The following is a 53,443-nucleotide window of genomic DNA, read 5'->3' as shown; positions in this document are numbered from 1 at the left end:
CGTTCATTCGCGGTTCCAAAAAATCCTCCCCCACGAACAAACAACCATTGCGAAGACCATGTCCCTGATCGATTTCGACGCGCAGTCCTGCCGTCTCAATACGCCTGTGCCCCTGCCCCTGGCCGCCGGTTACCTGTGGAACCGCCGCATGATGATCCACATGACGGCGCGCGGTTTCGCCACCGCCCAGTTCATGCAGCCCGAGCCCAGCAAATACGCCCGCGCCCAGATCCTGGAACAGAAACATTTCATGCTGCCGGAACAGGGTACCTATGCCCATCACCCGGGCCGTTTCTTTTACCTGAAAGACCGCGACACAGGCGCGCTGCGTTCGGCGCCGTATGAGCCCGTCCGTGCGCCGTGGGATGCCTTTACTTTCGCGGTCTCCCCCACGGCCATTGCCTGGACGTGCGAAACGGCCGGCCTGCGGCTCGAGCTCGAATTGGTCCTGCCGACCGACGACGCCTGCGAACTGTGGCGGCTGTCCCTGAGCAATACCGGCGACACGACACGCCGTATCAGCCTCTATCCGGCCTTTCCGCTGGGCCTGATGAGTTGGATGAACCAGTCGGCCCGCTATGACGAAACGCTCAATGCCATCGTCGCCAGCTCGGTCACGCCGTACCAAAAAATCAATGATTATTTCAAGAACAAGGATCTGAAAGACAAGGTCTTTTTGCTCAGCGAACAGACGCCGGTCGGTCATGAAACCCGCCAGCGCGCCTTCGAAGGCGAAGGCGGCCTGCACGCCCCGGACGGCGTCACGGCTGCCCGTCTGGCCGGCGGTACGGCCCTGTATGAGAATCCCATCGCTGCCTTGCAATTCGATCACGACCTGGCGCCCTTTGAAACCACAACCCACCGCTTTCTGTTCGGCCCGGCCTTCGACGATGCCGAGATCGCCCGCCTCAAATCAACCTACCTGTCGCAGGCCGCCTTCATTCAGGCCCGGGCCGACTCCGCAGCCTACATGGCGCGCGGCGCAGGGGCAATCAATGTTGATATTTCCGACACGCACCTGCGCGACTTCATCAATAGCTGGCTGCCGCGCCAGGTCTATTACCATGGTGACACCAACCGTCTCTCGACTGATCCGCAAACGCGCAACCTGTTGCAGGATGCGATGGGCAGTGTCTATGTCCGGCCGCAAACCACACGTGCCGCCGTGCTCATGGCTTTGGCACAACAGCACGACAATGGTTCCATGCCGGACGGCATCACCACCTATGACGGGGCCGAGTTGAAATATATCAACCAGGTCCCGCACACCGATCATTGCGTCTGGCTGCCCATGACGCTCGAAGCCTATCTCGACGAAACCGACGACTACGCCCTTTTGAACGAAATCGTCGTCAGCCGCGAGTCCGGCCAGGCGCTCAGTGTACGTGATCGCGTCTCGGCCGCCATGCAATGGTTGATGAAGACCGTCGACCATCGCGGGCTCAACTTCATCGACCAGGGCGACTGGAACGACCCGATGAACATGGTCGGCTGGAAGGGCAAGGGCGTGTCCGGATGGCTCACCATCGCCACCGCCTACGGGCTGATGCTGTGGTCGAAAATCCTGGGTAATGATGGGCGCGACGCGACCGAATTCAGCGCCGCCGCGGCCCAGTTCCGCGACGCCGCCAACACCCACCTGTGGGACGGCGACTGGTACGGACGGGGCATTACGGACGATAATGTCATCTTCGGCGTCAAGGCGGATGTGGAAGGCCGCATCTACCTCAATCCGCAAAGTTTCGCGCTTATGGGAAAGGTTGCGGACGAGGCAAAAAAAACCTTGATGATCAAGGCCATAGAAGAACAGCTTGAGACGCCCTTTGGCGTCGAAATGATCGCCCCGGCCTATACCCATATGCGCGAGGATGTCGGCCGGCTGACGCAGAAGTTCCCGGGCGTGGCCGAGAATGGTTCGGTCTATAACCACGCCGCCGTCTTCTATATCTACAGCCTTTATCAGGCCGCTGAACCCAACAAGGCGTTCGAGCTATTGCGCAGGATGCTGACCGGTCCGGATGAGGCCGACTATCTGCGCCGCGGCCAGATGCCGGTCTTTGTTCCCAACTATTATCGCGGCGCCCACCGTCAGTTTCCGCAAGCCTCCGGCCGCTCATCGCACCTGTTCAACACCGGCACGGCGTCATGGTATTATCGCAGCATCATCGAAGGCCTGTTCGGACTGAAGGGCAGCCGTGATGGTTTGACGATCTCGCCGCAACTTCCGTCATCGTGGGACGGCGCGTTCGTGCAACGCCGCTTCCGCGGAGCAGTTTTTGACGTCACGATCCGTCGTGGCGAGGTTGATTCCGTCACAATCAACTGCCCTGAAGCAACGGTTGACAGAAGTCTAATTCGCGATATTGCCGCTGGAAAAACCTACAAGGTCGAGGTGATAATTCCGTCCTGAGAGTCACAGGCGACACCCAAAAGCATTGGCAACCTGAAGATTGCCTTTTGTTTGTGGGCCTAAAGCAGACTAATATTGCACCGATAAACACCGGCTTGGAACGGCTTATCACCCTCCTCCCTATGCAACGCATGGGGAGGTGTCGGCGGAGCTGACGGAGGGGTATTTCCGCAGGCAGGCCTTCCTCTCGCGTTTCAGAACATGGTTGAAAATGCTTGGGCCTATCCCAAACTCCTGAAAAGCCGCTAGACCGATGAAATACCCCTCCGTCAGCTCCGCTGACACCTCCCCATTTTCGCTTCGCTCAACGGGGAGGAGGGAGACAACTGTCATGATATCACATGTGCAGCGAACGGGTTGGCGCGAGAACCCGATGAGAATTCCCTGTTTGTAGGCCAAATTGCGCCTATACCGCGCCGATAAATACCGGCTTGGGCACAGCGACGCGTTGCCAGGTCGGGGCCAGGGTTCCGTCGCCATTGATCGCAAACACGACCAGATCATTGCCGTTCTGATGCGCCACCACGACGCGCTTTTGCGCTTCGTACAGCGCGAAGAAGCGCGGCCAGTCGCCCAGGGTCGGCGAGATCTGGAGCAGTTTCAGACTGCCCTTTCCGTCGACCTCGAACACGGCAATGCTGTTATGGCCACGGTTCGACGCATAAACCCGTGTGCCTGCATCATTGATCGCAATATGGGCCGCCTGGCTGTGGGCGGTGAAATCTGCCGGTAGCAATGTGGCTGTTTCGATCTGCGAAAAGGTACCGTCAAGATTGATTTTCAGGCTGATCAGCCGATTGCTCAGTTCGGTGACCAGGAAGGCCACTGACCGGTTGGGATGGAAGACCATATGGCGCGGCCCGGCGCCGGCGGGCGCCTGGAAGGCGACAAACGCCTCGCCAACCGCGTGGATCTTGGCGTCATAGCTGTAGCCCAGCACTTGATCGGTCCCAAGATCGATGCTGTAGATTCGCTTCTGGTCGGGAGCGAACTGCACCCAATGGGCATGTGGCCCCTCCTGGCGGTCGGCATTGGGGCCTTTCCCCTTGTTTTGACGGATGACGGCCGGCTCCTGCGGATCTCCGGTCTTGGTACACAGGTCATAGACGACGACATTGCCGGTGCCGTAATTGGCCACGGCCAGGGCGTCCAGGCCGCGCGACACAGCGGCATAGCATGGCCATTGGCCGTGGCTGGCTACGTCGGCCGACCGGGTCCATGTGCCCTTGTCGGCCGTCCAGGACCCAACCCTGCCCTCGTCCTTTTCGTTCAATACATAGTGGCGCTTGAACCGCGGATTGTAAGCGCCAAACGAGGCGTTTTCGACGTCAGAGACAACATCGCCAAGAGTCCAGCGATCGCTCGCAGCGTCATAGTCCAGGGGATAGATCCCCTTGACCGTGTCGCTGTTATAGGTGCCGACGAATAGCTTCAGGTCGGCCGCAGCGGCCAGAGCGGGCGTGGCAGCAACAGCGGCGGCGCCTGCCATAAAGGCGCGACGATGGAAGGTGTTACGTTTCATGGCGGGCTCCCGGCTGGTTTTCTGGCTAAAGTCCTAGCCGCCGCAATGCCTTTCTGCCAGCATTTTCTTGAGGCAGCGCACCAGACGGCGTTTTACCGTGCGACCAACACGCGCCCAGAACACACACATAGGAATAGAACATATGTTAACTTGCTGATATACAGCCTTATTTTGCATTACCATACGTGCCAACGACGGCGTTATAACCCTTGCGACTTTACGGTTTTGTTACGCGTTCGCGCGATACTTGCAGTCAAAGCAAGGTAAGCCATATGTCTCCGCCCAAAGCGTCTTCCCCGCCCAACGCCCTTCACGCCTATAAACGGGTAGGCGCGCTGGAGACCATCAGCTACAGCCTGGGTGATGTCGGCTTCAACCTGTACTGGGCGCCGCTCACGGCGTTTCTGATGATCTACCTGACCGACGTCGTGGGCCTCAGCGCGACCGTGGTTGGTGGTCTTCTCGTCGCCATGCGCATTACCAGCGCCATTGGCGACCCAATATTTGCAGCCCTGGCCGATCGCACCCATACGATCTACGGCCGCTACCGCCCGTGGTTTCTATGGCTGGCCCTGCCACTTGCCGCGGCGGGCTTCATGGCCTTTTCGACGGCAGGCTTCCCGGAACATAGCCGCGTGATCGCCGTCTATATCAGCTTTTGCACGCTAAACCTGATCTACACCGCCATCATGGCGCCCTATAACGCCCTATCCGGCGCTCTGACGCCGGACGCCGGCCAGCGCGAATACCTGATGAGCATGCGTTTCGGCGCCGGCTTCCTGGCGACTGTCTTTTTCACCTGGCTGACACCGAAGCTGGTCAGCTTTACCGGCCCGGGTGAAGAGGCGTTGGGCTGGCAGTTCGCCATGACCCTGTTCGGCGTCGTCGCCGCGGGTATTTTCATCAACCTTTTTCTCAATACGGACGAACGCTTTGCCCCCCGGACTCCGCCGCGCCCCAACCCGTTGCGCGACGTCGCCGACCTGTTCGGCAACCGGCCATGGGTGGCACTGTTCTGCCTGGCCTTTGTCGTAATGATTGCCTTCGCCCTGCACACCGGCATGGCCCCCTACTACATCAAATATTTCGCTGGCCGGCCTGACCTGCTCACGGGTTTCGCCATGCTGTTCAGCCTCGGCCTGGCGGCGGGTGCGGCGTCCACCTCGACCCTGACGCGTTTCATGACCCGCCGGGCGCTGATCGCCGCCATGTTGGGCCTGGTATCGGCCGCCGGTATCGGTCTCTATTTTGCTACCCCGTCACAGATCGCCCTGATCCTGCTGTGCCAGCTCCTGACGGGTCTGGCGCTGGGACCTGTCTCGGCCATCTGCATGGTTATGTATGCCGATGTCGCCGATTTCAACGCCTGGAAAACGGGCCACTCGGCGACGGCCATGACCTATTCGCTGATTATGGTCGCGCGCAAGATCGGCGCGGCCCTCGCCATGGCGCTGATTACCTGGGCCCTGGCGGCGCAGGGCTACACGGCCAATGCGCCGGCCTCCCCGGCCCTGCTCGAGCAGATCCGCTTGTTGATCGGTCTTGTTCCGGCGGCCATGGCTGCGGTTGGTGCGGTGATCATCGTCTTCTACGACCTGGCGGCCGACAAGGTCATCCGCGTCCAGGCCGAACTGGCCGTGGGCTTAGGTCATAACCAATAGGTTATACGCAGGCGCTTAGATTTTTATCGCGCTTCCAGAACTCGCACGTCTTCGACAGTGGAATTTTTCGGCACGAAAATCACGAAAAATGGAAAAACACGAACGGAGTCTGCTGCCGCTTTCTCGCCCCGCAGGGCTATCGATCATAATGCGGCGTCTACCAAATTGCCATTCGGAACGCATAGCGCCGTCGCTTTTGGTCTGCCGACTACCAGCATAAATATAGCCCTTCGGGCGTGAAAAAGGCGGCATGCTTCCGTTCGTGCTTTTCCATTTTTCGTGCTTTTCGTGCCGAAAAATTCCACCGTCGAAGACGTGCCGTCACTACATTGCACGATCAGTATGGCACCCGGCTGGCCTCTGCCTTCGCACACAGCAAAACGGCGGATCAAAGACCCGCCGCCGCATATTTCACAAAAATCAGAAATCTTAGCCGGCTTCCTTGACCAGGCCTTCAAGGCCGCAGTCGCGGACCTTTCGGTACAGGGTCGACCGACCGATACCCAATCGGCGGGCGACCTCCGACATATGGCCGGCATAGACGCCGATGGCGTGTTCGATCAGGTCGCGTTCGATGTCTTCCAGCTTTCGCAAATGCCCGGCCTCATCGAGGATGCGTACCGGCGCGTCCTGCAAACCCTGCAGCGCTTCGTGATGCTCGGCAACCACAGCCACCGCGCCGCGGGCCGGTTCGGCCGCCACCAGAGGCGCCACCTGACCGCTGATTGCCGGGAAGTCGAAAGCCTGCAAATACGGACTGTCTGCCAGGACGATGGCGCGATAGACGGTGTTCTCCAACTGACGGACATTGCCCGGCCAGTCATAGGCGCACAAAAGACCCAGGGCCTCACTCGACACGCCGGTGACGCGCTTGCCTTCCTCGACATTGAAGCGACGAATGAAATGCTCGATCAGGGCCGGTATATCGTCGCGGCGTTCGCGCAGGGCTGGCGCCTCGACCGGGAAGACATTCAGGCGATAGAACAGGTCCTCACGGAACCGCCCCGTCTTGACCTGGTCGGCCAGATTACGGTTGGTCGCCGAAATGATACGGACATCGACCTTAACCGGACGCTTGGAGCCGACCGGATCGATCTCGCCTTCCTGCAGCGCACGCAGCAGCTTGACCTGCATGTCGAGGGGCAATTCACCGACTTCATCGAGGAATAGCGTACCGCCATTGGCTTCCTGGAACTTGCCAAGATGCTTGTCCGACGCACCGGTAAAACTGCCTTTTTCGTGACCGAACAGGATGCTTTCGACCAGATTTTCCGGCAGGGCGCCGCAGTTGACGGCGACGAACGGCTTGCCGGCGCGCTCCGACGATCCCTGGATGGCGCGGGCGATCAGCTCCTTGCCGACGCCGCTTTCACCGAGGATCAGCACCGGAATGGACGACTTAGCGGCGCGCTCGCCTAAACGGCGGACGACCGACATGGCCGCCGACGTCCCGATCAGATCGTCGAACGAGGTGCGGTTGGCGCTGTGTTTTTTCAGGCGCTGGACCTCGGCGCTGAGATCACCCATTTGCAGGGCGTTGCGCACGCTGACCAGGATACGCTCGGGCGAGGCCGGTTTGATAAAGAAGTCCTGGGCGCCGGCCTGCATGGCCTTGACGACCGTATCGATCCCGCCCGAAGCGGTCAGGACGACGACCGGCGTGCGGATGCCGGCGGCGCGCACTTCCTTCAGGGTATCGATCCCTGACTGGCCCGGCATGACCAGGTCCAGTATGACGGCGTCGATGCCCGGCACCGTCGTCAGTTTTTCAAACGCCTGGCCGCCGTTCTCGGCATGCATGACACTGAACCCCTCGCGCTCAAGCACGGCCTGGATCAGCCGGCGTTGCGTCGGGTCGTCGTCACAGATCAGGATCGTTTTGGCCATTCTAGCACCCTTGCATCACCGTTTTGGAACCGGTCGTTTTCGACATCGGCCAATTTTGAAACAAACATAGGCGAACAAAGTGAAGATCGGATTGAAGCTCAGGGTTAATGTGCCGTTTCCGCACGGATTGAGCGCGCAAGGCGAGCGCTTTAGACGTTCAATTCAGGAATGACTTGACCGCACCGCCACGAACCATGGATCGCGATGCGTTCAGGTGGGATCAGGATTGCGGATAAGCCGTAAATCCTGCTCGATTTTATACGTGGAATTGGCTAATTGGGCGGCATGAACACTGTACCGTCCAAACTCGATTCGTCCGCCCTCCCGATCTGGGATTTGTCCGACCTCTATGCCGGGCCTGAAGATCCCAAGATCGCCCAGGACTTCGCTTCGGGCGAAAGCCATATCAAGGAACTCGCCAAACTGCAGGGTTCTTTTCTGTCGGCGCGCGGCAATGCCGAGCGGCTGGGCCTGCTGATCGACCAGGCTGCGTCTCTCTACGAAAAGGCGATGGACGACATGGGCGGCGCCCTGGCCTATGCGACGCTCGCCTCGACCATCGATCGCGAAAATCCGGCGGTGGCCAAGCTCGACTCGGATCTGCGCACCCAGGCGGCGATGATTTCGGCCGACAGTCTTTTCCTCAGTCTCGAACTCAACAAGCTCGACGACTGGGAAATCGAACAGGCATTGAAGATGGTCGACAAGGCGCAAAAATGGCGGCCGTGGTTGCGCCGTATCCGCGCCTCGCGCCCCCACGAATTGTCGGCCGACCTGGAACGGCTGATCCTCGAACGCATGCCGGCGGTCGGTCAATGGACGCGACTGTTCGACGAAACCCTGACGCGTCTTCGCGCTAAGGTGGGCAAGGAAAGCCTGACGCTCAACGAAACCCTCACGCGCCTGTCTTCGCCGCAAGCTGCCGTGCGCAAGGCTGCCGCCACCGGCCTGACCGAAGCGCTGAAAGAGAATGCCCCCGTCCTCGCCCTGGCGCTCAATACCCTGGCGTTCGAAAAGCAGGTCGAAGATCGCTGGCGCAAGTACGAAAACCCGGCCGCCTCGCGCCACCTGGCCAACGAAGTCGACAAGGACGCGGTCGACGCCATGGCCGAGGCCGTCGCCGAATCCTATACCAACCTGTCGCACCGCTACTATGCGCTCAAGGCGAAGATCATGGGCCGCAAGCAGCTCGACTTCTGGGATCGCAATGCGCCGCTTACACAAGATGTGCAGAAGCAATATAGCTGGGACGACGCCAAGAAGATTGTGCTCGACAGCTTTGCCAAGATGGGACCGGAATTTGCCGAACGCGCCCGCACCTTCTTCGACCAGCCGTGGATCGACGCCCAGCCGCGCGCCGGCAAGTCGTCCGGCGCCTATGCCCACCCGGTGACAGCCAACCGCCATCCCTATGTCATGCTCAACTTTACCGGCGACCGCCGCGAAGTCCTGACCCTGGCCCATGAGTTGGGGCACGCCGTGCACCAAACCCTGTGCCAGCCCATGGGTTCGATCCTCGCCGACACCCCCTTGACCCTCGCCGAAACCGCCTCGATCTTCGCGGAAGGCCTGGTTTTCGAACATCTGGTCGCCACCGCCTCTCTGGAAGAGAAGAAGGCCCTACTGGCCGGCAAGATCGAGGATGGCCTCAATAGCGTTATCCGTCAGATCGCTTTCCATCGCTTCGAAGAACGTTTCCACGCCGCCCGTCAGGACGGCGAAGTCTCGGTTGACCAGATCAACACCATCTGGCTCGAGATCATGGGCGAAAGCCTTGGGCCGGCGATCAAGCTCAATGAGGGCTACGAAGTGTGGTGGGCCTATGTCAGCCACTTCGTCCACGCCCCCTTCTATGTCTATGCCTATGCCTTCGGTGACCTGCTGGTCTCGGCCCTGATGGAAAAGCGCCGTGAAAACCCGGATGCCTTTACACCGCTGTACCGCGCGCTTCTGGCTGGCGGCGGGACGAAGACCTATACCGAGGCACTGGCGCCATTCGGCATGAATCCGCGCGAAAAGACCTTCTGGAAGATGGGTTGTGCACGTCTGGAAGGCCTGATCGACGGTTTCGAGGCACTGATATGAGTACGGTCTTCCTGGTAACGTCCGCCGCAGGGTGGGATAACCTGCTAAGTGGAGCGGATATCCGGGAAGCCGCCATCTGGTTCAGCCGACACGCTATCGAAGACAACGAGTATGACCGGTATGTGAAAAAGGGTTTCAACATGAGCCGATTTTCGTACGACGTCAGCAAAGATACGCTGAACAGCGACCTCGAGACAATTCAAGAACACCATCCGAATGTGCCAGTCTGGGTCGAATTTTCGTCTGAAGACTAAGCTCGATGTTGACAAAAATCCGTTGGGGTATTATTGCGTAATTAGTTACGTAATTAATGACGAAAACATGGCCCAAGCCCTCCAGGAACTCGACCTTCTCGCCCTCGGAACGCGTCTGCGTGTGCTCAGCGAAAGCATGATGGCGACCGTCAAGGCCTTCTACGAAGCGCACGACCTGGCTTTCGAGCCGCGGTGGTTCCCCCTCTTCCGGACTGTCTATAAACAGCCGGGCGTCGGCATGATGGCCCTGGCCCAGCAGCTCGGTGTGTCGCACGCCGCGATCAACGCCTTCTGCAAGCAACTGCTGGCAGCCGGACTGATCGAATTGACGCCAGATCCCAACGACGCCCGCATCAAGCAGGTGACCTTGTCGCAAGCCGGAACCGTTCTGCATACGCGCCTGGAACCGGCCTGGTTTATCCTGGGTCAGGCCCTGCAGACGGCGTTCGGCCCCCAGGCGGACGACATCCGCCGGATCGTCGCCGGCCTGGAAGACGTGGTCGAAGACCGGGCCGTAGCGCGCGGCCTGAAAACAGCGCTGAAATCGGATCAGGTCCTGTCGGGCCTGGAGATTGTCCCCTATGACCCCGCCAATCCCGATCACAAACGCTATTTCGCCGCGCTGAACATCGAATGGCTGGAGCATTATTTCACCGTCGAACCCGTCGATTACCAGATGTTCGCCGATCCGGTCGCCGCCATTATCACGCCTGGCGGCTGCATCTATATGGCGACCGTCCACGGACAGATCGTCGGCACCTGCGCCCTGATCAAGCGCGGCGACGAGATGTTCGAACTGGGCAAGATGGCGGTATCGGCCATCTTCCAGGGCAAGGGGATCGGCAGCCGCCTGGTCGGCGTCATCGAGGACCACGCCCGTAGTCTGGGGCTGAAAACGCTCTATTTGGTGTCGTCGGTCAAATTACCACACGCCGTGCCCACCTATCGCAAGCTGGGCTGGGTCGACTGCGACATCGGGTTGCATGAGATCTACAAGCGGGCAGACATTTCGCTCCAAAAGGCTCTGGTGCATTGACCGAACGGTCGGTCTTTTGTAAGAGCCGTAGAAGAATCCCGCATTGCCCGAGTTCGAGGACATCATGGCCGACCATCACGATCACGACAGCCACAGCGACTATGTTCATGGTGAGATGGATATCCATCAGCACCGCGGCACCTACGAACTGTTCGGCAATCTGACCAAGTGGGGCAGCCTCAACCTCGCCGTTCTGCTGGTCTTCATTGTCATCCTGACCTGCACCCAGCTTGGCTTTATCACCGCCTTTGTTTCTGCGGCCGTTCTTGCCGTCGCCGGCTGGCTGATGCTGAAGAAAAAGGCTGATCCCGGCCATTGATCCTGGTCCTGTCATGCCCGCCAATCCGCCGCCCAGCAACCTGACCGCCAAAAACCTGACTGAACGCCAGCAGAAATGGTTTGCGTCGGTCAAGGCGTCGCTGGAACGCGACACCGGCAAGCCGCTGGAGGCGTGGGTAGACATCCTCAAACGCGACTGTCCCGAAACCACCAAGGGCAAGCAGTCCGAGTGGCTGAAGACGCATCACGGCATCGGGCAGAATCGCGCCGCCCAGATTATCGACGCTCTCAATCCCGAACCCGATCCCTGGGCCGACGCCGCAGCCTTGCGCGCCACCCTGTGGAAGGACCCTGCCAGCGCCGCCATTCTGGCTGCCGTCGAACAGCTTGTCGACCAGATCCCCGATGTGGTCGCGACCCAGCGCAAGGGCTTCAGCGCCTGGTCGCGCAAGGTCCAGTTCGCCGCCCTGAAACCCTTGCGTGGTGGCCAGGCGGCGATCGGTCTCGCCCTGACGGCCGATGCGGCGCCCGGCCTGACCACCCCGGACAAGGAAAGCTGGTCGGAGCGACTGAAGGCCAAACTTATTCTGACCGGTCCGGAGATGGCCGATGACACCTTGCTGACCTTGCTGCGCCAAGCCGCCGACCGTTCATAACCGCTCAGATCGAAGGCGCCTACTTCCGGATATAGGCCGTTCCATCGATCCAGATGATATCCTTGTCCTTGGGATGGGTCATCAGGATCACCGTTTCCTGCCGGCCATCGTCATAACTGATCTTCAAATTCAGCCCGTCGATCGCATAACGCCCCTGCCGCCCCGTATGGCTGCCCGCCACCGTGCTGACGTCGCTCGCCTGCGCCGTCGATGATGCCACACCGTCGCGCTCCAGCCGCCCGCCGGGCAGAAAGGTGTAACTTGTCTCGACAAACACCGCCGACGTCCCGCCCATCGCCGTATTGCCTCCGCCGCCCGTCGCGGTAAACCGGCCCTGCAAGCCGACCGTCGAAGGTGGCGTGCGCCACACCTGGTTATTAAGGATGGGGTTCCACTTACCCGACTCCGTCCGGTACTCATAGACGCCACCGCTCGTGCGCCAGATCGACCAATGATCGGGGTTGGCCGCCTTGTCGGCCGCGACGTCCTTCAGCCCATCGGCGTCGAGCAGTATTTCGCCCGAACCGAACAATACAGCCGGCTCGAACTTGACAATGATCATGCCGCCGTAACCCATGCCGTAGGACTGGGTCAGGCCATAGCCGAGAATATCCGCCGGCGCGGCCTTTATGGCGCTCTTCGGCGCGGCCTCAGACACGGGCACGGGCACGGGCACGGGCGCAGCCGCGGCAACGGTTCCGCCCAGCCGCGCCCTGACCGCTGGATCGACCACGGCGTCGGCGCTGCCGATCCACGCCGTCAGCGCGGTACAGCCCATGCCGTAGATCGGCGACAATTTTGCATCCACCCCGGCCTTCAGCTTGGCATAGGCCGAGCGCATAGGCGCCTCGGCCGCCGCTGCGTCGGCCGCCCGGCGCACGCCTTCCGCCACATTGTCCAACTGCCATTTCGTCCACGCCTGATAAGCAACCGTACCCGGCCGGCCGGCGTCGGGGCAATGGGCAGCCAGGTCATCGGCGGCCACAACCACGGCGACGGCATTGGCAAATGCGCGATCGGAAAAATCCGACGTTGCCGCACGGGCGGCCGCGGGAGCCAGGATGAGGGCGACAAATACGGCGGGACGCAACAACGGCATGATGGCCTCCGGAGTTTCGAGTCGAAAAAGCATGCCCCGCCATCGCGTCCACGATATTACACAGTCCGTGCGCCGGGTCCGGTAACACCTGACATCGAGCTCATAACAATGCTTTGACTTGCCGGGCGTTTGCTCATAACAAGCGAACATCACAAAAGACGGCGATCAAGTCGTTACGCCCGTAATCAAGCGTAGTTTTTGCCACTGAGGAATCGGAAACTTGGCTGTTACCATCGCAATTCTCAAGGAATCCCACGCCGGTGAAACGCGTGTTGCCGCCACGCCGGACACGGTCAAAAAATGGACCGGCGCCGGCCAGGCCGTAGTCGTCCAAAGCGGCGCCGGTTTGGGCGCGTCGATCACCGACGACGCCTTCACGGCGGCCGGTGCGACCCTGGCCAAGACCGCGGCCGACGCCCTGAAAGACGCCGATATCCTTTTGAAGGTCCGCGGGCCAAGTGCTGCCGAGATCAAGGCCCTGAAGAGTGGCGCCATCGTGGTCGCCATGCTGGATGCTTATCGCGAAAAGGATGCCTTGAACGCCCTGGCCGCCAAGGGCGTCGACGCCTATGCCATGGAATTCGTGCCGCGTATCACCCGCGCCCAGGTCATGGATGTCCTGTCGTCGCAAGCCAACCTGGCCGGCTACCGCGCCGTCATTGAAGCCGCCAATGCGTTTGGCAAGGCCTTCCCGATGATGATGACGGCGGCGGGCACCGTCGCACCGGCCAAGGCCTTTATCATGGGGGTCGGTGTTGCCGGCCTGCAGGCCATCGCCACGGCGCGGCGCCTCGGTGCGGTGGTGACCGCGACCGACGTGCGTCCCGCCACCAAGGAGCAGGTCGAATCGCTGGGCGCCAAGTTCCTGGCCGTCGAGGACGAAGAATTCAAGAACGCCCAGACCGCCGGCGGCTACGCCAAGGAAATGTCGGCCGAATACAAGGCCAAGCAGGCGGCGCTCACCACTTCGCATATCGCCAAGCAGGATATCGTCATCACCACGGCCCTGATCCCTGGCCGCGCCGCACCGATTCTGGTCACCAGGGAACAGGTCGCCTCGATGAAGCCCGGCTCCATCCTGATCGATCTGGCCGCGCCCCAGGGCGGCAATGTCGAAGGCTGCGTCGCCGACCAGATCGTTGACGTCAACGGCGTGAAGATCATCGGCTTCTCCAACATCACGGCCGCCATCGCCGCCGATGCTTCGGCGCTGTATGCGCGCAATCTCCAGGCCTTCGTCGGCCTGCTGATCAACAAGGAGGGCGTATTGACGCCCGACGCCGAGGACGAGATTCTCAAGGCGGCCCTGGTCGCCCACGGCGGCGCCATCGTGCATCCTGCGCTGAAGGCATGAGCCGTACTACCCCAGACATTCGCCTGCCAGAAAGTACCCCAGCATGAGCCTCGACATCGACTATGAACAAAAGGCCCATGACTGGTACGCCGCGTGGAATTCCCGCGACCCCCAGAGTATCTGCGAGCTCTATGCCGACAATCTGGTGTTTATCTCGCCCTTCGTCACCAAGATGGGCATGTCGGAACGCGGCGTCCTGACCGACATCCATGCTTTTTTTCAGTATGTTTCGAGCACCCTGCCGCGCGTCCCCAATCTGAAATTCGAGCCGGTCGCCAACTGCGTCGGCGCCCAGGGGCACACCCTGGTCTATCGCAACCAGTCGAGCCACATCATCGCAGAAACCTTCGAATACAACGATGAAGGCCTGATCCGCCTGGCCAATGCCGCCTACTCGACCGCCCCGATCAAGAGGAAAAACTATGGAAGCCGTTGATCCCACCATCTTCCGTCTGGCCATTTTCGTCCTGGCCATTTTCGTCGGCTACTACGTCGTGTGGAGCGTGACGCCGGCCCTGCATACACCGCTGATGGCCGTGACCAACGCCATTTCGTCGGTCATCATCGTCGGCGCCCTGGTGGCTGCCGCGGCGCAGGGGCAAGGCTCGGCCGGACCGGATCTCAACACGTGGGTCGCCAAGGGCGCCGGTGGCGTCGCCTCGGCCCTGGCCGCGGTCAATATCTTCGGCGGCTTCATGGTCACGCGGCGCATGCTGGCCATGTACAAGAAGAAAGACAAGCCGGCCGCCAAGGTCGAAGCCAAGGCAGAAGGGAGCGCGCACTAATGTCGATCGCAGATTTTTCCGCTCTCGCCTACTTGGTCTCGGGCGTCCTGTTCATCATGGCGCTGCGCGGCCTGTCGAGCCCCGAAACCTCGCGCCAGGGCAATCTCTACGGCATGGTCGGCATGGCTATCGCCGTCGGTGTCACCCTGCTCAGCCTGGCCAGCAGCAACAAGCTCAATGCCGTCACCATCCTGATCGTGCTGTGCGGTCTCGCCATCGGCGGCATGGTCGGCATGACCATAGCCCGCAAGGTGTCGATGACCTCGATGCCGCAACTGGTTGCTGCCTTCCACTCGCTGGTCGGCCTTTCGGCCTGCATGGTCGCCACCGGCGCCCTGTTCAGCCCTACCTCCTTCCTGATCGGTGATGGCTCTGGCGCGATCCTGCCGGAACCACTGATCGAACTGTCGCTCGGCTGCGCCATCGGGGCCATTACCTTTACCGGCTCCGTCATCGCCTTTGCCAAGCTAAACGGCAATATGTCGGGGGCACCGATCATCCTGCCGGCGCGCCACCTGCTCAACATCGCCCTGGGCGTGGCCATCTTCGTGCTGATCGGCGTCCTGGTCGGCACGCACGGCGATGCCAAATGGGCCTTCTGGCTGGTTCTGCTCCTGTCTCTGGTCATCGGCATCACCCTGATCATCCCGATCGGCGGCGCGGACATGCCGGTCGTCGTGTCGATGCTCAACTCCTATTCGGGCTGGGCCGCGGCGGCCCTGGGCTTTACCCTGGAAAACATCGCCCTGATCATCACCGGCGCTCTGGTGGGGTCTTCCGGCGCGATCCTGTCGTACATCATGTGCAAGGCGATGAATCGCAACTTCTTCAGCGTCATCATGGGCGGCTTTGGTGGCGATACGGCGGCCGCCGGTACCGGCAAGGTCGAGACCCGTCCGGTGAAAACCGGTTCGGCCGAAGACGCCGCCTTCATCATGAAGAACGCGTCGAAGGTCATCATCGTGCCGGGCTATGGCATGGCGGTCGCCCAGGCCCAGCATGCCCTGCGCGAAATGGCCGACAAGCTGAAGGAAGAAGGCGTCGAGGTGAAATACGCCATTCACCCGGTTGCCGGCCGCATGCCGGGCCACATGAACGTCCTGCTGGCCGAAGCCAATGTGCCCTACGATGAGGTCTTCGAGCTGGAAGACATCAACAGCGAATTTGCTACGGCCGACGTTGCCTTTGTTATCGGCGCCAATGACGTCACCAATCCGGCGGCCAAGACCGATCCGACGTCGGCCATCTACGGCATGCCGATCCTCGACGTCGAAAAGGCGCGCACCGTGTTGTTCGTCAAGCGCGGCATGGCGGCCGGCTATGCCGGGGTCGAGAATGAGCTGTTCTTCCGCGACAACACCATGATGCTGTTCGCTGACGCCAAGAAGATGGTCGAAGGTATCGTCAAGGGGCTGTAACCGTCATGCTGTACGAGTTCCTGCGCACGGAAGCCGAATATCAGGACGCTCTGCAACGTCTGGAAAAGCTGACGGGCGCTGCACCCGGCTCGCCGGAAGGTGACGAACTTCAGGCGCTGCTTGACCTTGTCGCCGCGTATGAGGATGAGCATTTCCCCGACGATTGAGGCGAAGATGGCCGAACCCAAGACGCGCCCCACGGACGTCGATCCCAAAGCCTATCTGACCGCGATCGAAGATGAGCGGCGGCGAAGCGACGCGCTTTATCTTCTTGCGCTCTATTGCGAGCTCACGGGCGAACCCGCGGTCATGTGGGGGCCGTCGATCATAGGCTTTGGGCAGTATATGGCGGGCGAAGGCAGGAAAGCCTATGCCTGGCCGCGTGTCGCCTTTGCCGCGCCAAAGGACAAGTTCACCCTGTATGTGATGGGCGGCACGCCCGACTTGGCCGATATCCTGGCGCGCCTGGGGAAGCACAAGATGCGCGGCGGATGCCTATATATCAATCGCCTGTCCGATATCGACGAATCCGTGCTGCGCGAGGCGATCACGCTGAGCTACGCGGTCAGCCGGGCCGGGCATTCTGACTAAACGCCAAACCTGTAACATCGATTATGCAGATTTTTTGTAACGCCCAAGCTGCGTTCAGACGCCAGTTTTGACTGGGGTGGCGGAAAAATATTAGCTACCAAGTGGGCGTACGATGTTCGCGCAACGCGGTGACGGCACGTCCTCGACAGTGGAATTTGGATCACGAAAAGCTCGAAAAGCAGAAAAGCACGAATGGTTTGGGCTGATCAGATATCGCCCAAAGGGCATTAATAGAGCTCGTGGTTCAGGCGCTGAATGAAGGCGCTTCGCGCGGGAAAATTTTCACCCTAATATTCGTGCTTTTCTGCTTTTCGAGCTTTTCGTGATCCAAATTCCACTGTCGAGGACGTGCATCCGCTGAGTTGAGCGAAAACATCTATCCGCCTTGGTAGTTGCGAAAATCTGTGAAAATCTGCGCCAATCTGTGGGCAAGACTTTACGCTGTCTTGGCCAGGAACCGCCGCAGGGCCCCGACATAGATTTCCGGCTTCTCGACCATGGTCATGTGCGAACAGCCCTTGAAGATCTCCAGCCTGGCCGGTCCCGACACGCCGTGACGGATCGTCGTGTGACAATCCAAGGTTACCTCGTCATATTCCGCCGTCGTGATCAGCGTCCGCTGGGTGATCTTGCCCAGATCAGCCCGGCGGTCCCAGTCCTTGATCACCCCCGTAATATAGAACTCGTTTGGTCCGTTCATCACGCGATAGGCGATCGACGTGGCAAGGGCTTCGAAGCTGACCAACGCATCGGGTGAAGGCGGCACACGCAGGACATACCGGTCGTAGAAAGCCTGGGTCAGGGCGCGGTATTCGTCGCTGTCCATCTTCCCGGCCTTTTCCAAACCATGCAGTTTCTGGGCATAGTCCCCCGGCATGGCCGCAATTAGTCTCTGCTGTCCGGCCGAAGCCTGAGGAACGCTGGCCAGCGCCCCACCCAGGATCACAGTATCTATCCCGCTGCCGCGCCCCTGACACAGATATTCTATGGCCAGCATCGCCCCCCACGAATGGCCGTACAGCACGACGCGATCGAGCCCCAGCGCCGCCCGAACGGCATCCAGTTCATCGACGGAACGCTGAACCGTGTAGAGGCTTTCATCCGGCGGAGACTCGGCCTTGCCGCAACCCAGTTGATCGTAAAAGATGACCGGCCGGCCATCGGCCAGAGCCTTCAACGGCAGCAGGTAGTTATGGGCTGCTCCTGGCCCGCCATGCAGCGTCAATAGGGGCGTCTTGCCGCCGGAACCGAACCGTCGCCAGTAGACCTTGCCGCCCGGAACCGTCGTATAGCCCTCAGTTTCTGGAATTGCCGCCTGTGCCGTACCCGTACTACCAGCCAGGGCGAGGCCAGCCGCCATAAGATGTCTGCGTGTAAGATCGGTCATGAGCCCCTCCGTTGCGCCCGGCTATTATGAACCTGAACCGGATATCCGCAATACGTACGATGGCGCTGCCCGGTTCACTGCATCTTAGCGGACATTATTCACCCACCATTCAGCCTCAATTTGGCACTATGCGATCGTTATGTTACAGATCGTGCCTGTAAGTGGGGCCATCAAAAGGATATCAAAGGTGTTGCGTCGTGTCTTCGCGCCGGCTGTTGTTGCGCTGTCGGCTGTATTGTTAGTGTCCGCTACGGCGCCCGCCATGGCTCAGGACGGTATGATCACCCAGACCGGCAAGGCGGCCGATGCCTTTCCCGGACTGCAGAAGTTTCTCAACCTGCCGGCCGGCGAACGCAGCCAAGTCAATATCTATTACAACCTGCGCATCAAGCATTGCGATGCCAGCCTGGTTCGCGCCACGCTCAATGCCGGCGGCAAGACCATGGCCTTGCATATCGCCGGTGATGGCCGCGTAACGCCTCTGCCGACGCGCGACCAGTTGAACGGTGGCGCCACCCTGTCCATGACCATGCCGTCGAGTTGCACGATCGGTCCGAAGATCAAGGTGTATTCGACCCAGCCAGCCGGCAAGACCTACGACGCCGCCGGTCTGGCGACGGGCATCAAGCAGGGCAATTCTGCCATGGGCAAGATTGCCGGCGCGCTGGCCATGACGCTGAAAAAGCTCGATCGTGTCTATTTCGTCGGCGCCGATAATGGCACCGTCGACGTCAATGGCCAGTCCAAACCCTTGCCGGAAACGGGTAATGGTGAGGAGTATCCGGCCGGAACGCCCTACTATGTTCCATCACAATTCCCCGGCGCCACGCGCATCACGCTGAGCCGTCCGGCCAGTATCGCGCTGTTCGACACACCTGAGAAATAGGTAAGACATGTTCCTGCGCAAAGCCGCGGCGGCGGCCCTGCCTCTTCTTCTCGCGGCATCCGTCGTTTCGGCCGAAACGGCCGCCCTGCCGACGGAGAAGCTGTTTCCCTTTCTGCAGGCCTATTACAATATGCCGTCTGCGCAGCGCGACCACTTCCAGATGGCCTATTTCCTGGCGATCAAGGGGGACGCGAAAGGCGTTACGGCTGCGGTAAAACGGGCAGACGGCGATATGGCCCTGGCCATAGCGTCTAACGGACGTATTACGCCGCTACCTTCGGCTGACGACCTGAAGAACAAACGTCAAATTGCCCTGACGGCGCCCAAGGGCACGTCCATTGGCATCACGATCAAGCTGGTTCCCAACATCGCGCCTGCGGCCACGCTGGACGCGACCTATCTGGCGGTGGCCATCACCCAGGCGCATGACGGCGCGAAAAAGGCTGCAGGCCTGCTCAGCCTGGCCGTGCCTGACTACAAGACCGTCTGTTTCGATGGCGCCACCGGTGGCACGGCGCTGCTGAAATCAGGAAAATCCCTGGCACTGAAGGTTCAGACGTCGACGGACGCCAAGGCGTCCGCCTGTTTTACGCCATCCGAAACGCCGGATGCTGTTCAGATCAAGTTCGAACGCGCGCCCACCGCCATCTATATCGTGCCGCGGCCAAAATAGCCGGCCCAAATAGCGGGTTGGCAATCAGGCCTGGGCGCTTTGCGCCTTCTGCACGGTCACATACATGCCGAGCCAGCCAGCGCCATAGGCACAGACCGCCACCAGGACGGGGCAGAGAATCAGGACCCAAATAGGATTGGGAAGGCCAACCATGGCGATCAGGTAGCCGGCGAACAGCAATATGCCGACGATCCAGGCCGGAAACTGGCCCATCTTGGCCATGCGAACCGCGCAGTAGCCACCAGCCAGGGTACCGATCGCCCAGGAGATGATCTTGATGCTGAACGCTTCGGGCGCCATGGTCTTGTACAACTCGACCAGTTGTTCCTTATCGGCCATGTTGAGCACCGGGGGCGGCGGAAACATGTAGTCGCCCAGCCAATGCATGGCCGTGTCGATGACCATGCCGACCAGCAGACCGCACAAGACGGCTAGCAGCACGACGAGAATCTGGCGCGTCTTGGCGTCATCCCATTCGCTGATCCAATCCTGGAAGCGGCTGATAAAGGTTGATTTCACCATGGTATGCATACCCCTGCCGTGAGTCCGGCTGATTTCGTCCTCCCCCTCACAAGGGGAGTTTGACGCATTCTTAACACAATTTTAATCGAGCGAAAGAGGGTTATGCGTTCACTGGCCGCGGCCGGCCACTGGCGTCAATGGCCACAAACGTAAAGATGGCTTCGGTGACGCGCGTCTTGACTTCGCTGTCGCGCGGACGGCGGTAAGCGTCGACCTTCAGCCGCATCGAGGTGCGCCCGGTCGACATCAATTTGGCATAGACACTGACCTCATCGCCGACCTGGACCGGCGTCATAAAGGCCATGCCATCAACGGCTATGGTCGCCACACGGCCCTTCGAGACGCGCGCCGCGACATTGCCGGCCGCCAGGTCCATCTGCGACATCAGCCAGCCGCCGAAAATATCGCCCGACGGATTGGTGTCGGCCGGCATGGCCGTGGTCAGGATGGCCAGATCGTGCGGATCGGGCGGCAGAAGGTCGGGCTTTTCCATGGAACTTCCGGAAACGAAAAAAGCGCTGAAGGTCGCCCCTCAACGCTTTTCGGAGATGATCTCAGAACGTGACTTAACTATGCCTTTACAGTGCGGGTCGGCATGATGCCGCCTTCGCGCTGCATGCGCTTGCGGGCCAGCTTACGGGCGCGACGGACAGCTTCAGCCTGTTGACGGGCACGCTTTTCCGAGGGCTTTTCGTAATGCACGTGGCGCTTCATTTCACGGAACGAGCCTTCGCGCTGCATCTTCTTCTTCAGGGCCTTAAGCGCCTGATCAACATTGTTGTCACGAACGAAAATCTGTACCAGGGGGCTCTCTCCATATTCGGTTCGGGACGGATAGGATCATGACATGCCCGGCCCACTCGCCTGGTCATGCTGCTTACCCGTCGAAAAAAACTTAGCCCGCAAGCCGGGTTGGCTGGCGGGAGGTCGCATGCCCATACATCAGGCGTCGGACCTTGTCCAGCCGAACCCAACGCGAAAAGGGAATTTTGGCTGAATTTGTGCCATTGCGGCAGCCGCTGCGACATTATGCGGCCGCCCCGCGCCATTTCCGCCCTTGGCGTGATCCCCCGCAAGGACTATCCTTAGCCCATGAGCCAAGCTGCCCCCTATGCCGATCTGCAAGCCGCTGAATCCCGTCTGGCACAGGCCGTGGCGCCCTTTGCCTGCGAATTGGGGTTTAACCGGACCAGCGTCGAGGCCGGTGCGCGTGCTCTCGGCCTCAGCGACGGCGAGCGTGACCTGATCGCGCCCAATGGCGGCGCCGATATCGCCGCTGTTCTGTGGCGCCAGCACGACCAGGTCCTGCACGATCCAGACATCCTCAACGCCCAGTCCGGCCTGAAAATCCGCGAAAAGATCGCTCACCTGCTTAATACACGGCTCGATGCCGCGGCCTTCGATGAACGGCTGGCCCACCGGCTTATAGGCTTCTTCGCCCTGCCCCATCACGCCGCCCTGTATCATCGCCTGCTATGGGCGACGGCCGATCGCATCTGGTTGCTGGCAGGTGACAAGGCCCTGGACGAGAATCACTATTCCAAGCGCGTCATTGTCTGCGGCATCCTGTCGACCGCCCTGATGACCCGGCTCAGCCAGGGCCGCGAGGCGCAACTGGACCAGATCGGGCGCAATATCGACTCGGTCATGGCCTTTGAAAAGTTCAAGGCGCAGCTGCCGGCCAAGCCCGAAGAGGTGCTGCTCAACCTGGCGACCAGCTTGGGCAAGCTGCGCTTCGGCCACGACGCCAATCTGTGACTGAGCCGTTATTTTCGCTCGCGCGCAGCGCATGCCTTGACACGATGCGCGGACCAGACCTGGCCATAAGCCGGAAAAGCTCTGATTTTATTCGTGCTTTTCGTTTTTTCGTGCTTTTCGTGATCCAAGATTCCACTGTAGACGACGTGCCGTCATTGAGTTGAGCGAACAGATTATCTCTCGCTTTACCGAGTTTCCACGCCTTCGAAGGTGGAATTATGGATCACGAAAAGCGCGAAAAAAGAGAAAAGCACGAACGAACACGCGACATGTTCGGCGTCAGGCTACCCCCCGAAAGCACCTTGCGACGTGATCACGCAAAGCGCTGCGCGCGATTTGTGTTAGGCCTTCAGGCCTTCAAGCCCGTCGGCCGTCATGCCAATATTGACCTCGGTAAAATCGTAGTCCGCCAGTCCATTGACGGCGAACGGGTCGGTTGCCGCCCAGGCCTCGGCGAACGCCTTGTCGCCGCGGACCAGCAGCATGCCGCCTGTGCGCGGTACCTTGCGGCCCGAAGCCAGCAGATACCCCGCCGCATAGCCGTCCTTCAGCCACGCGACGTGGGCATCGAGATGCTGATCCAGAACATCGGTTGAGACCTTGTAGGTCAGGGATACGACGATCATCAGTTTTTCACTCTATTGATATGGCCCATCTTGCGGCCGGGACGCGGATCGTCCTTGCCGTAGACATAGAGACGCGAACGCGCTTCGGAAGCCAGTTCCGGCCAGGCCAGGATATCGGGCCCGAGCAGATTGGTCATCTCGATCGTTTGCAGGGCCGTGGTATCGCCCAGCGGCCAGCCGGCGACGGCACGAATATGCTGTTCGAACTGGTCGCACAGGCAGCCATCCTGGGTCCAGTGACCGGAATTATGAACCCGCGGTGCGATTTCGTTGAGCAGCAGATCGTCGCCCGGCAGGACGAACAGTTCCACGGCCAGTACCCCGACGTAGTCGAGTCCTTCGAGGACCCGGCGCGCGATATCATGAGCGCGCGCCACGACCGCATCGCTGACGTGAGCCGGCGCCAGGGTCGTCGACAATATCCCGCCAACATGATGGTTCTCACCAATCGGAAATGTCCTGACCGTGCCGTCCCAACCGCGTGCTGCCACGACGGATATCTCGCGCGTAAAGTCGGCCCGGGCCTCGAGTATCGACGGTCGCCCGCCTAAGGTCGTGAAGGCCGCCGGCACCTCATCGATCGAATGGATCCATATCTGCCCCTTGCCATCATAGCCTTCGCGCCGGGTCTTGAGCAGCGAGGGCACACCCAACTCCGCGACGGCAGCGCTGAGGTCATCCAGACTGTCGATCGGGCGGAAATCGACCGTACCGATCCCCTGCGCGCGGGCAAAGGTTTTTTCCAGCACCCGGTCCTGGGTGATGCGCAACGCCTGGGAGGATGGCGCGACCGTTGCACCGAGACCTGTCAGATAGTCGAGGCTGGCCGCCGGGACATTTTCGAATTCGAAGGTGATAACGTCACAGCGCTGCGCCAGCCCGGCCAGCACAGCTTCGTCGGAATAGGCGGCGACCTTCGACGCCAGCGATACCTGGGCCGCCGGCGATTCCTTGTCCGGTCCGAAGATGACGACCTTGAAGCCCAGGCGAGACGCCGCCTGGCTCAGCATGCGGCCCAGCTGGCCGTCGCCCAATATGCCGATCGTCGCCCCCAGTTCGAGAACCCGCATCAATCTTCCACCGTCTCGGGAACGCCGTCCGTCTGGGCGGCGCGCAAGGCCGCAATGCGACCAGCCAGGGCGTCGTCGCTCAAGGCCAGGATCTGTGCCGCCAGAAGCCCGGCATTCTTCGCCCCGGCTTCTCCGACCGCCAGGGTGCCGACGGGAATGCCGCCCGGCATCTGGACGATCGACAGCAACGAATCGATACCTTTCAACCCGTCCTTGACCGGCACAGGCACGCCCAGCACCGGCAGGGTGGTCATGGAGGCCGTCATGCCCGGCAGGTGCGCTGCGCCACCGGCGCCGGCAATAATGACCTTGAAACCGGCCGCCTTGGCGCCGGTGGCGAATTCGACCATGCGCTGGGGGGTGCGATGGGCCGAGACCACCTTCGTCTCATAGGCAACCCCGAGCGAGTCGAGCGCCGCAGCCGCAGCCTTCATGACATTCCAGTCGGACCGTGACCCCATGATAATGGCGACGGGAGGCTTGGCAGCCATGGCGATCCTTTCGGGTAGAGGGCGAACCTGGGAAGCGGCGTATATAGAGCAAGTTGCACCGCCCTGCCAACAACGCATTTCCAGCTTTTTATATCCGTTTTAGGGCGGATACGGGCTGTTATACACCTGTTAACCAGCTTACCCATCCCTTACAAAATCACTGAAAAATGCAGAGGTGAAATCATTGCACGCGGCCACCGGGTGTGCTTTCATAAGACCGTCGAAGGGCTGCCAAACAGCCCTCACCCACCTCCTTCCAGCTGAAACGTCGCGGTCACTATGGGTCTAGATTCGCAAGCTTATCCGTCCGTCGCGGACGATGCCGCCGAGCCCGTGCGCAGGGCGACGACCGCGTCGATGCAAAACCTGCTGGCCCAGCATCTGGAAGCCCAGAAAGTCGAGCCCAAGGCTGAGCCGGCGTTGTCCACCCCGGCGCCCGTTATCCAGTTGGCCGACAAGGCTCATGAGCCCGTCGTTTCGCCAGCCCAACTGGTTGCCAATACGCAGATTTTCGAGCCCGGGCGCCGCCATGCGCTCAGCATTACAGCGCAAGCCCCGGTTATGCGACCGGAAGACGCTATCGCGGCTTCGTTTGCGCGCCTGGAAGCCGCGTTCGTCGCCGCCCAGCCGATGCCGGAACAGGTCGAGGCCGAAGCGGAGGCTATATCCAGCAACTGGCCGGTTTCCGCCCAGGCGCTGATCGAATCCCTGATGATGGAAAATGAGCGCCTGCGCGAACAGTTGCATCAGCAGGTCCTGGCCTTCCAGGAAGCGCAGGACCAGGCCGATAGCGACGTCCTGACGCCCACCCTGAACCGCCGCGCCTTCCTGCGCGAGGTCCAGCGCGCCATGGCGGATTGCAAACGCTATGGCGAAGAGGCCTGCCTGATCTTCCTCGATATGGACAGTTTCAAGAGCATCAACGATTCCTACGGCCATGGCGCCGGTGATGCTGCCCTGATCTATGTCGCGGACACATTGAAAGCCAGCGTGCGCGAAGGCGATGCCGTCGGACGCATGGGCGGGGATGAATTTGCCGTCCTGCTGCGCCGCGCCGACCTGAAATCGTCGCGCATCAAGGCGATGAAACTGGAAGCCGAACTGATCATGGGGACCTTTGCCTATAACGGTCTCTACCTCAAGACCGGAGGTTCATTCGGCGTGCGGGCCTATGCCAATCAGGCGACCGCCGAAGCCTGGCTCAGCGAAGCCGACGCGGCCATGTTCCTTGTGAAGAAATCGAGCCGGTGAAACAACAGGTTCCAGTAAAGCAGCATTTGGCTGCCATATCCCTCCTGGTCCCCGACTATGACGCGGCCATTGCGCACTATTGCGGCGATCTTGGTTTCGACCTGGTCGAAGACAGCGATATGGGCGGCGGCAAGCGCTGGGTTCTGGTGGCGCCCAGGGGCTCGATCGAGACGCGGCTGCTGCTGGCGAAGGCGACCAAACCGGAACAGGCGGCGCAGATCGGATGCCAGGCGGGCGGGCGCGTGTTTCTGGTCCTGTTTACTGACGATTTCGATCGCGACCACGCCGCCTACACGGCGGCGGGCGTCACCTTTACGGAAGACGCCCGCAATGAGCCCTACGGCAAGGTCTGCGTGTTTCGCGACCGTTTCGGCAATCTGTGGGATCTGTTACAACCAGCTCAGTAATTGGTCGTCGAGGTCGAGACCGAAGACGAGGTCACCGAGCCGTCGGGTGCTACTGTGCTGGTCGCCGTGGTGGTTGATTCCTGAACCACTTCGCCGTTTTGCGTTGTGACGCTGGCGCTTGTCGTGGTTTGAGTCGTGTCGGAGGCGCAGGCAGCCAGGGACATAATCGTGACGGCCAGGGCAGCGGCGGGGATGAGGATCTTGCGCATTTGGGGTATCCTTATGGAGGAGATCAAAGGAACGCGGTCACTGGTTAACCGCATTATGATCGCCCATAGGGATGTAAGTTAGCGCTGCCTTTGACTCAGCCGTCTTGTAAAATTCAGCCCATAAAGCTGAACAGGCGCCGGTGCTCTTCGATAGCGAAGGCGTCGGTCATGCCGGCGACATAGTCGCAGATCACCCGGGCGCGTGCGGCCTCGGAATCCTTGGCGGTGACGACCTGGAACCATTGTGTCGGCAGGGTATCGGGCTCGTTCATGAACAGGAAGAACATTTCGTTGAGGGTCCGCCGGGCATGGCTGCGGGTGCGGTTCAGCCGATAATGCTTGTACATGCGCTCGAACAGGAAGGCGCGCAGCCGTGTCAGGTCGTCGAACACGCCCTTCGAAAAGGCGACCATCTGCCGTTTCGCCGTCCGGACGTCTTCGGCGGTCTGGATACCATCAGCCGCCAGTCGGCGCGCCGTTTCGCCCTCGACGTCCTCGATCATGGTGCCGATCATCCGCCGTACGCCTTCCAGACGCAGCATGCGATCGTCGATATTGGGCCAATCCTTCTGCACCGAACGCAGTGCCGGGCCGATCAACGGCACCTCCATCAGGTCGGAGATGGTAAACAGGTCGGCGCGCAGGCCGTCATCGACATCGTGGTTGTTATAGGCGATGTCGTCGGCAATGGCCGCGGCCTGGGCCTCCATCGAGGCAAAGGTGTCGGTGCGCAGGTCCCACTGCTCATTGAAATCGACAATGGCCTTCCATGACGGTTCGGCCATGTGGTGACTGACCGGACCATTGTGCTTGACTATGCCTTCCAGGGTCTCCCAGGTCAGGTTCAGGCCATCAAAGCCGGGATAGCGGACTTCCAGCTTGGTGATGACGCGGAAGGTCTGGACGTTGTGATCGAAGCCACCCCACGGTTCCATGCATTTGTGCAGTTCGTCTTCGCCGGCATGACCGAAGGGCGGATGGCCCAGGTCGTGCGACAGGGCAATCGTCTCGGCCAGGTCTTCATTGAGGCGCATCGAATGGGCCAGCGAACGGGCAATCTGCGCCACTTCCAGCGAATGGGTCAGCCGGGTGCGGAAATAGTCGCCTTCATTGGCGACAAACACCTGCGTCTTGCCTTTCAGCCGGCGAAAGGCCGTCGAATGGATGATGCGGTCGCGGTCGCGGGCAAAGGCCGTCCGCGTCGGGCTTTCGGCCTGCGGATGCAGGCGGCCGCGGCTTTGGGTGACGTCTTCGGCATAGGGGGCCAGGGTCATGTCGCGCCTTTTCCTTGCACATGTCGGCAATCGGGTCTGCGTCGCTATACTATAAAATGTAACAGTCGCCTAAAATTTCCAGTCAGGGGGCTGATTTCACGTAGAAAAGCGCCCATATTGGCTGCCATGAACCACGATATTTCCTTAACACGCGCCGCCGCCGCCCATCTGAACCGCCTCAGCGCCGAGGCCGGCCATCCTGTCATGCTGCGCGTGACGGTCGAAGGCGGCGGCTGTTCGGGGTTCCAGTATGTCCTGGACCTGACCGACCAGGCCACAAGCGAAGACAGCCATATCACCTTTGACGGCGCCACCGCCCTGGTCGATGACGTCTCGGCACCGCTCATGGCCGGGTCGATGATCGACTATGTCGAGGAACTGGTTGGCTCCCAGTTCAAGATCCTGAACCCATTGGCCGTATCATCATGCGGCTGCGGGACCAGTTTCGCGCTGTAGGACTCTTGCGACTCCGCGGCCCCTCCTCTACAAACGCGGCCATGAAACTCGCCACATGGAATGTCAATTCGGTCAACGCCCGCCTGCCGCTGCTGCTGGAGTGGTTCGCCGAGGCCGCACCCGACGTCTGCGCCCTGCAGGAACTGAAATGCCTCGAAGAAAAGTTTCCGTTCGAAGCCTTCGAATCGCTTGGCTATAACTGCGCCGTTCACGGCCAGAAGACGTGGAACGGCGTCGCCATCCTGTCAAAATTTCCGCTAAGCGAAGTGTCCAAAGGCCTGCCTGGGGACGAAAGCGATGAACAGTCGCGCTATATCGAAGCCCTGATCGAGGCGCCTCAGCCCGTGCGTTTCGTCGGCCTCTATCTCCCGAACGGCAATCCTTTGGGCACAGACAAATATGCCTATAAGCTGCGCTGGCTGGAACGCCTGCACCGTCGCGCGGCCGAACTGCTGGCGTTTGAGGAGGCCACCGTCATCACCGGTGACTTCAACATCATCCCGACCAAGGCCGACTGCTGGAAAGAGTCGGTCTGGCTCGACGACGCCCTGTACCAGCCTGCCGTTCGCCAGGCGTACCAGGGCTTCAAGAACCTCGGCTATACCGATGCCTTCGACGTCTATCCGCCGGACGGCAATCGCTACACCTTCTGGGATTACCAGGCCGGCGCTTGGCAGAAGAACGAGGGCATCCGCATCGATCATCACCTGCTGTCGCCCCAGGCGGCCGACCGATTGAGCGGGCTTGTCATCCACAAGGATACGCGCGGCCGCACCCACGATGAAGCCAAGCCGTCGGACCATGTGCCGGTTGTTGTCGAGATCGACGGATAATCCGCCAGCGACAACCGAATTTTAACGGCTGTCCGCCATGTTAAGCTTTTCTTAGCTGTATTCAGACGCCGCCCCATGGTCCATGCCGCGCGCATACTCCTGTATTTCCTGTTCGCCGGTATCGCCCTCACCCTGATCGCCTCAGGCCTGATGTGGTGGTTCGAGGCAACGCGCCGCCTGCAACGCGCGCTCAACTCGGCCCTGGGCAAGCCGGCCGACGCCATTGTCTTCGATCTGGGTGGCGCCAAGGCCGCCGGGCTCGACTTCACCGCCGGCGACCTGGCCATCATGTGGAATACCGGCGGCCAGGGTCTGGTCTTTGCCTTTGATGAGATCGAGGGCGCCGAACTGATCGTCGATGAACGAGTCATGGCGCGCGCCCAGCGCGGCGAAGTCCGCAAGGTGCTCAACGAAACCCACGCTCAGGCGTCAAAGGTCACGCTGCGGCTGATGTTCGACGACGTCCAGACACCCGAATTCGAACTAAATCTGTATGGTGATGTCAGTCATAATCCGGTTCACGCCAAGACGGCATCGGAAGCCGTGCGCCTCGGTCGCAAGTGGCTGTCGCATATCGATGCGGTGATTAAGCGCCTGCCGGCGGCACCGACGACGCATACGGAAGACCCGGTGCCTGCCACCGAAGCGCCGCGCGTCGCCATTGCGCCCCCGGCGGCCCCATGGGACGACGACGATGATGAAAACGACACGTATGACGATGAAAAGCACTGAGGTCTGCGGTTAAGGCTTAACGTCGCGGCGAAATCGTGATTAAATCCTTAACGCTCGATTTTCAGCTGGCCAGCAGTTCAGGTTTCCCGTGCCGACGTTTTTACCCGCTCTCATCATCATGTCCGCGGCCGCGCTGGCGGTGCTGATTATCCTGTACAGGATCTATGAGTCCCGCGTCGAACAGCCGAAGAAGCTGGAGGACGAGGTCAAGGAAGCGCTGGGCGGCGCCCGGCCCGACGTCGAGTCGATCGAACCGGTCCGCAAAGCCGCCTGCGCCATGTCGTTTGGCGCCGATAAGGTCGTCATTGTGCGCAACTTCGGCAAGCTGCCGACGCGTATCTATTCGATTGCCGAACTGTTCGGCGTCGAGGTGTTTGTCGATGGCCGCATCTTTGCCCGCGTCGTCCGCGCCGGCTCGGCCAAGCCGCTCGACACAGGCTCCTACCGCGCGGTCGATGACATCGCCCCGCAGGTTCAGGTGGTGACCCTGCGCCTGATCTTCGATGACCCGGTCCACCCGGACTTTATCCTGAAACTGTGGGATCCCAATGACGCCCTGACCGCGCGCGCCGAAGGGCCGCGCGCTGCCATGGCGACGGCGCAAAAGTGGTTCCACCACGTCGAGGCCATCCTGCGCCGCCCGGTCCAGGTCAAGGTGCCGCCGCCTTCCCTGCATGCGCCGGTCCCCGAGCCCGCCAAGGTGGCAGCCCCCGTGCCTCGGCTGCCCGAACCGACCCCGGCTCCGGCACCGGCCGCAACGCCTGCGGCACCGCCAAAGCCGGAAGGCGATGTGTTGAACGCACCGCTTATTCCCTACATCTAGCCCTTTCTCCGCATGCTTTTCCACCGGGCTGTCAGCGACCGCGCTTGGCGCGGGCGAAAAAGCTGTTAGGGTTACCCTGATAAACCGGCCGGCCCGATAATTGGCCGGCCAAAGCGACGGCCAAAAAACGACCGGAATTGACTATGTGGACCCTGGCACTCTCGTGCGCCTTCTTTCTCTGTATCCATCTGATGGTCAGCGGCACGTCGCTGAAGGAGCAGATTATCGCGCGCATAGGCGGTCCCGCCTATTACGCGTTGTTTTCGCTGCTGTCCGTGGCCGGTCTGATCGCCATGTGCGTCGCCCTTGCCGTCGTGCGAACCGACAAGCTGAACCATATCTTCTGGACGGCGCCCATGCCGTTGAAGATTATCGCCCTGGTGGTCAATTTCTTCGCCTTCTTCCTCGTCACCCTGGGCCTGACCACGCCGTCGCCCACCAACCTGATGGCCCTGTGGCAACTGCCGGACAAAAGCGTCTACGGAGTCATCCGCATCTCGCGCCATCCGGTTCTGGCCGGCATCGGCCTGTGGGCGTTCATGCACCTGATCTGCAATGGCAATCCGGCGAGTTGGCTGTTTTTCGGCACATTGCTGGGCGTGTGCGCCCTGGGCGCCAACAATATCGACCGCAAGCGGATGGCGCTGATGGGCAATACCTATGCTTCCATCGTCAAGCGCAGCTCGATCATCCCGTTCGTCGCCATTATCGAAGGCCGCACCGCCTTCGCACCCGAAGAACTGGGGATTGCGCGGATGTTCCTGGCGGCGTCGATGTTCGCCATGTTCGCCATGTTGCACGAAGTGCTTTTTATCGCGCGTGCGTTATAAAACGGGCGTTTCGAGGCAGATTTTCGTTGATCTTATCACAATAGTTTGAACAAATAGGCCTATAGCCGGAAAAATCCGGGATGTAGGTAGGTACGCGTAGGCGATGAAACTGTCAGCCTTTACCTTGTTGTTGTTTTTCGTCTCGGTGGCGCTGGTGATCGCCAGCCTGATCGGCCATTTCCGCGATGTCCAGTATCTCACCCAGTATCAGTACTGGCTGATGACAGGCGGCTTCGGTGTCCTGGCGTTCGGGATTATCTTCAAGGGCCAATCGCATTAAGCTTGCGCCGCTTTTCATTCAGCACCGGCCGAAAACCCTTCAATTTGGATGACATGCCAGGAGGCTAGCGCCGCAGGTATACCTAATACCTGCCAGCGACGCCGACGCCGCAGGTCGCCAAATTCAAGGGTTTTCAGCATCCTCATCGATGGCCAGGCCTAGTGCCAACGCATGCAGCGCTTCAGCGCCGTTACACAGCGGCCGGTCGCGGTCGCCGCGCACCGTATCGAGAAAGCGAAACACGCTGGTGCCCAGCGGGTCCCTGGCAATCTCGGCATCGGCGAAATCGGCATTGAGCGCAAACGGCGTGCCGTTTTCAAATTTGCGGTTCAACAGATCGATAAAGACTTCGCCCGAGGGATAGACGATGCGCATGGTGCGTTCACGGGTGTCTGCCATACGCGACGCCTTGAACACCGCTTCCATGCCGTTCTCGAAGATTGTGCTGGCCGTCACGGCGTCCGCACCGACCGCCTGATAGCCTTCATCCGTACGGCGATCGGCCGAGGTTTCCAGGCTGCCCGCTTCACACCCCGCCAGGGTCAGCGCCAGGTCGAGATCGTGGATCATCAGATCGAGCACAACCGACACGTCGAGATTGCGCGGCGAAGGTGTTCCGTTGCGCACGGCTTCCAGGCGCAGCGGACGTTCCGGCACATCATACAACCCCATGGCCTCGAAAACTGCGCGCTCCTGATGGCCGCACGCCAGGACGAGCCCCTTTTCGGCCGCGAGCACGACCATGGCTTCACCATCCTCGGTCGATACCGCCAACGGCTTTTCAGCATAGACATGAACCCCTGCCGCCAGGGCCTTCAGAGCTACGTCCGCATGGGCAAAGGCCGGCGTGGCTATGGTCACGACATCGATCTGCCCGAGGAAATCGTCGAGTGTATCAGCGCCAAACGCTGCCACGCCATAGGAGTCCGCTGCCAATTTGGCGCGGGCGCCGTCAAGGTCGTAGATACCGACGAAGTCGATGTCGGCTGCCTGCCCAGACACTTGCTTGTACTTGTTGGCGTGATATCCGCCAAAGACACCGGCCCCCGCCACGCCAACCCGCAACACCTTCGCCATACCGTCCTCTTCGCGACTGCGACAACCCGTGACGCCTGTTTAAACCGCTTCGCAGGCAAAAAGGAATAGGACACGCGAAGATAAGCTGTGCACAGGGCTGTGATTGGTAAACAAAGGGCTTTGTAGCGTCTCGCATTCGCGTTAAAGGGTGGCGGTTTTTACTCTGGAGATTGCCGGTGCAGCGTCTTTTTGGTGCCTATGTGATCGTTGACTACAGCGCGGCCGAAGGCAAGAAGACCGGCGAGTCTTCGGTGTGGATCGGCGTGATGAAACGCGATGTGCGCTTCCGCCTGTCTTACGACGCGCACAACCCGGCCACCCGTGCCGAGGCGCAAGCCTTGCTGCGTTCGATCCTGGCCGACCTGCATAAGCGCGGCGACCGGATCTTCCTGGGCGCCGCCTTCCCGCTCGGTTTGCCGCGCGGCACCTCCGCGCGCCTGGACCTCAAGGGCGCGCCCTGGCAGGGCATGTGGGACTTTCTGGGCAAGAACGTCGTCGACAAGGCCGACAACAGCAACAATCGCTTTCAGGTCGCGGCCAAGATCAATCGCCTGACGACGGACGAAGCCTATCCCTTCTGGGGCTGCCCGAAGAACGCCGCGCAGAAGTGGTTGTCGACCCTGAAGCCCGACAGCTTCGGCGATTTCCCCGAATTCCGCCTGACCGAAACGGCCGCCGCCGCCAAGGTCAAGAAAGCCGCCGCGCCGAAAAGCCTGTGGCAGATGCATGGCGCCGGCGTTGCCGGCGGCGTGGCCATGCTGGGTATTGCCGCGCTCAAAAGCCTGCTCGACAGCCTGGGTGAAAAGGCGCGTGTCTGGCCGCAGCAGACCGGGTTCGGTGCGCTGGACGCCGAAGCCGTTGCTGACGTCACTACCGTCGCCGCGGAAGTCTATCCGGCCCTGTTCGAGGGCGAAGCCCACGCCGGCGAGGTCAAGGACGCCTCGGCCGTTCGCCTTACGGCGGAGGCCCTGGCCGATCTGGACGACAAGGGGCAGTTGGCCGCTCTCTTCGCCGCCCCCAAGGGCCTGGATGAGGCGCAAGTGGCCGCAGCCGCCGAGGAAGAAGGCTGGATTTTAGGCGCGTAAACGTTTCTGGATCAGCGATGATCCTGTTCGGCCCGAGAGCGGCTTAACCGCCGTAATATTGCCCGCCGTTGACGTGCAGTATCTGCCCGGTCACATAGCCGCTCATGGCAGACGCCAGGAACAGGATCGGCCCGACGCAGTCCTCAGCGTCGCCGATCCGCCCCATGGGCACGGAGTTCTTCATCGCTTCCATGCGGTCGGTCGGCGTAAGGGTATGGAACGGCGTGCCGATAACGCCGGGCGCGATGGCGTTAACGCGGATATTCTTCTTGGCCAGATCGGTTGCCATGTGACGCGTCAGGTTATGCACCGCCGCCTTGGCCGCGGAATACATGCCGGAGCCCAGCCCGCCGCCATTATTGCCGGCGATCGAACCCAGGTTGATAACGGAACCGCCGCCGCGTGCTTCCATGTAGGGCACGGCCGCCTGGGTGCCGATAATCACCGAACGCAGGTTCAGGTTCATGACGTCGTCGTACAACTCATCACCCCAGTCCATGAACAGGGTGCGCGTCAGCAGAGAGCCGGCATTGTTGACCAATATATCCAGCCCGCCCAGCTTTTGCGCCGCTTCGCCTACGACATCACGCGCGCTGGCCGGTTCGTTCATCAGGTCTGCCTGGATCAGATGCACTTCGCCGCCATCAGCACCGATCAGGTCGGCGACCTTCTGCGCCGCGTCCTGGCTGGCATTATAGTGGACCGCGACACGCGCACCCAGGCGGGCGAACCCCTGGGCCGTCGCCGCCCCGATACCCGTGGACGCACCCGTGATCAGTACCCGCTTGCCCTGCAAATCATCCAACATGGTCGCTTCCTCCAGCCTTCTTTTGTAATACTTATCGGCCATAACGCACCGGTGGCCGCCACTCAAGCGACCTTTTTATCGAGCCACAGAAAACGTCCGGTCTGGAAGGTGCCCGAAATGAGCGACGCAACGGCAATAGCGTAGATCAAACCGGCCACGCCCCAGCCGAAGGTCAGACAGAACAGGAAACCCAGCGGCAGCATGATGGCACCGTAGGAAACATAGTGGATGACAGTCGGCGCCAAGACATCCTTGCGGGCGCGCAGGGCCTGGGCGGCCACGACCTGCAAGCCGTCCGGGACAAAGAAAAGGCACGACAGCAGCAACCCGGCGCGCACCAGCGGCACCAGTATGGGGTCGTGCGTATAGATACGCGTCAGCAGATCCGACCCGATCAGCACTGCCACCACGACAATCATCATGAAGCCCGCCGCAGAGATGAAGCTGACCCGCCCCGTCCGTGCCAGGCCTTCGCGGTCGCCCGCGCCGAAGGCCTTGCCGACCAGCACCGAACAGCCGGCCGACAGCCCCATGGGGACCATGAAAACGACGCTGGCGAAGTTAAGCAGGATGGCCCAGCTGGCCACGGCCGTCTCGCTGACCTTGCCGGCAAACAGGGTCATGCCGGCAAAGGCCGCGACCTCGATAAAATAGGCGGCCCCTGTGGCATAACCGACGTGGCGCTGTTCCAGCGCGCCGGCGTGGTCGTCTTCCTGGCGGTCGAGCAGTCCAAACGGTTTGGCCTCCTTCAACGTCAGGACATAGATCAGCAGGCCTATCCCCTGGGCCGAACGGGCAATCAGGGTCGCAGCCGCGGCCCCCATAGCGCCGCTGAAATGGACGCCGAACAGGCTGAAGTGACCGGGCACGAGGAGGAACAAAAGCGCCACATTCAGCGCATTGGCGGCAAGGGTTGATACCAACACGTCGCGCGTCCGCGAGAGGGCTTCGAGAAACTGGGTGCAGACAACACCCGTGAGAAACAAGGGCAGAGACGCCGACAGCAGGATCAGCGGCAAGGTAGATCCCTTCACCATCTCGGCCGGTTCGGTCATGGCCAGAAAAGCCGGTCCGCCGATCATCAGGACCAGAAGGAAAACAAACCCGAGAACCAGGGCGTAGCCCATGCCGCGCTGAAATACGGCACCAATGCGATGAAACTCACCGGCGCCGAGGAACTGCGCCGTCTTGACCTGGACGCCCATCAACAGCCCCATGCCGCTGAGCGCCGGCACCCAGTGCAGCGAACTGCCCAGCATGAGAAAAGCCAGTTGCGCCGACGAAAACTGCCCGACGACAATGGTGTCCATCAGGCCCATCAGAACCACGCCGACGCGCGACATGATGATTGGCCACGACAGACGGTAAAGGGCGGCAAACGCCGCCCTCGTCTCGGGAGTCAATTGTGATCTCAGTTGTAACATGCCGGCTCTGTAGCCCAGTCCGGCGGTCAGGGCAATCTCGGCCTATGCGGCTTTGACAGCCTTTTCCTTGAGCGCGTGCAGACGTTCGGCGACCAGGAAGCTGAGTTCCAGCGCCTGGTCGGCATTGAGGCGTGGGTCGCAATGCGTGTGGTATCGATCGCGCAGGTCCTCTTCCGACAGGGCAAAGGCGCCGCCCGTGCACTCGGTGACGTTCTGGCCGGTCATTTCCAGGTGCATGCCGCCCGGATGGACGCTTTCGCTGGCGGCGATATCGACGAAGGAGCGGACCTCGCCCAGGATACGGTCGAACGGCCGCGTCTTGTAGCCATTGGCCGCCTTGACGACATTGCCGTGCATCGGGTCGATCGACCACACCACGGGCGCGCCATGCTTGCGCGTCGCCGCCATCAGGCGCGGCAGACGTTCGGCGATCTTGTCTGAACCGAAACGGCCGATCAGGGTCAGGCGCCCGGGAATGGCTTCGGGGTTCAGGGCGTCGATCAGGCGAAGCAGATCGTCGGGCTCCAGGGTCGGGCCGCATTTGACGCCGATCGGGTTCTTGATGCCCTTCATGTAGTTGACATGGGCGCCGTCCAGTTGACGCGTGCGCTCGCCGATCCACAGCATGTGGGCGGAGGTGTCGTACCAGTCACCCGAGGTCGAATCGACGCGTGTCATGGCCTGTTCGAAGTTCAGCAGCAGGGCTTCGTGCGAGGTGAAGAAATCGACCTGGCGGATCTGCGGCTGGCTTTCCGGCGTCACGCCGATGGCCGACATGAAGCTGAGCGTCTCGGAGATTTTTTCCGACAGGGCGCGGTAACGTTCGCCCTGGGGCGAACCGGCGACGAAGCCCAGGGTCCATTTGTGGATATTGTACAGGTCGGCATAACCGCCATTGGCGAAGGCGCGCAACAGGTTCAGCGTCGCCGACGACTGATGGTAGGCCTTCAGCAGGCGTTGCGGATCGGGGATGCGCGACTCTTCGGTGAAGTCCATGCCGTTGATATTGTCACCACGGTAGGACGGCAGGGTCACGCCATCGATCGTTTCGACGGCCGACGAGCGCGGCTTGCCGAACTGGCCGGCGATGCGGCCGACCTTGACCACCGGACGACCGCCGGCAAAGGTCAGGATGACGGCCATCTGCAGGATCAGCCGGAAGGTGTCGCGGATGTTGTCGGCCGAAAACTCCTTGAAGCTTTCGGCGCAATCGCCGCCCTGTAACAGGAAGCCATTGCCCTGCGCGACATTGCCCAGCGCAGCCGTCAGACGGCGCGCTTCGCCGGCAAAAACCAGCGGTGGCAGGTGCGACAGTTCATCCTCAGCGGCGGCCAGGGCCTGCGCGTCGGGGTAATCGTTCGGGATGTGCAGGGCCGGCAGGGCGCGCCAATCCTTGGGGGACCATATCTTGTTCATAAGACTAATTTACTCGTGAGCGACGGGCACTGCAACCCGATAACGCAGATTAGATGAAAAATCACAGTAGAGTCCGTGACTTATAGTTGAGACCGTAACTTTATCTGGGCATCGACCGACTTGATGGCAAGGATGGTTACGCCGACAACCAAAGCGCCAAGACAATAATACCATGCCCGCCACAGCCCGAAGCTGATGGAATTGATGATGTAATAACCCGTTCCGAAGGCTAGGATATAGGGCACAGCCCGCTGAGCTGCCGACGGCGCCGCCTCATCCATGGCAGCGGGTGCGCCCAGTTCGCGCAGGTCTTCGCTGACCTTGACAACTTCGTAGCCGGTTTTCGGGCCGGTGAGCCAGAAGATGGCGAACCACAGGGCCGCCAGCAGGACAAGGCCTGGCACACCCAGTTCCAGCCATGCCTGCAACGACATATTGTGCGGATGGTTGGGAATGGTCGGATCGAATTGACGCGACGCCTCATAGCCCCAGCCGAACCACGGCTTTTCGAGCGCTCGCTGGACCGTGAACGACCAGATGTCGATGCGCGCCGTCCATGACGGTAGCAAATCATTCTTGATACGGGCCGCCAAACCGCTGACCATCAGGCCATAGACAAGGATCGGAAACAGCAGGATCGAGGCCGCCGTCAGTCCGGCCATGGCACGCCACGGCGCCAGACTTCGCAGCCCGGCCGGCCAGTAGCGCACGACGAAAAAGACGATGGCGCCCGACCCCAGCGACAGAAGGTGGGCATTGGTATCGACCAGGATTGCGCTCAGGACGATCGAGATGACCATGGCGCCGATAGGGATATACTGACGGCGTTCGGCAAAATGGAAGGCAAGCGGCCAAAACAGCATGGTCAGGAAGGCATTGCCGTTCGACATACGCACGACCAGCATCTCACGCCGCAAGCCGCCATAGAAGGCGTCGTTCATCGCATTGCGCAACAGCATGCCGCTTGCACTCTCGAACAGGTCGACGGCCGCCAGAGCGACCATCAGCCAGGCAAACCAGGTCATTACCTTCGGCGCCTGATGCTCCGGCAAGGCGTCAAAACCGAAAATGACAGCCCAGGACACGAACCAGATGAAGATGGGCGCAAACCAGTATTTGGTCGCGAAGGCCGCTGCCAGACCATGGCCGGCGAACAGATAGGCGACGAAATCGGAGCGCAGGAAGGCCATGACCAGCATGGCCGCCGTGATGGTCGCCGCCGGCCAGAACCGCCTGATGCGGGCGAAATAGACGAGGAAAGGAATACCCCAGATGAACATCATGGCCGGCAAGGCCGTGGCGGTGAACCAGGCGAAGATCGGCACCCAGGTCAGGCCGAACAGCAGCCACCACTCGGCATAGTGCGCCTTAACCGCCGACCATAGTCTCCCACCTGCACTGGTCACAGGCGCTTGTCCTTGATGGTCACCAGTTCCTCGGCTGCCGTCGGATGGACAGCGCAGGTGGCGTCCCACTGGGCCTTGGTCAGGCGCGCTTTGACCGCGATGCCGGCTAACTGGATGATCTCGCCGGCGTCGCCGCCGACCATGTGGCAGCCGATGACGACGTCCGTGGCGGCCTCGACGATCAGCTTCATGTAGATGCGGCTTTCACCACCGACAAAGGCGGTCTTCATCGGCCGGAAGCGCGTCTGATAGACGTCGTAGACGATGCCCTTGTCCTTCGCCTGCTGCTCGCTCATCCCGACCGTGCCGATCTGCGGCTGCGAAAAGACGGCCGTCGGCACGTTTTCGCGGTCATAGGCGGTCGGGCTGTCCTTCAACGCCGTTTCGACAAAGGCGACGGCTTCGCGGATAGCCACCGGCGTCAGGTTTAGCCGGTTGGTGACGTCGCCGATGGCGAAGATATGCGGAATGGCCGTGCGCGAAAAAGCATCGACCGGAATGGCGCCATGCACGTCCGGCGTGATCCCGATGGCGTCCAGCCCCAGGCCTTCGGTCTTCGGCTTGCGGCCCGAAGCATAGAGGACGGCATCGGTCTCGAAGGTCTCGCCATTGTTGAGCGTCAGGATGGTGTCGTCGTCGGTCTTGTGCAGCTTGATCGGATCGACCTGGGTCAGGATCTTGATACCGCGCAGCTTCATTTCGGCAGTCAGATGATCGCGAACGTCGTCGTCGAAGCCACGCAGGATCTTTTCGCCGCGGTACATCAGGGTGATGTCGACGCCCAGGCCATGAAGAATGCCGGCAAATTCGACCGCGATATAGCCGCCGCCAACAATTACCATCCGTTTGGGCAGGGCCTCCAGGATGAACATGTCGTTGGAGGTCAGGCCGTGCTCCAGCACGCCCGGGCAATGTTGCGGCAGGAAGGGCCAGCCGCCGGTCGCGATGAGTATGGTCTTGGCCGTCACTTCGCGCGTCCCCTCGGCCGACGTCAGGATCAGGGTGTGTGCGTCCTTGAACGCGGCATGACAGGCGATCAGTTCAGCCCCGGCACGTGCCAGATTGGCGCCATAGATGCCGGCCAGGCGCGTCAGTTCGGCCTGATTATGTGTCTTGAACTTCGGCCAGTCGAAAGCGCCCAGCTCGACGTCCCAACCGAAGCCGCGGGCATACTCGACCTGTTCCGGAACTTCGGACGCATAGACCATGAACTTCTTGGGCACGCAGCCGCGCAGGACGCAGGTCCCGCCGGGGCGATCCTCTTCGGCGACACCGACCTTCAGGCCCATATTGGCCGCCAGCCGCGCCGCGCGCACACCACCGGAACCGGCGCCAATTACAAACAGATCATAGTCGAAGTCAGCCATTACAGGTCCTTACGGTTCCACCGTCTTTACGCCATTCTCGGTCGCAATCAGGGCCAACTCGGCCAGATCGAGAAACAGGCCATGTTCGACCACACCGGTCACCGATTTCAATTCGCGCGCCAGGCCATTCGGTTCGCTGATCACCCCGCAGGCGACGTCAAAGATAAGGTTGCCACCATCGGTTATCCATGGCTGGGCATCCCTTTTGCGCAAAATGGGCATTTTCGCGATATCGAACTCGGCCAGGACATCGGTAATACGGTTGACCGTACCCTTCCAGGCAAAGGGTTCGACCTCGACCGGCAGGGTAAATTTACCCAGGACCTCGACATGTTTGGCGGCGTCGCCAATGACGATACAGGTCTTGGCCTGCTCCCAGATCAGCTTTTCGCGCAGCAGGGCCCCGCCGGCGCCCTTGATCAGCGCAAGGCCCGGGCCGATCTCGTCCGCGCCATCGACGCACAGGTCCAGCATGCCGACATCATTGATGTCCTTGATGACCAGGCCCAGGCTCTCCGCCAGCTTTGTCGTCTGAACCGAGGTCGAGACCAGGGTCAGTTTCATACCGTCCTGAACCGCCGCAGCAACGGCCTTGACGAACCAGGCGGCCGTCGACCCCGTGCCCAACCCAACCTTCATGCCGGATTTGACATAGGCCATAGCCGCGTCACCGACGGCTTTTTTCTGTTCGTCGACAGTCATGTCTTTAACTTCGCCTTTTGGGCCATCTTCTGTTCGCGAAAGGCTGCGGCCCAGCTTTCCTTCATCACCTGCTGCGGCCGGCTCAAGGCCAGGGCGTCAGCCGGCACGTCCTTGGTGATCACCGAACCCGAGCCCGTTATGGCCCCGTGACCGATGGTCACCGGTGCGACCAGGGACGAGTTGGAGCCGATAAAGGCGCGCTCGCCCACCACCGTCTTGTGCTTGAAGAAGCCGTCATAATTACAGAAAATCGTCCCCGCTCCGATATTGGCGCCGGCGCCGACACTGCCGTCGCCGAGATAGCTCAGGTGATTGGCCTTGGCGCCCTCGCCGATCGTCACGTTCTTGACCTCGACGAAATTGCCGATGTGGGCGTCCTTGCCGATATCGGCCCCGGGACGCAGGCGGGCATAGGGCCCGATCAAAGCCCCCTCGCCGACCCTGGCGCCTTCCAGATGCGAAAATGCCCGGATGACTGCGCCGGCCGCAACCGTCACCCCGTCACCGAAAACGACATTGGGCTCGATCACAACGCCCGCCGCAACCTGGGTATCCCAGTTGAAGAATACGGTTTCCGGCGCCGGCATATGGACGCCATTGTCCATAAAGGCCCGGCGTACGCCGTCCTGCCATACCTTCTCGATCACGGCTAGTTCGGCCTGGCCGTTGGCGCCCAGCACCTCGTGCTCGGCCGCCATGGTGACGCGCGGCTGCAGGCCGCGTTCGCGGGCCAGGCCGACAATATCGGTCAGATAATATTCGCCCTTGGAATTTTCGTTCTTTACCTCGGCGAGCAGTGAGAACAGCAGTTCGCGATCGCACGCCAGGACGCCGGAATTGCAGGCTTTGATGGCAAACTGTTCCTTGCTGGCTTCGCGCGCCTCGACGATCTCGCTCAGCCGATCGCCGTCCAGGACCAGGCGGCCATAGGCGCCGGGATCGTGGGCGATAAAGCCAAGCACGGCGATATCGGCCGCGGCAGCCAGGGTGAAGACCGGCTCCAGCACCTTGGCGGCCATCAGCGGGCTGTCGGCATAGGTGACAATGACCGTGCCGTCGAAGCCTCTGAGCGCGTCCCTGGCCACCTTGACGGCATGGCCGGTGCCCTGAGGCGGATCCTGGACAACGATATTCTGCGGCCCTACGCGCCTTTCGGCGGTAACGCGCACGGCCGGCGAATGGTTGCCGACCACCACGATGACGCGCTCGCAACCGACTTCGAACGCCGCATCGATGGCGCGGTCCAGCATGGTCCGTCCGCCGATCTTATGCAGCACCTTGGGCAAAGGCGATTTCATGCGCGTGCCCTGACCGGCTGCCAGTATGACCGCGGCCCGTCCGGCCTGTTGGGTTTTCTGCATGGATAAGACTCTGTTTCGTTGCGCTTTGCGCCGATTTAGCCCAAAGCCACCCAGAAACAAAGCCCAACAAAGCAGTATGAGACCGCAAATGGACCTGAACGGCTATATTTTGGCGTTTGACCTCGATGGCACCCTGGTCGACAGCGCGCCCGATATTATCGCCGCCCTGAACATCGTGCTCCAGGAACAGGGAATTATCCCCTTCCATCTCGATGAAGCCCGCCCGATGATCGGCCGCGGCGCCATGGAACTGGTGCGGCGGGCCTTTAAACTGGCCGGCGCGCCCCTGGCGCCCGAAGCCGAGGCGCCGTTGCTGGCGCGGCTGCTGGACCTGTATGAACGCGATATCGACACGCTTACACGGCCGTTCGAGGGCCTGGATGCGGCGCTGGACGACCTGGCCGCCGCCGGCGCGCGGTTTTGCGTCTGCACCAATAAACACACGCGGCTGTCGAAGCTGCTGATCGAGAAGCTGGGCCTGACCTGGCGCTTCGGCACCAATCGCGGCGCCGATTCCGGTGTCCCGAAAAAGCCGGCGGCCGATCATCTGCTGGCCTGTATCGATGACATGGGTGGCGATATCGCCAAGGTGATCATGATCGGCGATTCCGAAACCGACCTGCTGACGGCGCGCAATGCCGGTGTGCCGTGCATTCTGACGACGTTTGGCTATAGCGAACATCCGATCCGCGAGCTGACACCCAATGTGTTTATCGATCACTACAGCGAACTGTCAGCGGCGGTTAAGGCATGTGTCGCACGTTCATCAGCCGGCTGAACCCGTTGGATTGACGGCATCTGGCGGATAGGTACCGTGGCCTTCCACGACCAGACCGCCGTCGAATTTCAGCACTTCGCTAACCCGGACACCCTTTTGGTTCCTGTAAAGAATGACCAGGTGATCGATGCCAACAAACACGTCTTCAACCGTAAAATGCAGATCGGGGATCAGGCGTATTCCGGTCGCCCAATAATCCCGAATGGCGCCCTTGCCAACGAGCTTGCCACCACTTTCCGGCAACAGCCGACGCGCAAATGGTGAGGTGAATACGGCATTGTCATGAAAATGGCCAAGCACCTTCTCGATGTCGTGCGCGTTCCAGGCTTCAACCCATTGCGTCACAAAGTCTTTCGGATCGACGTTCACTAGAATTACCTCGACTGGCCATTTATGCGGTTCAAGCCTATGGCGAACGCTCTCCCAAATCAATCCATCCGGCGTCCCCTGCCCCGAGCGGTCGTGCGCAAAGCCACAAAAGCGCGACTTGCCTCTTGCACCTTGGGTTTTGACCGGCTAATAGGCCCGTTCCCTGCATATGGTTCGGACGCGTAGCTCAGCGGGAGAGCATTCGCTTCACACGCGAAGGGTCACAGGTTCAATCCCTGTCGCGTCCACCATTTCCATATTTTCTGCGAAAATCTGAAAACGGTTTTCTGGCTTGGCGCTCAGGGCCGAAGGCCCTTGGCGGCGCGCGGCCTGCGCTCCCACTTGGTCGCTAGTCGCTTCACTCCGGTCCCCAGCCTTATCCGCCGGGGTCCACCATTCCTTACTAAAACGGACAAGGGGGCGGCCGCTTCAGGATTGTCGTCCAAAGGTGTACCGCCGCCAGGTAAAACCAGTCGATATCGCTATCTGATTTCCAACCCCTTATTGTCGGCGCGTAGCTGACAATATTCCGGATATCCACGGACGCCAATTCATCATCAGCCGGTGCGTCCGGGTAAGCCGTCCGAAGGTCCTGATAGGTGGCGATTTGCGAGTTCGGCGCCACAATCGCGTCATGAGCCAGTCTACGCGCCGCCAAACCAATGGTCTCGATATCTGTTTTGAGCTGTCGCAAGACCAGTTCGTCGATCTCAAAGAAAACGAAGGTGAAACCCGGACCGGTAAAAATGGTCGCAGGGACAGGAGACGGGATATTTTGTCCCGTTTCTTCCAGAAATTCGCGACGCGCTTCCGCCTCAGGCTGCTTCGTATTGATCGTTGCGCCACCGGGAAAGGCGGCTTTCAGGGCACCGTTCAGGAGTTGTCCAGGCCGTATGATAGCACCGTTACCCGTGGAGAAAAATACGCCGAAGTCGGATTTGGTAAAGACAAGGATATTGCCCTTCAGGTCGAAACAGACGGCATAGATTTTCATGACACATCCCTTTGGAAAACGGCAAGGACTTCGTTGTCTCTTGGATCGGCGGACCAAGGCCAGCAACCTTGGCAAATTTTCACCGATTACACAACATTCAGTTGCCTCCCGCCATCCGTGCATTAGGTGTCAAATCCAACACCATGTGCACCTCTGAGCATGCGCTGATCCCGCCGCTCATGGCGGCTTGACCGAGGCAAAAGAATCCATTAATCGTGATATATGGATAAAAAGATTGCACTCATGGCTTTCGACGCCCTCGGCCAGGAAACCCGCCTGGACGTTCTGCGCCTGTTGGTACAGGCCGGGCCGGAAGGCATGCCTGCCGGCGAAATCGGTGAGCGTCTCGGCGTCAAGCAAAACACCATGTCGGTCAACCTGAAGATCCTGGCGCAATCGGGATTGATCGCAAGCACGCGCGATGGCCGCGTCATCCGCTATGCCGCTGACTACAATGCCATCCAGGGCCTGGTGTTGTTTCTGATGAAGGACTGTTGCGGCGGGCGCGAGGCATTGTGCCAGCCGATCTTCGATCAAATCGCCTGCGGCTGCTGAAATGGGGCCCATGTTGTCTACATCACGTAAGCTATTTGCCGAACTGCTCGGCACGGCCTTGCTACTGACCATCGTTGTCGGTTCAGGCATCATGGGCGAGCGCCTGGCCGGCGGGAACACGGCGATTGCCTTGCTCGGCAACACGCTCGCTACTGGCGCCGGGCTTGTCGTGCTCATCACCATCTTCGGCCCCATATCGGGGGCGCATTTCAATCCCGTGGTGACGCTGGCCTTCGCTGCCAGGCGCGACATCGCCGTCAATCTCGCTGCCGCTTACATTGTCGCGCAAGTGGCAGGCGCGGTACTGGGCGTCTATGCCGCCCACGAAATGTTCGGCGAGGCCCTCATTCAGGTGTCGACAAAGTTGCGCGACGGCCCTTCCCTGGCTTTCTCGGAAGGCGTTGCGACCTTCGGCCTGATCGCCACGATTTTCGGCTGCATCAAGTTCAAGCCGGACTTCACGTCGATCGCGGTCGGGCTCTATATCACGTCGGCCTACTGGTTCACGGCCTCGACCTCATTTGCCAATCCGGCTGTCACCTTTGCGCGTAGTCTGTCCGATACCTTCGCCGGTATCGCGCCGTCATCCGTGCCGCTCTTCGTCGCCGCGCAATGTGCCGGTGCGCTTGTCGGGGTCATCGTCTTCGCCTGGCTGCTGACCGAAAGTCATGCCGCAAATCCTGTCAACCCGAGTGCCGAGCCATGACCGTTACCATCTATCACAATCCCGAATGCGGCACGTCGCGCAACGTGCTGGCCGTGCTGCAAGCTGCCGGATACGAACCGAATATCATTGACTATCTGCAAACCGGCTGGCAGCGCGAACAGTTGGTGAACCTGTTCGCCGCGGCGGGCCTCACTCCGCGCACCGCCCTGCGCGAAACCAAGTCGCCGGCCAAGGACCTGGGCCTGCTCGATCCTGGCGTTTCGGAGGGCGCGCTGCTGGATGCGATGCTCGACCACCCCGTCCTGGTGAACCGGCCGATCGTGGTCACCGACAAGGGCACCAGGTTGTGCCGTCCGTCGGAAACGGTGCTCGATCTCATCGACCGCTATCCGCCGGGACCGTTCTTCAAGGAAGATGGTGCGTTGATGATCAACGCGGAAGGGATACGCGTTGGATAGCCGCGCCGCGACATTACAGCGTCTTTGAAAGGCACGCGGCGCTGGCCGGGCATAGGCTGGCAAATTCCTCGGAACCCGCCATGTCGGCAGGCGCGTCCTGCCGCTGGCGCAACTGCCAGCCCAGATGTTCAAAGAAACCTGCCGCCGTCGTGGTGAGCAACCAGGCTTCCTGAAGTTGAACGGCCCTGGCCTGTTCCAGCGTTTCGGCAACGAGTGCGGCGCCGTAGCCGCGCCCTTTGAACTCCGGCACCACGACCACGGAGCGCAACAGGGCGGCATTACCGTAAAGTTCGATGCCGGCAAACCCTAAGGCATGTCCGTCTCGACTCAACATCCAGAAACGTTGATGCGGCTTTCCGAGATCGCTATGCGGCAATCCCGCCGCTTTCAGCGCACCGATGAAACTCGGATTGTCGGGAGTTATGGCGATCATGTGAGTCATTTCAGTATCATTGCCGCTTTCGTCAAGTTCAAACGTCAACCGGCAGGCAACCGCCTTGCCTCTACGCCTTCATGGGTCATCACCACCGGTTTGATCGTGCCATCGGCGTTGAAATACATATGATCGATCGCCAGTTCGCGGTGGTTGCCGTCGGTCTCAGTCAGCGGACGGCGATGATAGGCGATGTACCAATCGTCGGAGCCCGGAATATTGACCACGGAATGGTGTCCTGCCCCGCGCGCGATGGCCATGTCCTGTTGCAGGATCTTGCCGATGCGCCTGAACGGCCCGAATGGCGTGTCGCTCATGGCATAGGCAACGCTGTAGTCCGGTCCGGTCCATTCGCCTTCCGACCACATCAGGTAATAGTGGCCGCCGCGTTTGATCATGAACGGCCCTTCGACATAGTGGTCGGGCGTGATTTCCTTATAGGTATCGCCATCGTCGAACGGAATGACGCTGAGCAGATCGTCGCTCAGGCGCACGACGTTACAGTGCCCCCAGCCACCGTAATACATGTAGTAGCGGCCGTCGTCATCGCGGAAGACGAACTGGTCGATCGGCTGGGCGCCGTTGCGGATGCCGCCGATCAACGGCCGGCCCAGCGCATCCTTGAACGGCCCTTGCGGTTTGTCAGACACCGCGACGCCGATCCCGCCCAATTGGCTGTCGTTCTTGATATCGTTGGCGCCGAGGAACAGATAATAGCGGCCATCTTTCTCGACAAAGGACGGCGCCCAGACCGCATAGGCCGCCCACGACACGTCCTTGATATCCAGCACGTGGGCATGTTTCGTCCAGTGCACCAGGTCCGGCGACGAAAAGGCATCGAGAAAGGTCTGTTTGAGGAACGGCGCCCAGATATCGGGCTGGGCCCGGTGCCAGGTCTGGCCGGCTGTAAAAGTCTTCGCCGCGCCCGGAGTATCGGCGTCCGCCGACCAGGTGGGATAGATCCAGTATTGCTGCCCAACGATGTCGATTTCCGGGTCGGCGTACCAGCCAGGGACGATCGGGTTCTTGCCGTGGGCGGATGTGGCCAGGGCCGCCAAAGCTCCGGCCAGCAAAAGCATACGCATGATTATTTTTCCTCCCGGTCGCCCTGCATGATCTGTTGCAGTTCGTCGCGGCTCAGCTTGGCGAAGTTGATCAGGTCGGGTTCGCTCTCGAAAAACTCGAACGATTTCTTGAGCGATTCAACATCGTGGGCGCGGAACTTCTGCGCCTTGTCTTCCATTTCGGCGGCGGTAAAGCCCAGCGCGACCATAGCTTCGCGCGCCAGGGACAGCGAACTGTCGAGCGTCTCGCGCTGATAGTAATCGACTCCGGCGCGGTGCAATTCGAAGGCGTGGCGGCGGTTGCGCGCGCGCGCAAACACCTTCAGCTTCGGGAAGTGCTGTTTGCTCAGCTTGACGATCTCGACGGCGGCTTCGGCGTCATCGACCGCGACGATCAGCATGCGCGCCTCTTCCGCTCCGGCGGAGCGCAGCAGGTCGAGACGCGTGGCGTCGCCGAAATAGCCCTTGGAGCCGAACTTACGCAGAAGCTCCACCTGGTCCGGGTTCTTTTCCAGAACCGTAACCGGCACGCCCTGATGCAGCATGAAGCGGCCGACGACCTGGCCGAAGCGGCCGAAGCCGGCGATAATGACCGGGTTGTGCTCATTGATGGCGTCGTAGTCGCGTTCCGGCAACTGGCTCATGAAACGCGGCAGGATGAACTTGCCGTAGATGGCGATCAGGATCGGCGTCAAACCGATCGACAGCGCCACCATCAGGGTGACGAAGCGCTGAGTCTCATCGTCGATTATGTGCAGTTGCCCACCGATCAGGTTGAGCAGGACGAAGGCGAACTCGCCTCCCTGCGACAAACCGATGGCCAGGCCCAGGCCTTGCGCGCCCTTGACGCCGAAACGGTCGCCTAGCCCGAAAAGGATCACGCCCTTGACCGCCATCAGGGCCAAGACGGCGGCGATCAGCCCCAGGGCGTGGTGCTGCAGAATGGTAAAATCCATCCCCATGCCGACCGAGATGAAGAACAGGCCCAGCAGCAGTCCCTTGAAAGGCTCGATATCGGTCTCGATCGTGCGGCGGTATTCGGAATTGGCCAGGACGACGCCGGCGATAAAGGCGCCCAAGGTTGGCGACACGCCAACCAGTTCCATCAGGACGGTAACGCCGATCACCAGGGCCAGCGACGTTGCGGTAAAGACTTCGCGCAGATTGGCGCGGGCGATCATCTGGAAGACATAGCGCGAACCGAAGCGCCCGGCCAGGATCACCGTGGCGATGACGGCGACGACAGCGATGGGCTGCAGCCAGCCCGGCCAGTGGGAGATCAGGCTGTGCGTCTGTTCGAGCGACGTGCCGGCGGCGGCCAGCATGGGTATGATGATCAGGATGGGGATGACCGCCATGTCCTGGAACAGCAGGACGGCAAACGAGGTTTCACCAACCAGGGAATGGGTCAGGTTCTTTTCGCGCAGCATCTGCATGACCAGGGCGGTCGAGGACATGGACAGAGCCATGCCGACGGCCAGCGACGCCTGCCACGGAAAGCCCAGGGCGATACCGAGCGCCATAAGCGCTACGGACGACACCACGACCTGCAACCCGCCCAGCCCGACGATCGACCGGCGCAAGCGCCACAGAATGGCCGGTTCCAGCTCCATGCCGATCAGGAACATCATCATGATGACGCCGAACTCGGCAAAATCCATGATCTTGCCGGCATCGCCAACCATGTGGACGATGAACGGTCCGATAATGACGCCGGCGATCAGGTAGCCCAGGACCGAGCCCAGGCGAAAGCGCTGGGCCAGGGGCACGACGACGCAGCCGGCGACCAGGAACACAAAGACACTGAGCAGAAAATTCAAATCCATACCGCACAGCCCTTTCGCGTTCGTAGCGCACTATCTAGGGACTCGGGCGACGATGACAAGACTTAAAGATTGGGCCAGTCATCTGGAACTATGGCGTCTTGCCTGACCATTTCAAACCTGCGAACATGGATCAAAAGAGGAAATGCGTCATGAAGTACACCCTTGTCTCGGCGTTGTGCGCCCTCGCCTGCCTGGCCACGGCCGTCCGCGCCGAAGCTCCAACCGGCTACCATCTGGTGTGGTCGGACGAGTTCGACAGCGGCACCGGCCCGGATCCGGCCAAATGGTCTTACGACACCAACCGCAACAAGGACGGCTGGTACAATAACGAAGCCCAGTATTATTCCGCAAACCGCGCCGAAAACGCCCGCATCGTCGACGGCCATCTGGTCATCGAGGCGCGTAAGGACGATTTGAACATGCTGGCCGATTACGGCGGCCAACATTACAGCTCGGCGCGGCTCGTTACCCAGGGCAAGGCGGAATGGACCTACGGCTTCTTTGACGTTCGCGCCAAATTGCCGTGCGGCAAGGGCCAATGGCCGGCCATCTGGCTGCTGGGAACCGGCCCGTGGCCCAGTACCGGCGAAATCGACATCATGGAAGCCGTCGGTCACGAGCCGACGACCATCTATGGCACCACCCATTCGGTCGACTCGGTGAAAAACAATGGTCACTTCGGCGACAAGACCGAGGTCGCTGACCAGTGCACGGCTTTTCACAACTACCAGCTCGACTGGACCGAGACCGGCATTACTTTCCTGATCGACGGCAAGGCTTTTTATCATCGCGACCGCCCGGCCGGCACCAACACCGATACCTGGCCGTTCGTCACGCCGGAATATATGATCCTCAACATCGCGGTCGGCGGCAACTGGGGCGGCCAGCAGGGGATCGATGACAGCGTCTTCCCGCAGCAGATGCAGGTCGACTATGTCCGCGTCTATCAAAAATAGCCCCCCAAGAAAAAACCTCATGTCCGACCACTTCTCACGCGTCGCCACGCAGTATGCCGCCGCCCGTCCGACCTATCCGGCGGAGCTCTTCGCCTGGCTGGCCCAACAGGCGCCCGGCCATGAACGCGCCTGGGACGCCGGCGCCGGCAATGGCCAGGCCTCGGTAGCGCTCGCGGAACATTTCGACCAGGTCCTGGCGAGCGACATCAGCGCCGACCAACTGTCCCAGGCGCCGGTGCGGCCGAACATCACCTACCGTACCACCGACTACTACACTGGCCTTGCTGCCGCGTCAGTCGATCTGGTCACGGTCGCCCAGGCCCTGCACTGGTTCGATCTCGACGCCTTTTATGCCGAGGTCCGGCGCGTGCTGAAGCCCGGCGGCGTCATTGCCATCTGGACCTACGGCATGGCGCAGGTCGACCGGCCCGGTGTCAATGACGTCCTGTTGCATCTCTATAGCGACATTGTCGGTCCGTATTGGCCGGCCGAACGTGTCCATGTCGAAAATGGCTATGTCGACCTGCCCTTCCCGTTCGAAACCATCGCGGTACCACCGTTTTCCATCACCATGCACTGGAACCTGGCGCAGTATGTCGCCTACCCGCGCAGTTGGTCGGCAACCGGACGCATGATCCAGGCAAAGGGTGAAAATCCGATTCCGGCCTTCGAAGAACGACTACTTCGTTTATGGGGCGAACCCGAAACCCAACGCGACGTCGTCTGGCCGCTATTGGTGCGCGCCGGCCGCCTATAGTCGAAAGCCGCCATCTCGCGCTCGACCCAATCTGCCGCTTGACTCTGGACAGGTCGATGGGCTCAACTGAAACCATGCCAGCCAATGCTCCGACTGCGGACGAAATCCAGCCCTTCGACTTCCGTGCGGGAGACGGGCCGCTGGTCATCGCCGCGCCGCATGTCGGCATTCATCTCCCTGCCGCTATCGCCGCCACAATGAATGAAACAGGACGAGCGGTGGGCGAAACCGACTTCCACGTCCATCGCCTGTTTGACTTTGCACCAGAACTGGGTGCAGCCACATTGTTCGCCACCCATTCGCGCTATGTCGTCGACCTGAACCGTGACCCGGAGGGCGGCAATCTCTATCCCGGAAAATTCGAAACAGGCCTGTGCCCGGTCAGCGATTTCGACCAGCATCCGATTTATCCCGAGGGCCACGAACCACACGCCGGTGAGATCCTGTATCGCCGTAACACCTGGTGGCAGCCCTATCACGACCGATTGCGCCAGGCTCTCGACGATGCAGTGGCGCGTCACGGTCGCGCCCTGCTGATCGACGCCCATTCCATCCGACCGGAGATCCCGAGCCTGTTCGAAGGCCGCCTGCCCGATCTCAACTTCGGCACCAATTGCGGCCTGACCCTGAACCCCGACCTGGTCGCCGTGGTCGATGCCTGGCGTAACGGTCAGTCACAGTTCAGTCATGTGCGCGACGGCCGGTTCAAGGGCGGCTATACCACCCGCCACTATGGCCGGCCCGATCAGGGCATCCAGGCGCTGCAAATCGAGATCGTGCAGGATTGTTACTTGAATTCGGACACGCCTCACCTGTATGACGCCCGCAAAGCCGCGCCACTGAGTCAAGCCCTGCGTCCGCTTGTCGAAAGCCTGCTCGCGGCGCTTTAAGCTAGATAAAGAGGCTGCATGCTGACCAACCCATCGCCGAGCGAACGCGTCCTGTCGGAACGAGGCAATATCATCGACGGCGCCGATTATGCTCGCCGCCTGCGCGAACGGCTGGCGGCCCACGTTTCCAATTTAAAGGAAGTGTCCGGCAAGACACCCTGCCTGGTCGTCGTTATAGTCGGCGAGGACCCGGCCAGCCAGGTCTATGTCAAAAGCAAGGGCGAACAGACCCAGGCCATCGGCATGGAATCGCGCACCATCCGCCTGCCCGATACGACCTCGGAATCGGAACTGCTGTCGCTGATCGACGGCTTGAATCGCGACCCGCTGGTCAACGGCATACTGGTACAACTGCCCTTGCCGTCGCACATGTCGTCCCTGAAGGTCATAGACGCCATCAATCCGGACAAGGATGTCGACGGCTTCCACGTCGAAAGCGTCGGCCGCTTGAGCGTCGGCCTGCCTGGCCTGGTATCGTGTACACCGCTGGGCTGCCTGATGCTGCTGCAGGACGCGACAAAGACCTATGGCGACACCTTGAGCGGTAAGAATGCCGTCATTGTCGGTCGCTCCAACATCGTCGGCAAGCCGATGGCACAACTGTTGCTGGCCCAGGATTGCACCGTCACGATCGCCCATTCCAAGACGAAAAATCTGAAAGACCTGTGCCTCGGTGCCGATGTCCTGGTCGCTGCCATCGGTCGCAGCAAGTTCATCCCCGGCGACTGGATCAAGGACGGCGCCTATGTCATCGACGTCGGCATGAACCGCGAGGTGATCGACGGCAAGCAAAAGCTGTTTGGCGATGTCGATTTTGAAACCGCCAGGGAACGCGCCCTGGCCATTACGCCGGTGCCCAAGGGCGTCGGACCGATGACCATTGCCTGCCTGCTCAACAACACGCTTAAGGCCTTTTGCCTGCAAAACGGCCTCCCCGTTCCGGACGGCGTCTGATGGTGGGCGGTGTCGTCATCGTCGGCGCGGGCCATGCCGGCGGCGCGGCGGCGGGCTTCCTGCGGCAATATGGCTATACCGGCGCCATTACCCTGATCGGCTCAGAACCCTATCTGCCCTATCAGCGTCCGCCCTTGTCGAAGGCCTGGCTGAAGGGCGCGGCGTCGCTCGACGATTTGTATCTGCGCGGCGAAAATTTCTATCCAGATCAACAGATTGCGACCACGTTGAACGAACGTGTGAACGCAATTTCCCGCGAGAACACGCTTGTATTAACCTCCGGGCGGACGATTGCCTTCGATCACCTGATCCTGGCCACGGGCTCAAAAGCACGGCCGTTCGATATCCAGGGTACGCACACCGTTCCCTACCATCTTCTGCGCACGCTTGACGATGCGGAACGCCTTAAAGCCGCCCTGCAACCCGGCCACCGCATCGGCCTGATCGGCGCCGGCTATATCGGCCTGGAGGTCGCAGCCTCGGCCCGTCATCTCGGCTGTGAGGTGACCCTGTTCGAGCGGGAAAGCCGCATCCTGGCCCGTGTCGCATCG

General features: G+C 60.9%; 59 protein-coding genes and 1 tRNA gene (1 of these 60 cut by a window edge). 35 read left to right on the top strand and 25 right to left on the bottom strand.

Features of this window, described 5'->3' with window-relative positions; all coding sequences use genetic code 11:
- Positions 1-58 precede the first annotated feature (58 nt).
- Entirely contained in the window at positions 59-2,410 is a 2,352-nt protein-coding gene (locus AC1DXO_RS16100) for a GH36-type glycosyl hydrolase domain-containing protein (protein WP_476979186.1), read from the top strand.
- Between the two features lie 406 nt (positions 2,411-2,816).
- Here the strand turns inward: AC1DXO_RS16100 and AC1DXO_RS16095 are convergent, their stop codons facing one another.
- Positions 2,817-3,932, bottom strand: a complete 1,116-nt coding sequence (locus tag AC1DXO_RS16095; protein WP_476979185.1) for a lactonase family protein — start codon at positions 3,930-3,932, stop codon at positions 2,817-2,819.
- 272 nt (positions 3,933-4,204) lie between these two features.
- On the opposite strand from AC1DXO_RS16095, the gene AC1DXO_RS16090 reads away from it, so the two are divergent.
- Positions 4,205-5,593, top strand: a complete 1,389-nt coding sequence (locus AC1DXO_RS16090) for an MFS transporter (RefSeq protein ID WP_476979184.1) — start codon at positions 4,205-4,207, stop codon at positions 5,591-5,593.
- 429 nt (positions 5,594-6,022) lie between these two features.
- Here AC1DXO_RS16090 and AC1DXO_RS16085 read toward each other — a convergent pair whose 3' ends face one another.
- Positions 6,023-7,480 (bottom strand): sigma-54-dependent transcriptional regulator, encoded by a 1,458-nt coding sequence (locus tag AC1DXO_RS16085; protein ID WP_476979183.1) that lies wholly within the window; start codon positions 7,478-7,480, stop codon positions 6,023-6,025.
- Positions 7,481-7,765: 285 nt separating this feature from the next.
- Between AC1DXO_RS16085 and AC1DXO_RS16080 the strand changes: the two genes are divergently transcribed.
- From AC1DXO_RS16080 to AC1DXO_RS16060, 5 genes are all read left to right on the top strand, one after another.
- Positions 7,766-9,565 (top strand): M3 family oligoendopeptidase, encoded by a 1,800-nt coding sequence (locus AC1DXO_RS16080; protein ID WP_476979182.1) that lies wholly within the window; start codon positions 7,766-7,768, stop codon positions 9,563-9,565.
- On the top strand, positions 9,562-9,819 hold the full coding sequence (locus tag AC1DXO_RS16075) for a hypothetical protein (RefSeq protein WP_476979181.1): 258 nt from the start codon (positions 9,562-9,564) through the stop codon (positions 9,817-9,819). The genes AC1DXO_RS16080 and AC1DXO_RS16075 overlap by 4 nt, the downstream gene beginning before the upstream one ends.
- 67 nt (positions 9,820-9,886) lie before the next feature.
- Entirely contained in the window at positions 9,887-10,855 is a 969-nt protein-coding gene (locus AC1DXO_RS16070; protein WP_476979180.1) for a bifunctional helix-turn-helix transcriptional regulator/GNAT family N-acetyltransferase, read from the top strand.
- Positions 10,856-10,898: 43 nt separating this feature from the next.
- Positions 10,899-11,174 (top strand): aa3-type cytochrome c oxidase subunit IV, encoded by a 276-nt coding sequence (locus AC1DXO_RS16065; RefSeq protein WP_476979179.1) that lies wholly within the window; start codon positions 10,899-10,901, stop codon positions 11,172-11,174.
- Positions 11,175-11,187: 13 nt separating this feature from the next.
- A complete protein-coding gene (locus AC1DXO_RS16060; RefSeq protein WP_476979178.1) occupies positions 11,188-11,790 on the top strand; it encodes a DUF4287 domain-containing protein in 603 nt (200 codons plus the stop codon).
- A gap of 19 nt (positions 11,791-11,809) precedes the next feature.
- Here AC1DXO_RS16060 and AC1DXO_RS16055 read toward each other — a convergent pair whose 3' ends face one another.
- A complete protein-coding gene (locus AC1DXO_RS16055; RefSeq protein WP_476979177.1) occupies positions 11,810-12,889 on the bottom strand; it encodes a hypothetical protein in 1,080 nt (359 codons plus the stop codon).
- Positions 12,890-13,109: 220 nt separating this feature from the next.
- Between AC1DXO_RS16055 and AC1DXO_RS16050 the strand changes: the two genes are divergently transcribed.
- The 6 genes from AC1DXO_RS16050 to AC1DXO_RS16025 are packed head-to-tail and all read left to right on the top strand — an operon-like array spanning position 13,110 to position 17,037.
- On the top strand, positions 13,110-14,243 hold the full coding sequence (locus AC1DXO_RS16050) for a Re/Si-specific NAD(P)(+) transhydrogenase subunit alpha (protein WP_476979176.1): 1,134 nt from the start codon (positions 13,110-13,112) through the stop codon (positions 14,241-14,243).
- Between the two features lie 43 nt (positions 14,244-14,286).
- A complete protein-coding gene (locus AC1DXO_RS16045) occupies positions 14,287-14,679 on the top strand; it encodes a nuclear transport factor 2 family protein (RefSeq protein WP_476979175.1) in 393 nt (130 codons plus the stop codon).
- Complete coding sequence (locus tag AC1DXO_RS16040) at positions 14,666-15,028, top strand: NAD(P) transhydrogenase subunit alpha part 2 (protein ID WP_476979174.1); 363 nt, start codon at positions 14,666-14,668, stop codon at positions 15,026-15,028. The genes AC1DXO_RS16045 and AC1DXO_RS16040 overlap by 14 nt, the downstream gene beginning before the upstream one ends.
- On the top strand, positions 15,028-16,446 hold the full coding sequence (locus tag AC1DXO_RS16035; protein ID WP_476979173.1) for an NAD(P)(+) transhydrogenase (Re/Si-specific) subunit beta: 1,419 nt from the start codon (positions 15,028-15,030) through the stop codon (positions 16,444-16,446). The genes AC1DXO_RS16040 and AC1DXO_RS16035 overlap by 1 nt, the downstream gene beginning before the upstream one ends.
- A gap of 5 nt (positions 16,447-16,451) precedes the next feature.
- Positions 16,452-16,613, top strand: coding sequence for a transcriptional regulator (locus tag AC1DXO_RS16030; protein ID WP_476979172.1), 162 nt, complete (start codon positions 16,452-16,454; stop codon positions 16,611-16,613).
- A gap of 7 nt (positions 16,614-16,620) precedes the next feature.
- Positions 16,621-17,037 carry a DUF1801 domain-containing protein gene (locus AC1DXO_RS16025; protein ID WP_476979171.1) on the top strand — a complete coding sequence of 139 codons (417 nt, stop codon included), beginning with the start codon at positions 16,621-16,623 and terminating at the stop codon, positions 17,035-17,037.
- A gap of 436 nt (positions 17,038-17,473) precedes the next feature.
- On the opposite strand, the gene AC1DXO_RS16020 is transcribed toward AC1DXO_RS16025, so the two are convergent.
- Positions 17,474-18,424 carry a proline iminopeptidase-family hydrolase gene (locus AC1DXO_RS16020; RefSeq protein WP_476979170.1) on the bottom strand — a complete coding sequence of 317 codons (951 nt, stop codon included), beginning with the start codon at positions 18,422-18,424 and terminating at the stop codon, positions 17,474-17,476.
- Between the two features lie 187 nt (positions 18,425-18,611).
- Here AC1DXO_RS16020 and AC1DXO_RS16015 point away from each other — a divergent pair, with 187 nt between their 5' ends.
- Positions 18,612-19,310: a hypothetical protein gene (locus AC1DXO_RS16015; protein ID WP_476979169.1), complete on the top strand. Its 699-nt coding sequence runs from the start codon at positions 18,612-18,614 to the stop codon at positions 19,308-19,310.
- A gap of 7 nt (positions 19,311-19,317) precedes the next feature.
- A complete protein-coding gene (locus AC1DXO_RS16010; RefSeq protein WP_476979168.1) occupies positions 19,318-19,983 on the top strand; it encodes a hypothetical protein in 666 nt (221 codons plus the stop codon).
- A 24-nt stretch (positions 19,984-20,007) separates the two neighbouring features.
- Here AC1DXO_RS16010 and AC1DXO_RS16005 read toward each other — a convergent pair whose 3' ends face one another.
- From AC1DXO_RS16005 to rpsU, 3 genes are all read right to left on the bottom strand, one after another.
- Positions 20,008-20,505 (bottom strand): hypothetical protein, encoded by a 498-nt coding sequence (locus AC1DXO_RS16005; protein ID WP_476979167.1) that lies wholly within the window; start codon positions 20,503-20,505, stop codon positions 20,008-20,010.
- Positions 20,506-20,605: 100 nt separating this feature from the next.
- Complete coding sequence (locus tag AC1DXO_RS16000; protein ID WP_476979166.1) at positions 20,606-20,998, bottom strand: acyl-CoA thioesterase; 393 nt, start codon at positions 20,996-20,998, stop codon at positions 20,606-20,608.
- Positions 20,999-21,075: 77 nt separating this feature from the next.
- Complete coding sequence (rpsU, locus tag AC1DXO_RS15995) at positions 21,076-21,309, bottom strand: 30S ribosomal protein S21 (RefSeq protein WP_476979217.1); 234 nt, start codon at positions 21,307-21,309, stop codon at positions 21,076-21,078.
- A gap of 288 nt (positions 21,310-21,597) precedes the next feature.
- On the opposite strand from rpsU, the gene AC1DXO_RS15990 reads away from it, so the two are divergent.
- Positions 21,598-22,263, top strand: a complete 666-nt coding sequence (locus AC1DXO_RS15990; RefSeq protein WP_476979165.1) for a COQ9 family protein — start codon at positions 21,598-21,600, stop codon at positions 22,261-22,263.
- A gap of 341 nt (positions 22,264-22,604) precedes the next feature.
- On the opposite strand, the gene AC1DXO_RS15985 is transcribed toward AC1DXO_RS15990, so the two are convergent.
- From AC1DXO_RS15985 to purE, 3 genes are read right to left on the bottom strand one after another with little or no spacing between them, the layout of a single operon-like run.
- Positions 22,605-22,889: a YciI family protein gene (locus tag AC1DXO_RS15985; protein ID WP_476979164.1), complete on the bottom strand. Its 285-nt coding sequence runs from the start codon at positions 22,887-22,889 to the stop codon at positions 22,605-22,607.
- Positions 22,889-23,959 carry a 5-(carboxyamino)imidazole ribonucleotide synthase gene (locus AC1DXO_RS15980; RefSeq protein WP_476979163.1) on the bottom strand — a complete coding sequence of 357 codons (1,071 nt, stop codon included), beginning with the start codon at positions 23,957-23,959 and terminating at the stop codon, positions 22,889-22,891. Before AC1DXO_RS15980 ends, AC1DXO_RS15985 begins: the two co-directional genes overlap by 1 nt.
- Positions 23,959-24,450 carry a 5-(carboxyamino)imidazole ribonucleotide mutase gene (gene purE, locus AC1DXO_RS15975; protein WP_476979162.1) on the bottom strand — a complete coding sequence of 164 codons (492 nt, stop codon included), beginning with the start codon at positions 24,448-24,450 and terminating at the stop codon, positions 23,959-23,961. The genes AC1DXO_RS15980 and purE overlap by 1 nt, the downstream gene beginning before the upstream one ends.
- A 279-nt stretch (positions 24,451-24,729) precedes the next feature.
- Between purE and AC1DXO_RS15970 the strand changes: the two genes are divergently transcribed.
- Both AC1DXO_RS15970 and AC1DXO_RS15965 read left to right on the top strand, forming a co-directional pair.
- Positions 24,730-25,701 carry a GGDEF domain-containing protein gene (locus tag AC1DXO_RS15970; protein ID WP_476979161.1) on the top strand — a complete coding sequence of 324 codons (972 nt, stop codon included), beginning with the start codon at positions 24,730-24,732 and terminating at the stop codon, positions 25,699-25,701.
- Positions 25,702-25,736: 35 nt separating this feature from the next.
- The gene (locus AC1DXO_RS15965; RefSeq protein ID WP_476979216.1) at positions 25,737-26,108 is read left to right on the top strand and encodes a VOC family protein; all 372 of its coding nucleotides are present in this window, start codon (positions 25,737-25,739) and stop codon (positions 26,106-26,108) included.
- Here the strand turns inward: AC1DXO_RS15965 and AC1DXO_RS15960 are convergent.
- Together AC1DXO_RS15960 and AC1DXO_RS15955 are read right to left on the bottom strand one after the other, a co-directional pair.
- The gene (locus AC1DXO_RS15960) at positions 26,102-26,317 is read right to left on the bottom strand and encodes a hypothetical protein (RefSeq protein WP_476979160.1); all 216 of its coding nucleotides are present in this window, start codon (positions 26,315-26,317) and stop codon (positions 26,102-26,104) included. The genes AC1DXO_RS15965 and AC1DXO_RS15960 overlap by 7 nt on opposite strands.
- Positions 26,318-26,430: 113 nt before the next feature.
- A complete protein-coding gene (locus AC1DXO_RS15955) occupies positions 26,431-27,591 on the bottom strand; it encodes a deoxyguanosinetriphosphate triphosphohydrolase (protein WP_476979159.1) in 1,161 nt (386 codons plus the stop codon).
- Positions 27,592-27,717: 126 nt separating this feature from the next.
- On the opposite strand from AC1DXO_RS15955, the gene AC1DXO_RS15950 reads away from it, so the two are divergent.
- The 6 genes from AC1DXO_RS15950 (at position 27,718) to AC1DXO_RS15925 (ending at position 31,545) form a co-directional block, all read left to right on the top strand.
- Entirely contained in the window at positions 27,718-28,047 is a 330-nt protein-coding gene (locus AC1DXO_RS15950) for a HesB/IscA family protein (RefSeq protein WP_476979158.1), read from the top strand.
- 41 nt (positions 28,048-28,088) lie between these two features.
- The gene (gene xth / locus AC1DXO_RS15945; protein ID WP_476979157.1) at positions 28,089-28,880 is read left to right on the top strand and encodes an exodeoxyribonuclease III; all 792 of its coding nucleotides are present in this window, start codon (positions 28,089-28,091) and stop codon (positions 28,878-28,880) included.
- A gap of 75 nt (positions 28,881-28,955) precedes the next feature.
- Positions 28,956-29,612, top strand: coding sequence for a hypothetical protein (locus AC1DXO_RS15940; RefSeq protein ID WP_476979156.1), 657 nt, complete (start codon positions 28,956-28,958; stop codon positions 29,610-29,612).
- Between the two features lie 118 nt (positions 29,613-29,730).
- On the top strand, positions 29,731-30,435 hold the full coding sequence (locus AC1DXO_RS15935; RefSeq protein ID WP_476979155.1) for a hypothetical protein: 705 nt from the start codon (positions 29,731-29,733) through the stop codon (positions 30,433-30,435).
- Positions 30,436-30,578: 143 nt separating this feature from the next.
- Positions 30,579-31,265: an NnrU family protein gene (locus AC1DXO_RS15930; RefSeq protein WP_476979154.1), complete on the top strand. Its 687-nt coding sequence runs from the start codon at positions 30,579-30,581 to the stop codon at positions 31,263-31,265.
- A gap of 103 nt (positions 31,266-31,368) precedes the next feature.
- Complete coding sequence (locus AC1DXO_RS15925) at positions 31,369-31,545, top strand: hypothetical protein (protein WP_476979153.1); 177 nt, start codon at positions 31,369-31,371, stop codon at positions 31,543-31,545.
- 123 nt (positions 31,546-31,668) lie between these two features.
- Here the strand turns inward: AC1DXO_RS15925 and AC1DXO_RS15920 are convergent, their stop codons facing one another.
- A complete protein-coding gene (locus tag AC1DXO_RS15920; RefSeq protein WP_476979152.1) occupies positions 31,669-32,622 on the bottom strand; it encodes a Gfo/Idh/MocA family protein in 954 nt (317 codons plus the stop codon).
- A 176-nt stretch (positions 32,623-32,798) separates the two neighbouring features.
- Here AC1DXO_RS15920 and AC1DXO_RS15915 point away from each other — a divergent pair, with 176 nt between their 5' ends.
- Entirely contained in the window at positions 32,799-33,707 is a 909-nt protein-coding gene (locus AC1DXO_RS15915; RefSeq protein WP_476979151.1) for a cobalamin biosynthesis protein CbiG, read from the top strand.
- A 43-nt stretch (positions 33,708-33,750) separates the two neighbouring features.
- Here AC1DXO_RS15915 and AC1DXO_RS15910 read toward each other — a convergent pair whose 3' ends face one another.
- From AC1DXO_RS15910 to glmU, 7 genes are all read right to left on the bottom strand, one after another.
- Positions 33,751-34,515 (bottom strand): SDR family NAD(P)-dependent oxidoreductase, encoded by a 765-nt coding sequence (locus AC1DXO_RS15910; protein WP_476979150.1) that lies wholly within the window; start codon positions 34,513-34,515, stop codon positions 33,751-33,753.
- A 62-nt stretch (positions 34,516-34,577) separates the two neighbouring features.
- Positions 34,578-35,939 carry an MATE family efflux transporter gene (locus tag AC1DXO_RS15905; RefSeq protein ID WP_476979149.1) on the bottom strand — a complete coding sequence of 454 codons (1,362 nt, stop codon included), beginning with the start codon at positions 35,937-35,939 and terminating at the stop codon, positions 34,578-34,580.
- Between the two features lie 42 nt (positions 35,940-35,981).
- A complete protein-coding gene (locus tag AC1DXO_RS15900) occupies positions 35,982-37,355 on the bottom strand; it encodes a class II 3-deoxy-7-phosphoheptulonate synthase (RefSeq protein ID WP_476979148.1) in 1,374 nt (457 codons plus the stop codon).
- 80 nt (positions 37,356-37,435) lie between these two features.
- Positions 37,436-38,761, bottom strand: coding sequence for an O-antigen ligase family protein (locus AC1DXO_RS15895; protein WP_476979147.1), 1,326 nt, complete (start codon positions 38,759-38,761; stop codon positions 37,436-37,438).
- Entirely contained in the window at positions 38,758-40,128 is a 1,371-nt protein-coding gene (gene gorA / locus AC1DXO_RS15890; protein ID WP_476979146.1) for a glutathione-disulfide reductase, read from the bottom strand. The genes AC1DXO_RS15895 and gorA overlap by 4 nt, the downstream gene beginning before the upstream one ends.
- A gap of 9 nt (positions 40,129-40,137) precedes the next feature.
- Positions 40,138-40,830: a ribose-5-phosphate isomerase RpiA gene (gene rpiA, locus AC1DXO_RS15885; RefSeq protein WP_476979145.1), complete on the bottom strand. Its 693-nt coding sequence runs from the start codon at positions 40,828-40,830 to the stop codon at positions 40,138-40,140.
- A complete protein-coding gene (gene glmU / locus AC1DXO_RS15880) occupies positions 40,827-42,191 on the bottom strand; it encodes a bifunctional UDP-N-acetylglucosamine diphosphorylase/glucosamine-1-phosphate N-acetyltransferase GlmU (RefSeq protein WP_476979144.1) in 1,365 nt (454 codons plus the stop codon). Before glmU ends, rpiA begins: the two co-directional genes overlap by 4 nt.
- 76 nt (positions 42,192-42,267) lie before the next feature.
- Here glmU and AC1DXO_RS15875 point away from each other — a divergent pair, with 76 nt between their 5' ends.
- On the top strand, positions 42,268-42,969 hold the full coding sequence (locus tag AC1DXO_RS15875; RefSeq protein ID WP_476979143.1) for an HAD-IA family hydrolase: 702 nt from the start codon (positions 42,268-42,270) through the stop codon (positions 42,967-42,969).
- On the opposite strand, the gene AC1DXO_RS15870 is transcribed toward AC1DXO_RS15875, so the two are convergent.
- Entirely contained in the window at positions 42,958-43,338 is a 381-nt protein-coding gene (locus AC1DXO_RS15870; protein ID WP_476979142.1) for a nuclear transport factor 2 family protein, read from the bottom strand. The two genes, AC1DXO_RS15875 and AC1DXO_RS15870, sit on opposite strands and share 12 nt — an antisense overlap.
- A 176-nt stretch (positions 43,339-43,514) precedes the next feature.
- Between AC1DXO_RS15870 and AC1DXO_RS15865 the strand changes: the two genes are divergently transcribed.
- Positions 43,515-43,589, top strand: a tRNA-Val gene (locus tag AC1DXO_RS15865).
- A 152-nt stretch (positions 43,590-43,741) separates the two neighbouring features.
- Here AC1DXO_RS15865 and AC1DXO_RS15860 read toward each other — a convergent pair.
- Positions 43,742-44,332: a hypothetical protein gene (locus AC1DXO_RS15860; RefSeq protein ID WP_476979141.1), complete on the bottom strand. Its 591-nt coding sequence runs from the start codon at positions 44,330-44,332 to the stop codon at positions 43,742-43,744.
- Positions 44,333-44,575: 243 nt separating this feature from the next.
- Between AC1DXO_RS15860 and AC1DXO_RS15855 the strand changes: the two genes are divergently transcribed.
- Genes AC1DXO_RS15855 through arsC form a run of 3 tightly spaced genes read left to right on the top strand, consistent with a single transcriptional unit; the run spans position 44,576 to position 46,012 of the window.
- Positions 44,576-44,887, top strand: coding sequence for an ArsR/SmtB family transcription factor (locus AC1DXO_RS15855; protein WP_476979140.1), 312 nt, complete (start codon positions 44,576-44,578; stop codon positions 44,885-44,887).
- Positions 44,888-44,897: 10 nt separating this feature from the next.
- The gene (locus AC1DXO_RS15850; protein WP_476979139.1) at positions 44,898-45,593 is read left to right on the top strand and encodes an MIP/aquaporin family protein; all 696 of its coding nucleotides are present in this window, start codon (positions 44,898-44,900) and stop codon (positions 45,591-45,593) included.
- A complete protein-coding gene (arsC, locus tag AC1DXO_RS15845; RefSeq protein WP_476979138.1) occupies positions 45,590-46,012 on the top strand; it encodes an arsenate reductase (glutaredoxin) in 423 nt (140 codons plus the stop codon). Before AC1DXO_RS15850 ends, arsC begins: the two co-directional genes overlap by 4 nt.
- A 13-nt stretch (positions 46,013-46,025) precedes the next feature.
- Here arsC and arsN2 read toward each other — a convergent pair whose 3' ends face one another.
- Genes arsN2 through AC1DXO_RS15830 form a run of 3 tightly spaced genes read right to left on the bottom strand, consistent with a single transcriptional unit; the run spans position 46,026 to position 49,335 of the window.
- Positions 46,026-46,454: an arsenic resistance N-acetyltransferase ArsN2 gene (gene arsN2 / locus AC1DXO_RS15840; RefSeq protein WP_476979137.1), complete on the bottom strand. Its 429-nt coding sequence runs from the start codon at positions 46,452-46,454 to the stop codon at positions 46,026-46,028.
- Between the two features lie 35 nt (positions 46,455-46,489).
- The gene (locus AC1DXO_RS15835) at positions 46,490-47,530 is read right to left on the bottom strand and encodes a glycoside hydrolase family 43 protein (protein WP_476979136.1); all 1,041 of its coding nucleotides are present in this window, start codon (positions 47,528-47,530) and stop codon (positions 46,490-46,492) included.
- 2 nt (positions 47,531-47,532) lie between these two features.
- Positions 47,533-49,335: a monovalent cation:proton antiporter-2 (CPA2) family protein gene (locus AC1DXO_RS15830; protein WP_476979135.1), complete on the bottom strand. Its 1,803-nt coding sequence runs from the start codon at positions 49,333-49,335 to the stop codon at positions 47,533-47,535.
- Between the two features lie 149 nt (positions 49,336-49,484).
- On the opposite strand from AC1DXO_RS15830, the gene AC1DXO_RS15825 reads away from it, so the two are divergent.
- The 5 genes in view from AC1DXO_RS15825 to AC1DXO_RS15805 are tightly spaced (at most 56 nt apart) and all read left to right on the top strand, a layout consistent with a single transcriptional unit that may run on beyond the window.
- Positions 49,485-50,291, top strand: coding sequence for a glycoside hydrolase family 16 protein (locus AC1DXO_RS15825; protein WP_476979134.1), 807 nt, complete (start codon positions 49,485-49,487; stop codon positions 50,289-50,291).
- A gap of 19 nt (positions 50,292-50,310) precedes the next feature.
- Positions 50,311-51,048, top strand: a complete 738-nt coding sequence (locus AC1DXO_RS15820) for a class I SAM-dependent methyltransferase (protein ID WP_476979133.1) — start codon at positions 50,311-50,313, stop codon at positions 51,046-51,048.
- A 56-nt stretch (positions 51,049-51,104) separates the two neighbouring features.
- On the top strand, positions 51,105-51,938 hold the full coding sequence (gene hutG / locus AC1DXO_RS15815) for an N-formylglutamate deformylase (protein ID WP_476979132.1): 834 nt from the start codon (positions 51,105-51,107) through the stop codon (positions 51,936-51,938).
- 18 nt (positions 51,939-51,956) lie between these two features.
- On the top strand, positions 51,957-52,892 hold the full coding sequence (locus AC1DXO_RS15810) for a bifunctional 5,10-methylenetetrahydrofolate dehydrogenase/5,10-methenyltetrahydrofolate cyclohydrolase (protein ID WP_476979131.1): 936 nt from the start codon (positions 51,957-51,959) through the stop codon (positions 52,890-52,892).
- Positions 52,892-53,443 carry the 5' portion of an NAD(P)/FAD-dependent oxidoreductase gene (locus AC1DXO_RS15805; RefSeq protein WP_476979130.1) on the top strand. 672 nt of this gene lie beyond the right edge of the window, so 552 of the gene's 1,224 nt are visible here — the first part of the coding sequence; the start codon lies at positions 52,892-52,894; its stop codon lies beyond the right edge, outside the window. The genes AC1DXO_RS15810 and AC1DXO_RS15805 overlap by 1 nt, the downstream gene beginning before the upstream one ends.

The organism is Asticcacaulis sp. P2_C5 (genome assembly GCF_056404555.1).
This window is presented reverse-complemented; position numbering and strand designations above follow the sequence as displayed.

What these genes read in the sequence shown, in the direction of transcription:
- AC1DXO_RS16100 (WP_476979186.1), top strand. Translation starts at nt 59, where the DNA reads ATGTCCCTGATCGATTTCGACGCGCAGTCCTGCCGTCTCAATACGCCT.
- AC1DXO_RS16095 (WP_476979185.1), bottom strand. Translation starts at nt 3,932, where the DNA reads ATGAAACGTAACACCTTCCATCGTCGCGCCTTTATGGCAGGCGCCGCC.
- AC1DXO_RS16090 (WP_476979184.1), top strand. Translation starts at nt 4,205, where the DNA reads ATGTCTCCGCCCAAAGCGTCTTCCCCGCCCAACGCCCTTCACGCCTAT.
- AC1DXO_RS16085 (WP_476979183.1), bottom strand. Translation starts at nt 7,480, where the DNA reads ATGGCCAAAACGATCCTGATCTGTGACGACGACCCGACGCAACGCCGG.
- AC1DXO_RS16080 (WP_476979182.1), top strand. Translation starts at nt 7,766, where the DNA reads ATGAACACTGTACCGTCCAAACTCGATTCGTCCGCCCTCCCGATCTGG.
- AC1DXO_RS16075 (WP_476979181.1), top strand. Translation starts at nt 9,562, where the DNA reads ATGAGTACGGTCTTCCTGGTAACGTCCGCCGCAGGGTGGGATAACCTG.
- AC1DXO_RS16070 (WP_476979180.1), top strand. Translation starts at nt 9,887, where the DNA reads ATGGCCCAAGCCCTCCAGGAACTCGACCTTCTCGCCCTCGGAACGCGT.
- AC1DXO_RS16060 (WP_476979178.1), top strand. Translation starts at nt 11,188, where the DNA reads ATGCCCGCCAATCCGCCGCCCAGCAACCTGACCGCCAAAAACCTGACT.
- AC1DXO_RS16055 (WP_476979177.1), bottom strand. Translation starts at nt 12,889, where the DNA reads ATGCCGTTGTTGCGTCCCGCCGTATTTGTCGCCCTCATCCTGGCTCCC.
- AC1DXO_RS16045 (WP_476979175.1), top strand. Translation starts at nt 14,287, where the DNA reads ATGAGCCTCGACATCGACTATGAACAAAAGGCCCATGACTGGTACGCC.
- AC1DXO_RS16040 (WP_476979174.1), top strand. Translation starts at nt 14,666, where the DNA reads ATGGAAGCCGTTGATCCCACCATCTTCCGTCTGGCCATTTTCGTCCTG.
- AC1DXO_RS16035 (WP_476979173.1), top strand. Translation starts at nt 15,028, where the DNA reads ATGTCGATCGCAGATTTTTCCGCTCTCGCCTACTTGGTCTCGGGCGTC.
- AC1DXO_RS16030 (WP_476979172.1), top strand. Translation starts at nt 16,452, where the DNA reads ATGCTGTACGAGTTCCTGCGCACGGAAGCCGAATATCAGGACGCTCTG.
- AC1DXO_RS16025 (WP_476979171.1), top strand. Translation starts at nt 16,621, where the DNA reads ATGGCCGAACCCAAGACGCGCCCCACGGACGTCGATCCCAAAGCCTAT.
- AC1DXO_RS16020 (WP_476979170.1), bottom strand. Translation starts at nt 18,424, where the DNA reads ATGACCGATCTTACACGCAGACATCTTATGGCGGCTGGCCTCGCCCTG.
- AC1DXO_RS16010 (WP_476979168.1), top strand. Translation starts at nt 19,318, where the DNA reads ATGTTCCTGCGCAAAGCCGCGGCGGCGGCCCTGCCTCTTCTTCTCGCG.
- AC1DXO_RS16005 (WP_476979167.1), bottom strand. Translation starts at nt 20,505, where the DNA reads ATGGTGAAATCAACCTTTATCAGCCGCTTCCAGGATTGGATCAGCGAA.
- AC1DXO_RS16000 (WP_476979166.1), bottom strand. Translation starts at nt 20,998, where the DNA reads ATGGAAAAGCCCGACCTTCTGCCGCCCGATCCGCACGATCTGGCCATC.
- AC1DXO_RS15990 (WP_476979165.1), top strand. Translation starts at nt 21,598, where the DNA reads ATGAGCCAAGCTGCCCCCTATGCCGATCTGCAAGCCGCTGAATCCCGT.
- AC1DXO_RS15985 (WP_476979164.1), bottom strand. Translation starts at nt 22,889, where the DNA reads ATGATCGTCGTATCCCTGACCTACAAGGTCTCAACCGATGTTCTGGAT.
- AC1DXO_RS15980 (WP_476979163.1), bottom strand. Translation starts at nt 23,959, where the DNA reads ATGCGGGTTCTCGAACTGGGGGCGACGATCGGCATATTGGGCGACGGC.
- purE (WP_476979162.1), bottom strand. Translation starts at nt 24,450, where the DNA reads ATGGCTGCCAAGCCTCCCGTCGCCATTATCATGGGGTCACGGTCCGAC.
- AC1DXO_RS15970 (WP_476979161.1), top strand. Translation starts at nt 24,730, where the DNA reads ATGGGTCTAGATTCGCAAGCTTATCCGTCCGTCGCGGACGATGCCGCC.
- AC1DXO_RS15960 (WP_476979160.1), bottom strand. Translation starts at nt 26,317, where the DNA reads ATGCGCAAGATCCTCATCCCCGCCGCTGCCCTGGCCGTCACGATTATG.
- AC1DXO_RS15955 (WP_476979159.1), bottom strand. Translation starts at nt 27,591, where the DNA reads ATGACCCTGGCCCCCTATGCCGAAGACGTCACCCAAAGCCGCGGCCGC.
- AC1DXO_RS15950 (WP_476979158.1), top strand. Translation starts at nt 27,718, where the DNA reads ATGAACCACGATATTTCCTTAACACGCGCCGCCGCCGCCCATCTGAAC.
- xth (WP_476979157.1), top strand. Translation starts at nt 28,089, where the DNA reads ATGAAACTCGCCACATGGAATGTCAATTCGGTCAACGCCCGCCTGCCG.
- AC1DXO_RS15940 (WP_476979156.1), top strand. Translation starts at nt 28,956, where the DNA reads ATGGTCCATGCCGCGCGCATACTCCTGTATTTCCTGTTCGCCGGTATC.
- AC1DXO_RS15935 (WP_476979155.1), top strand. Translation starts at nt 29,731, where the DNA reads ATGTCCGCGGCCGCGCTGGCGGTGCTGATTATCCTGTACAGGATCTAT.
- AC1DXO_RS15930 (WP_476979154.1), top strand. Translation starts at nt 30,579, where the DNA reads ATGTGGACCCTGGCACTCTCGTGCGCCTTCTTTCTCTGTATCCATCTG.
- AC1DXO_RS15925 (WP_476979153.1), top strand. Translation starts at nt 31,369, where the DNA reads ATGAAACTGTCAGCCTTTACCTTGTTGTTGTTTTTCGTCTCGGTGGCG.
- AC1DXO_RS15920 (WP_476979152.1), bottom strand. Translation starts at nt 32,622, where the DNA reads ATGGCGAAGGTGTTGCGGGTTGGCGTGGCGGGGGCCGGTGTCTTTGGC.
- AC1DXO_RS15910 (WP_476979150.1), bottom strand. Translation starts at nt 34,515, where the DNA reads ATGTTGGATGATTTGCAGGGCAAGCGGGTACTGATCACGGGTGCGTCC.
- AC1DXO_RS15905 (WP_476979149.1), bottom strand. Translation starts at nt 35,939, where the DNA reads ATGTTACAACTGAGATCACAATTGACTCCCGAGACGAGGGCGGCGTTT.
- AC1DXO_RS15900 (WP_476979148.1), bottom strand. Translation starts at nt 37,355, where the DNA reads ATGAACAAGATATGGTCCCCCAAGGATTGGCGCGCCCTGCCGGCCCTG.
- gorA (WP_476979146.1), bottom strand. Translation starts at nt 40,128, where the DNA reads ATGGCTGACTTCGACTATGATCTGTTTGTAATTGGCGCCGGTTCCGGT.
- rpiA (WP_476979145.1), bottom strand. Translation starts at nt 40,830, where the DNA reads ATGACTGTCGACGAACAGAAAAAAGCCGTCGGTGACGCGGCTATGGCC.
- glmU (WP_476979144.1), bottom strand. Translation starts at nt 42,191, where the DNA reads ATGCAGAAAACCCAACAGGCCGGACGGGCCGCGGTCATACTGGCAGCC.
- AC1DXO_RS15875 (WP_476979143.1), top strand. Translation starts at nt 42,268, where the DNA reads ATGAGACCGCAAATGGACCTGAACGGCTATATTTTGGCGTTTGACCTC.
- AC1DXO_RS15860 (WP_476979141.1), bottom strand. Translation starts at nt 44,332, where the DNA reads ATGAAAATCTATGCCGTCTGTTTCGACCTGAAGGGCAATATCCTTGTC.
- AC1DXO_RS15855 (WP_476979140.1), top strand. Translation starts at nt 44,576, where the DNA reads ATGGCTTTCGACGCCCTCGGCCAGGAAACCCGCCTGGACGTTCTGCGC.
- AC1DXO_RS15850 (WP_476979139.1), top strand. Translation starts at nt 44,898, where the DNA reads ATGTTGTCTACATCACGTAAGCTATTTGCCGAACTGCTCGGCACGGCC.
- arsC (WP_476979138.1), top strand. Translation starts at nt 45,590, where the DNA reads ATGACCGTTACCATCTATCACAATCCCGAATGCGGCACGTCGCGCAAC.
- arsN2 (WP_476979137.1), bottom strand. Translation starts at nt 46,454, where the DNA reads ATGACTCACATGATCGCCATAACTCCCGACAATCCGAGTTTCATCGGT.
- AC1DXO_RS15835 (WP_476979136.1), bottom strand. Translation starts at nt 47,530, where the DNA reads ATGCGTATGCTTTTGCTGGCCGGAGCTTTGGCGGCCCTGGCCACATCC.
- AC1DXO_RS15830 (WP_476979135.1), bottom strand. Translation starts at nt 49,335, where the DNA reads ATGGATTTGAATTTTCTGCTCAGTGTCTTTGTGTTCCTGGTCGCCGGC.
- AC1DXO_RS15825 (WP_476979134.1), top strand. Translation starts at nt 49,485, where the DNA reads ATGAAGTACACCCTTGTCTCGGCGTTGTGCGCCCTCGCCTGCCTGGCC.
- AC1DXO_RS15820 (WP_476979133.1), top strand. Translation starts at nt 50,311, where the DNA reads ATGTCCGACCACTTCTCACGCGTCGCCACGCAGTATGCCGCCGCCCGT.
- hutG (WP_476979132.1), top strand. Translation starts at nt 51,105, where the DNA reads ATGGGCTCAACTGAAACCATGCCAGCCAATGCTCCGACTGCGGACGAA.
- AC1DXO_RS15810 (WP_476979131.1), top strand. Translation starts at nt 51,957, where the DNA reads ATGCTGACCAACCCATCGCCGAGCGAACGCGTCCTGTCGGAACGAGGC.